Origin of the sequence: Saccharibacillus kuerlensis DSM 22868 (genome assembly GCF_000378145.1) — a bacterium.
GTDB classification, from domain to species: domain Bacteria; phylum Bacillota; class Bacilli; order Paenibacillales; family Paenibacillaceae; genus Saccharibacillus; species Saccharibacillus kuerlensis.
The window spans coordinates 1-57671 of the sequence record NZ_KB899282.1 but is presented as its reverse complement, the minus strand read 5'-3'; the positions used below and the strand labels follow the sequence as shown (position 1 = coordinate 57671).

Sequence of the window (57671 nt, the reverse complement as noted above, 5' to 3'; positions counted from 1 at the left end):
GTTCTACGAATATCCGAAAGTGGACAAGCACAAGATCAAGCAGGTTAAGAAATGGATGAGCGAAGCCGGGCTGGAATTCTCTTCGCTGCTGCCGCTGTACAACTGGGCAGGGCCGGACGAGGACCGCCGCCAAGCAGCCGTTCGTAACTGGAAACGGGCGATCGAGATTGCCGTTGAGCTGGATGTGGACCTGATGAACAGCGAATTCAGCGGATCCAAGTATGAGCCGCTCATTTGCGAAGAGAAGTTTGTCAAATCGATGGACGAGCTGATCCCGGTGTTCGAGCGCGAAGGCATCCGTCTGAATTTGCAGGCGCATCCGTACGACTTTATCGAGACGAATACGGGAGCGATCAATATGATCCGGGCACTGGACCGAGACTGGATCAAGCTGGTCTACTCTGTGGCGCATACATTTTTCTACGACGATGGAGTCGGCGATATTGCCAAGATGCTGGACGAAGCCGGCGACCTGCTTGATCATGTACTGTTTGCCGATACGTTCAATCACAAAGCCGCCTACGGACTTCGTTACATTGTGAATCCGCCTGATGCCCAGGTTACGGTGCACCAGCATTTGAACATCGGCGAGGGTGATGTCGATTTCGATACGCTGTTCCGCAAACTGCGCGAAATGAAGTTCGACGGCATTGCCACTAACGCGGTATTCGCTTACGGCGACAAGGTGGATTGGTCCAACGAGATTACGCTGAGAAAAATGAAGGAAGGCCTCGGGCTGGCGTAGAACAGGCCTGCCTGACGAGCGGAGGTGTAGAGCATGACTCTGGTATCCATGAAAGAGATGCTGCAGCGGGCCAAGCGGGAGCAGTATGCCGTCGGTCAGTTTAACGTAAACGGGTTGTCCTGGGTGCATGCGATTCTGGACGGGGCGCAGCAAGAGAACGCTCCGGTTATCGTCGCGGCATCGGATCGCCTGATCGACTTCCTCGGCGGTTATCGCCTTACGGCCAATATGGTTCGAACACTGGTGGAGGAAAAAGGGATTACCGTACCTGTAGCGCTTCATCTGGATCACGGCAAGACTGTGGAGAGCTGCTTCAAAGCGATCGATGCCGGCTTCACATCCGTCATGTATGACGGCTCGCACGACCCTATCGAGATCAACATCCGCGATACGAAACGGGTCGTCGAATATGCCGCCGCCCATGGCGTTTCGGTTGAAGCGGAAGTCGGTACTGTCGGCGGGATGGAAGACGGGCTGATCGGCGGCATCTCGTATGCGGATCTCGGCGAGTGTGTACGAATCGTCGAAGAGACCGGCATCGATGCGCTGGCCGCCGCGCTTGGCTCTGTGCACGGCAAGTACGTCGGTGAACCGAAGCTTGGCTTTGTAGAAATGGAAGCCATCTCGCGGGCGATCGGAGTGCCGCTGGTGCTGCATGGAGCATCGGGTATTCCGACCCATCAGCTGCACCGGGCAATCGATCTTGGTCATGCGAAGGTCAACATCAATACGGAATGCGTAACCGTCTGGTCCGAGCAGCTGCGCCGCACGCTTGCTGAAGATGCGGAAACGACAGAACCGCGCAAGATTCTGACACCGGCCAGAGAAGCGATCCGTCAGGCTGTACGGGAGAAGATTCAGGAATTTCGTTCGAGCGGACGTGCCGGGCAGGCGGTGGAGCAGTTAGAAGGATATGGTGTGCAGTCGTAGTAGATGAGCAGTTGAAAGGGGCAAGTGTGCAGCCATAGTAGATGAACGGTTAGTGGACATTTATCCTTATGGCGGGTCTTCCAACACACAGCCAGGTTCAATTGGCTGTGCCGCTTTAGCCGGGCTGCTGCAGAAGAGAGACCTCTATACGAAGGGAACTGCCCTTCATATAGAGGTCTCTTTTTTGTTCTCTGTATTTGTCTTTCTATTAATGTATAGGTTTATTCTAAATTTCTATCCTAGAGTTCTTATGTTAGATCCTCCCGTGTACTTCTTGTGCTCAAGGCGTGACGATCTTCACATTATTTTCCTGGGCATACTGCATGTACGAATCGTTCGGTACACTATTAGTAATGAGATAATCGATGTCGCTCAGCGAGCAGTAAGTGGTCAGAGCATATTTGTCGAATTTGCTGTCGTCGATCATAAGGAAGACATTCAAGCTTTTTTGTACCACGGTGCTTTTGAGATCCGTCTCCAATGGGGAAGAGTTGGTTACACCGTTGGTCAGCGAGATGCCGGTTGAAGCGACAAACGCTTTGTTAATGTTATATTTTTTCAACAATTCGATGCTCTGGAAGCCGACGAAAGAATCTGTTTTGCGTTCGAACATGCCGCCTGTCGAGAAGATGGTTAGACCGGGATATGATTTGGCTTGGTGAATAAAATCAAAGTTGTTGGTGACGACGGTCAGCTGCTTTTGATTGATATAAGGAAGGAGCTCGAGTGTTGTGGTACCGGAATCGACAAAGATTACATCTCCGTCTTCTACAAACTGTGCCGCCAGCCGGCCAATCTCCTGTTTCTTGGTCAAGTTGCGGTCTTTGCGTTCATCGAACACGACCAGTGTGGAATGATTGACTGAGACGCCTCCGTACACCTTGCGCAGAACGCCGGAGTCGACCAGATCCTTGACGTCGCGCCGGATCGTATTCATTGATACATCGAAATGTTCAACCAATTCCTCCAACGAGACGGATTCATGCTCGAAAACGTATTCCTTTATTTGGTTGATGCGCTGTGATTTGATCATTTATGTGTCTCCTACGAAGGGATTTTGTGAAATGTTGATAAAGTTCGTTTCCTCCTATTCTATACGGAAAACCGGAAAATCAAAAGAGAATTGTGCAAATTCATTACTAATTCAGCTGAAAAAGCGGCAAACTAAAGATAAATAGTTAGACAAGTGTTGGGTAACTATGCGTGAACCCGTTGAAGGAATAAAGCGTTATTTTGGAAGTTTGATGAAAAGGAAGGTAGAGTAACCAGAATGAAGTGGATTTTGCTTGTCTGCTTTCGACAGGAGGAGAAAATATGTTTATGCTGATTTATAACGATCCGTCCGGCGAAGCTTACCGTAAACTGATCGATTAAGAGATAAAGCCAAGAGCTTATCGGAATTTGCGGAAAAGGCGGCATATGAAAATGAAGAAGAAAGAATGGTTGGAGCGGCACCAGATTGCCGTATACGCTGTGGCACTGGCAATTGGGATAGCGGCGGGGCTGGTCAGTGAGCCGTTTGGCCGCAGTATGGAATGGTTAATTTCGCCGCTGCTGGCCGTGCTGCTGTATGGGATGTTCACGATGATCCCGTTTCTGCAGCTGCGTGAAGCGCTGGCGAACAGACGGTTTGTCGCGGCCCTACTGCTGACGAACTTTGTTTGTGTGCCGCTTGTCGTATGGGGGCTGCTTGTGCTGCTGCCGCAATCGGGAGCGGCTCTGATCGGCGTCTGTCTCGTGCTGCTGACACCGTGTATCGACTACGTCATCGTCTTTACTGCCCTCGGTAGAGGCGATGAGAAGGCGATCACCGCAGCGACACCGCTGCTGTTTGTGCTGCAGATGCTGCTTCTGCCGCTGTATCTGCGTCTGTTCGCCGGAGAAGAAGCTGCAGAACTTGTAAAAGTTGAACCGTTCGTGGAAGCGTTCCTGATGCTGATTGCGCTGCCGCTGGCTGCAGCGGTGCTGACACAGCTGTGGGCAAAGTGGGAGAGGTCGATGCGTAGATCAGCAGACAGTGTGTCGAAGACACGGAAAAACGGCACCGGAACCCGCCTGCTGGCTGCGGCGGCCTGGCTTCCTGTGCCATTCATGGCGCTGGTACTGATTGCCGTTACGGCCTCGCAAATCAGCCGGATTGCAGCCGATCCCGGTCCAGTGCTGCGCGTTCTGCCGCTGTACGCGCTGTTTCTGCTGATTATGCCGCTCCTCTCGCGGCTGATTGGCAGGCTGCTGCGGCTGGATGCCGGCAGCGGCCGCGCGCTGATCTTCAGCGCGTTTACCCGGAACTCGCTGGTCGTGCTGCCGCTGGCACTGGCGCTGCCAAGGGAAGCGGCGGCCGCTGCAGCAGCCGTAATTGTTGCTCAAACAATCATGGAATTGATCGGCGAGCTGATCTATGTCCGTGCCGTGCCGGGACTAATTTGGCGAGACACGGTACAGGCAGGCGGAACAAAAGGCAAAGAGAGGGCTGTAGAGGTATAGGCAGAAGTGAAAGTAAAAGCCAGGGTATAGGTATAGTACAAGTGCTAAGACTCGGCAGCTAACCTTTTCTATTCGCCTTCGCTTTCTCCACTCGCTTTGTATCGTCTGCCTTCCTGTCTTCGGCTTGCAATTCCCCGTCCGGTTGATACCGGTATCTTTTCAAATCGATCCGGCCGTCAAGACCAAATTCAACCCCTTCGGCTTCCAGCCGGGCCTGCTGTTCGCCGCCTTCGCCGTCCTCGTCCAGCGCAATCTCGCCGCGTATATTGACGACCCGATGCCAAGGCAGTCCATATTTACGGCTTAGGGAATGAAGAATACGGACGACCTGACGAGCACCGCGCGGACTTCCGGCCGCTGATGCCACTTGGCCGTAGCTCATGACCTTTCCTTCGGGAATGGATTGGATAGTCTGCACAACAGCCCGGGTAAAAGGTGCCAGATCCGCCATTGGGTCCTGCTCCTGCTGCGGCTCGGATTGCTTGACCCAGCGTTCCTTCGTTTTCGCTTCCGCTTCCTTCGCTTTTGCTTCCTTGGCTTCCGCTGCCGCCAGATCTTTTAAGAACTCCGCGTCGAATTCGGCGCGGAGCCGATCGGTATCGTTCATATTCGATGTTCCTTTCCTCGTGCGGCGGCTGAAATCAGCTGATTTTGAAGCCAATACAGCCGCCGCATTTGTGTAACGTTCACTGCCTGGTTTCCCTTGTCCTTTACCGCCATCGCTTACCCTTATCGTTTACCGCTATCGATTCTTACTAATATTTCTTTCTACTGCTTCCTTATGTTTTCGCTATTCGCTCGTTTACCTGTTGTTCGATCCGCTCATACGTGATGCCCCAATGCGAAGCATGCCACAGCACTTCTCCGTTTTGCACTAGTAGAGCCTGCGTGTGCGATTGCTCAAGCAGGAATTCCCATTCGTCGCTCGAATCGATCTTACGGTAATTCGGTTTCATTAGATGAGGCTCCTCTCACGTACGTATCTATTTTTCATTATAACGTTGTGCAAGCTGTGAGACGAATAAGAGCAGATCAAAACGCCATATTCGGTCATTTTTCGCCTTTTTGCTGAAAATAAGCCGATTTTCCGTTGGAGTAAGCGACGAAAATGGTATGATAACGGAAAACACTTCCGGAGGAGGGGTATCATCATGCGAAATCACACTCGAACCCGCATTCTGGCAGCGGTTGCCGCAGCCGGGGTGCTTCTGCACGCTGTGCCGGCATCCGCTTTTTCGGACATCACAAATGATAAGCAGGCGGCAATCGTACAGTCGCTGCAGGACAAAGGGCTGATCCAAGGCATAAGCGCCGACAAATTTGCCCCGAACGCCAAACTGACTAATGCGCAGGCGGTGCAGTTGATCGTCGATGCGATTGGGCTCGATTCGGCCAAGAAAAAAACAAACGCTCCGTCCTGGTTCCTCGCCGTTCCACAGGACGCCTGGTATACCGGTGCACTGAAGACGGCACTGGAGCGCGGGATTGTAATCGACGGCCAATGGAATGCGAATGGCAATCCGACACGCGAGCAGTTCGCCAAATTGCTGTATCTCGGGCTGCTGCAAAAAGGCAATTACGCTAAAGTAAGCAAATACAAGGCGATTGCCGATGCCAAGCAGATTGCGCCGAAAAATCGGGTCGCAATCGAATATCTGCTGCTGACGAAGATTGCTTCGCTCGACGGCAAAAAGAATTTCCGGCCGACAGACGCCATTACCCGGATGGAAGCGGCGGAGATGATCTATTACGCCGAGCGGATGGTCAACAAAAGTTATGCTTCTTCGGACAAAGCGACTGTGATCTACAAGGTCGAAAATGTTGATCCTTCCTTCAATAAGGTTACACTGACCCGCACTAATCTGCCGGGTACCGGATACGGACTGAAGATCCGCAAGATCGAATTTGTGTCGGATACGGAAGCGATCATTACGTATGCGCCGACCGATCCGCCGTCGGGCGGTTCCGGTACCGCTTATCCAGCCCATGCAGTCGCTTACGTGCCAATCGTATACGATATTACGGTCAAGGCGGAGTAGGCCTGGGAAGCAGCTTCCACGCTAGAGCGGATGCAGGTACGACCGGCAGGCGAAGGGACGGAAGAACAGAATTGTGATGAGATCCGTTTCTGGAGCCGAACGGAATAAATACCACCAAGCTGATAAGCATGAAAATGAAAGCAAATAATGCGTTAAGCCAATCGGAAAGCCCACGAATTGAAATTCGCGGGCTTTTTTTATGCAGAAAATGTAATGGAAATGTGATAATACTGCGGTTTGTAAGGAGAAAGTTAAAATTGAAAATAACTATTGACCCTTATCTTTATTTTCATATATAATCCGATAGCATAGTTTAAAACAGTTGTTTAAAACACTAGTTTAAACGGTATCCATTCATGGAACCGGGAAAAGGAGACTAAAATGGGTCAAGTATTTAAAGCTTTCCTGAAGCTGCTGACAACCAAGATCGGGATCATGACTGCTGTACTGTTCCAGTTGATTTTCACAGTTGTGTGGATGACGGGATATGCAGGAATGAATGATCGGATCGGCGAGTTGAATGTGGCAATCGTGAACGAGGACACAAGAATGGGCGATACGATTGTGCAGAATCTGCAGGAGACCCTGCCGGTCGGTGTGAAGACAGGCATGGATATGACAGAAGCGCGGAACATGCTGCAAAATCGTGAGGTGCAGATGATTATCGGGATTCCGGCGGACTTCTCTTCGGCTGCGCAATCCCAAGAACCTGCGGTTCTGAATTATGTGATTAATGAATCGAATCCGGTAATGATCAAGAACATGATGTCTTCGATCGCGGATAATGTGACGGCGAATGTTAATAAGCAGGCGGTGAGCAGCGGGCTGGCCGGTATCCTGTCAGCGCAGGCTAATCTGCCGGAAGCGGCTGCGCAGAACGCTGCGGGCGTTATGTCCGAACGCGTCGTGTCCAACCTCGAGTCGGTAAACGTCGTGCAGGATACGAACAATCAGATGGTACCGATGATGATGGTGCTGGCTTCTTACGTTGGCGCAATGATTATGGGACAAAACTTTGAAGTATCATCCAAAGCGCTGGGTGCCCGTTTTGGACGCTGGCAGCGGACGATCGTGCGTCTGATCGTAACTGCGGCATCGGCGGTCGTGGTATCACTGGTCGGCACATCGCTCGTAGCAGCATTCGGCGGACAAATGGAGCACGGCTTCTTGTCGCTGTGGGGTTTCCAGGCGCTCTTCCTGCTGACCTTCATGTTCGTAGCGCAGATGTTCCTGTTTGTATTCGGTATGGCGGGCATGCTGTTCAACATTCTGGCTCTGTCGCTGCAGCTGGTTTCGTCGGGAGCTATGATGCCGCGCGAACTGCTGCCGAATTTCTATCAGTCGCTCGGCAGCGTCTTCCCGGCAACCTATGCGGTTGAAGGGTTGATGAACACGCTGTTTGGCGGACCGGGACTCGGCGGCGACATTCTTGCGCTGCTGCTGATCTTCGCATTCGCATTGGCAGTTATTCTGATCTCAACGTCGCTGCGTCGTGACAAGGCTCCGGTGCCTCCGGTTGTAGCGGCTGCAGAAGCATAATGGTATGATAGACATATAAGCGTACGGAAAAGAAGGACGGAGAACATTGAACCGCCGCGGAAGCGGCGGTTTTTTGCATAGAAGGATAACGGGTTCGACAGATCGTTCGCATACCGTTACGCAAACGATTTCAGGCGGGAGAGGAAGCGGCTATGGGCAGGGAAGAGGAACATGTGAAGATCAGAATTCTGAAGGCAGCTAAAAAGCTGACCGCGGAGAAGGGCTTCGAAGCGACAACGGTTAGGGAAATCTGCGCAGAGGCAGGAGCGAATCTTTCACTGATTTCCTATTATTACGGCGGCAAGGAACATGTATTCGAAGCCGTGCTCGATACATTTATTCTGATCAGTGAAGCGAGTGGAATTCTGGCTGCCAAGAACCTTGATCCAGTAGAAGGCGTATGTGCGCTTGTTCGGGAGATTGTGCTGTTTCGCAGCTCTGATCCGGATATTTCACGCATTATTCATCAGGAAATCACTCGCCAGACCCCACGTACCGCATTGGTTCAGCAGCGCATTATGGCGGGCTGGAAGCTGATGCGGAGTTATCTTGAGGAAGGGCGTCGTCAAGAGTTATTCCATTTCCGGTCGCTGGATATGACATTGGTGCAGGTTATGGGCAGCATTTTGTTCGGGGATAACCGCAGCGGAATGGCGTCAGCGATCGAAGAACCGTTTCCGGATAGAGATACGCAGGTCATGGATGTGCTCACCTATATTTTGCGGGGAATCGGATATGCGGGCGAGGCGAAGTTTGTAGGAGAGCCGATCATTCCAGGACTGATTCCTGTCTGCAATGCGGCGGAGTCGGGAAAGGAGTGAACCCGATTTCATGACTTTTCTTGAAAATGTGAACGAATTTCTGCCAGGAGACCCGATAATCTGGATCATCTGCGCGGTTATCCTGCTGCTGATCCTGATCGGGCTTCGGCTGAATGTACTGCGCCGTCGGCGCATCCGACGCCAGCTGGATCCTCGCCGCATTACGATGCAGGATATTGACAGCATGCTGGACGGGGTGGATTTCGAACGGTATCTCTATCGGCTGTTCACGGAGCTTGATTATGAGAATGTTTATAAAACAAATACAAGCGGCGACTTCGGTGCGGATCTGGTCTTTGACGATCGTTATGGAGTACGGACGGTGCTGCAGGCCAAGCGCTATTCGCCAAGCAATCCTGTCGGTCTGTCGGCTGTACAGGAAGTGTATGCTTCCATGCGGGCATATGGTGCGGAACGTGCGATTGTGCTGACATCGGGCCGCTATACGGGAGCCTGCCGCAAGCTGGCTGCCTATAATGGCGTGGTGCTGCTTGATCGGGACGATCTGGAAGAGGTGATATCCGCCTTCAAGGCTCGTGACCTCGAGACAGCGATGGAAATTATCGAACGGGAACCGGAAACGGCACCGCCTTTGTTGGTGACTTGACTCGAAGTGCTGCTCGGAAGAAGTTACGAGTTTAATAGACGATAACTTCGATAACTTCAATATTTATAAGTATTACAACCAGCGAGCGATTGACTCTGCATTTCGACTCTGCAAGTGAGAGGAGACTGATGATGAGAGAACGGATGCTGCTGATCGGCGCCGCAGCTGCTGTGCTGATTTTGGCTGTGTTGATCGGGGTTCGGTTGTTTGAAGGATCTGAATTGAAGCGAGTGCCGGATAACGAGGTGAACATTACAGCCGAGAAGGCGCAGGCGGCAGAAGTGCTTACAATAGGAAGCGGCTTGGAAGCAGAGTCTGTGGTCGACTCTTTTGATGCCGACGTGTTGGTTGAGATTCTGGATCCGCAGCATTTTGTAGAATTTGTACCGGATGGAGCAAAGATTGGAGAAGTCACACGGACCAACTCAAGCGCGATCAGCATTGATTACAGGGAAGGCTCCCACAGAACGATCGTTTCTTATTACGGCGACGGCAAAGTCCGTAAAACAACTACTGTGGGAGATTACATTCAAGATAACCTCAATGATGAAAGCCGGGAAACGATCGATATTGGAGAATAATAAGGATAGAGAAGTCAAAAGGTAGGAAAATAAAAAGCGGAATTTGATCCGATAGTTTGATCCAATTAAGGAATAGAATCCGGAAATCCGCGTTTTTTGACAGCCTAACGAACCCTAGTATCGCTATTTGCCCCTTTTTGGCTTTTTTTGAAATGTAACGAATCCTTATCACTCTATTTGTCCCATTTCATCTATTTAACGCCGATTCGGCTCAATTAGCGTTACGACGATTCGTTAGAATTTGTATAGGCTGTCTAGAGAGGAAATAGCATGATGAGGATTCCTTAGAGTGTGTGCAATCTGGATTAGGATCAAATCATAAGGTTGAGATTCGGTAAAACGCCGGATCATGCACGTTTTCGCCTCTACCTTTAAAACTTCCAACCGGAACGAAGTGCTCTTGTCGCCGATCCACTTTTATAAATAAAACCTTCTTGCCAGCCCAAGTTTTTGATTGCAGCTTCTTATTCATCTGAATAGGAAGCTTTTTTTGTTTGCTTAAAGGCACTGACGCTACGTTCACAATTTAGACACATTTTTTTAAGGCTCTGCTAAACTTCGTTTAATCCTTTTTTATATTTTTCAGCCTATAGTTATAACCGCTTGGAAGTTTGCTTGCGGGCAATGTGTGAACCGATGAACGCGTGGCAGCCGAATTCACAACATGCACCAGTAAGAATTACATACGAACGAGAAGGGATGAGGCATTGTGCTCGAAGTAAAGCAGGTGAGCAAGAGGTATGACGGCGGACGCGGCGTGAAAAACATCGACTTTTCGATGCAGCGCGGCGAAATTGTCGGCTTTCTCGGACCGAATGGTGCGGGCAAGACGACGACGATGCGCATGATTACCGGTTATTTGTATCCGACGGAAGGAAGGATTACGGTCGACGGTCTGTCTGTGCACGACGAAGCGAAGAAAGCTAAATCAAAAATCGGCTATCTGCCGGAAACACCGCCACTCTACCCGGACTTGACTGTAGAGGCGTATTTGAAGTTTGTCGCCAAGCTGCGGGGTGTACCGGCAAGGGAGCAGAAGGTGCGCGTGGCGGAAATGGTATCAAGACTGGGGCTGAGCGGCCGGGAAAAACAGTCGGTTCGGCATTTATCCAAAGGATACAAGCAGCGGCTCGGATTGGCGCAGGCCATCATCCATAAGCCGGATCTGCTCGTACTCGACGAACCGACATCCGGTCTCGACCCGAGCCAGATTATCGAGATTCGCAGCCTGATCCGCGAGCTGGGCGAGAACCATACGGTGCTGCTCAGTACGCACATCCTTCAGGAAGTCGGAGCGCTCTGTGACCGCGTGCTGATTATCAATCGCGGAGAGCTGGTCATGGACGGAGCGCCTGATGAGATCGGGGCGCGAATGGAGAACCGTTTTGCGGTATCGCTTGAAGTGCAGGGCGAGCGCAATCGCGTCGAAAATGTTCTGGGCGAGTGGGCTGCATCCCGGGGCATCAGCGCGGAGATTCGTGGAGAGAGCAGCCCGCAGATCGCCGGTTTGCACGGTTCGCAAATGGACGTTTCGCATTTGCAGGCGGACACCGCGAAGCATCCAATCGACGCAGCATCTCATACGACTGAACGTGCACGAGTGGAAGAAGCCAGAGGGAATGAGAAAATAACAGCCGACACATCGGTCGAAGTGACAGGCGAAAGAACAGCCGAAATGCCGGTCGAAAAGATAGCCGAAATGCCGGATTCCGATCGCAGCGCTTCCTCGTTGGCTGCGCCGGCAGAAGCTGCAGATCAGCGGAATTCCGCATCCGAGGAGGCTGCTTCCTTATCGTCTGCCGCCGTATCATCCAAGGTCGTATCATCCAATGCTGTATCATCCGAGGTCGCATCATCCACCGCATTGTCTGACGTCAAATCAACTGACGGCAAATCTTCTGCCGCAGCGTCTAACGTCGCATCAACTGACGTCGCATCATCCGAGGTCACAGCGCCTACTGCCGCATCGTCGGCTGTTTCCATACATTCGGTCACTGTCCCAATTGGGAGCGTACGTGCCCGGCTGACCGCCGAAGGTCAAGAAGACTTCCGGGCAGAACTCTTCCGGCTGCTTGCTGGTGCCGATCTGCCGATTCTGGAGCTGCATAAGGAAAATCTGACGCTGGAAGACGTGTTCCTGAAGCTGACAGAAGGCGATGAAGCGCCGCTGCCGGACAGCTCCTCTACCGGAGGTGAGCACGTATGAATCGTATGATGGCTATTTGCGGCAAGGAGCTTCGCCTGTATTTTTTGACGCCGACTTCATATTTTGCCTTTGCTATTTATATCCTGATGTCCAGCTTCATGTTCTACGTCGACTTCGTCACTTATCAGCCGAGCATTATCGATTACCGGCTGATCCTGAGCGATATGCTGTTCATGCTGCTGATCGTGATTCCTATTCTGACAATGCGCCTCATTTCCGAAGAGTTTCGTCAGGGAACGGACGAGCTGCTGCTCACTTCCCCGGCAAGCGTAACGGAAGTTGTACTGGGCAAATATCTGGCTTCACTGGGCGTGCTGGGTATGCTGTTGATCTGTAATCTGGTATATCCGGCCGTTATGTCGCTGTTCGGTGATCTGAATTTGACGACGCTCTGGCTGTCCATGCTGGGAGTTTTCCTGATGGGCGCGGCCATGATGGCGATCGGACTGTTTGCGTCGGCACTGTCCCAGCATCAGATGGTGTCCGCTGTCGCGGGCTTCGTGCTGCTGCTGATGTTCTGGCTGGCGGGATCAATGACGTCGCAGAACGAAAAGCTGGCGTCCTGGATCGAACCGTTCTCGCTGCCGGACCGAATCATGAACTTGACCAAAGGTGTCGTAAATGGACCCGATGTCATTTTCTACGTGTCGCTTGCGGCGCTGTTCGTTGTGCTCAGTATTCAAGTGATCGAACGGAAACGGTGGAGGTAGAACGATGAACAAAAAATCAGAAGCAACTCAAAACCGCTCGCGGCGTGTACTGCATCATACGAATACGCTCGTCGTTGCGCTCGCATCGATCGGCATTTTCGTACTGCTGACCCTTTTTCTGACCCGGGTATCCGAATTTCAGCTCGATTTGACCGCAAACAAGCAGTACACGCTGTCGGATCAGACTCATTCGGTTCTCGGCAGGCTGCCGGACACGATTAAGGTGGAAGTGTTCACGAACCAAGATGCGGACGGAGAACTGGTCACCCGCGAGGTAACGGATCTTGTCCAAGAATATGCGAAAAAAAGCAAAAAGCTGGACGTGCATACGTACAGTCTCGTTCAGCAGCCAGAGCTGGCTCGTCAATATGGGCTTACCTCAAGTTCTGTTGTACTGACGCACGGAGAAAAGTCACAGACGCTCACATTTTATGAGATGTTCGGCTCGGCCGACAGCAGCTCCTACACGTTCCTTGGCGAATCGAAGCTGACCGGGGCGCTTAACTCGCTGATCTCGACGGAAACGCACAAAGCTTACGTGCTGACCGGCCACGGCGAGTTTGATTTAACGCGGCTTACGCAGCTGACCGACAGTCTGAAAGCCGACAATACTGAGGTAGAAGAACTTCAGCTGTATCAGGCAGGCAAGATTCCGGACGATGCCGACCTGCTGATGATCCTCGCGCCGCAGAACGACCTGAGCGATGAGGAGTTGAAGCTGATTCAGACCTATCTGGAAGGTGACGGCAAGCTGTTCCTGTCGTTGGGATTCAATCCTGATATGAAGACGGCGTGGAAAAATATCGATGCCCTAATGGCCGAATACGGAGTCACCGACGAACATGCCATCGCGGTCGATCGTACGAATACACAGCTGTACGATCCGCTGACGGTAGTACCGAGCTATGAACAGCATGCCATTACGGAGAAGCTGCACGAGAGCAAAATTTATCCGATGACTTATCTGTCTGTAGCACTGAGCGAGGCTGAGAAGACACCGGAAGGCTTCACGCTGTCGCCGCTGCTGAGCACGTCGTCGGACAGTTACGGCGAGACCGATCTGGCTGGACTGCTGCAGTCCCAAAGTGAGTACGAAGAAGGCACTGATTTGAGCGGTCCGCTGTATCTCGGCTACGCAGCAGACGACGCCGATGGCAAGCCCAAGGCAGTGCTGCTGGGGACATCGTATTTCTTGAGCGACGATCAGATCGGCGAGCAGGGCAACAAGGATCTGGCGCTGAACAGCATCAATTACTTGAGCGGCAGCCAGAGCGATCTGACGATTCGTGCCCGCGAGCAGCAGCAGTATGAGACGGCTTACCTGACGGCACCGCAGGCACGCTATATTCTGATCGGCACGATGATCGTTTTCCCGCTGGTCTTCGTATTGGCCGGCGTACTGCTCTGGTGGAGGAGAAGACGCGTATGAAAAAATACATTCCGACTCTTGTGCTGGTCCTGGTCTTCGTTGTCGGATTGGGTTATGCGTATTCGCAAAACTTGTTCGGCGAGGAGGAAGAACCGGCTGCGGCCCAATTGACCGACATTGATACGTCAAAGATCGCCGGTATTCGGGTTGCGAATGGCGATCTGACCTATCAGCTGGTTAAAGCAGGCGAAGACTGGACATTTACCGAGCCGCAGAACTATCCGGTCAACCCTTACTCCGTCGAGTCCTGGCTGGATACACTGACTTCGGCTCAGCAGGGAGACGTGGTGGAAGAATCGCCGGAAGACGTTTCCCGCTATGGGATCGATGCTGCGAAAAAAGGCATTACGCTGACCAAGGAGAACGGCGAGGTCGTCACGATCGGTATTGGCGATGCGCTGCCGACAGGCAGTGCTCAATATGCAAGGATAGACGGAGGGGCAGTCATCGGGGTCGATTCGAATACGGTGTCGTCACTGCTGCCGAGCATTACGACGCTTGTCAATACGACACCGTTCAACTGGGACGATGCCGATCTTAAGGAGCTGACCTACGAGCGTGGATCTTCTAATTGGACGCTGAAAAATTCGTCTTCAGACGCTTCTTCGTCAGGATGGACATTAGATGGCAAAGCGATCGAAGATGCCGAAGCGACTACTGTTTCCGGTTCGTTGAAATACATCGCCAGCGACCGACTGCCGGTGAAGGCCGATACGCTTGACAGTGCGGATAAAGATTTTACGCTGAAGCTTGTTAGAACAGAGAACGGGGCAGAGAAGACGCAGATCTATACTGGCAAGAAAGACCCCGATGTCGATACGCTGGTCTGGGTAATTCCGCCGGATAGTCAATGGGCCTATGCGGTCAAGCCGGATGAATTGAAAGCAGCGGAGACTCCTTTAAAACAATAAAATTTTAACTTAGATACTTAAAAATCCTTATCCTTTTAACACAAGGGGATAGGGACTTTTTAATTGAATTTTCTCTAAAAAAACCAGAGGTGTGAAATATAAATTTATGATACAATCACTTTTGGTTCTATAGACATATAACATAGGGGGAAGAAAAGTGGTAAAAAAGTTTTATTTAGTAAGTTTGGCTTCTTTTTTATTAGCATTGTTTTTTGTAATGCCAGCAAGGGCTCAAGGAGAAATTAGGTTAACGAAAGATTTGCTAACTGACTCTTATAGTAAAAGAGATGTTTCTTTCGATAAGTGGAGTAATGGTGCTTTCGAAGATACAGATGGGAATATTATAGATAAGGGGATTGGTTTTTTTCCATACTATAGTGATACTCACAGAATGTTTGCAGTGTTTAATGTATCAGATTATCAATTTACCACTTTTGAAACTACGGTTTCTTTAGAAAATGCTTGGCGAACAGGAGAACTAGGTTCTACTGGAATGATAGTATATGCAGATAATAAAGAAATTTTTAATAAAACATTCAATAATGGGACACCCTCTGAAAAACTTAAGCTCTCTGTTCCAACAGGAACAACGTTTATTACTTTAGCTGTGACTCAGCAAAAAGGTGCACAAGGTCGTCATGGGGCCATTTTTGGAAATCCAGTATTGACTAATAACTTACCTTCCTCACCTTCGTTCAGCTCTGTCTCACTCGCAGGCATTGGCACGGCTTCTTATAGTAACAGGGATACGAAATATGGCAGTTGGAATGATAATCCGTTCAAACTGCCTGGAGAAGAGTTTGTTGGACATGGTTATGGTTTTAGTCGATATTATTCAGATACATATGAAATGTACGCAGAATTCAATATAGCTGATTATAACTATACAACTCTCGAAACTAAGGTTTCTATAGATGATAATTATCGGGTTGGTGATCGAGGAAAGACACAATTTTTAATTTACGCCGATGGAAAAAAGATATACAGCAAATGGTTCACTAACTTAACGCCAGCAGAGAATGTTCAAGTAGCCATTCCTAAAGGAACGACTTATCTGAAACTTCAAGTTGTTCAAGACCCAGGGTTACAAGGATCACACCGTGCCATATTTGTCAATCCAATTATGACCAATAAGCTGCCATCTAAGGAATCAGAAGACTTTATCAGATTGCGTAGCATTGGGATGGCAGAATATAGTGGGAGTAGGGATATATATTATAGAAATTGGAGCAATAGCAGCTTCCAAATGACAGATGGAAGTTTGATTTCTGAAGCATACGGATTCTATCCTTATTATTCCAGTACTACAAACATGTTCGCCAAGTTTTATACAGGCGATTATAATTTTAATACTTTACAGACTAAGATTTCTTTGGATAACAAATGGCGTACAGGAGATCGAGGCAAAACTGTGGTTAAAATTTATGCGGATGACAAACCTATATACAGTTATACCTTTACGAATAAAACTCTAGCTCAAAATGTATTGGCAAAAGTTCCAAAAGGAACGCAATACGTCACATTGAAAGTTGTTGAAACTCAAGGTAGTGCTGGTGGGCATGGTGTCATTTTTGAAAATCCTATGTTGATCGATAAGAAAGTATCAACCAGCCTTAAAGCTTCTCAAATCAAAGTAATGAATAATAAAGGCGCCTCGGATAAAGTCGTTGTATCAGGACTTAATAAAAATGAGATAATTAAGGTTTATGCTGCTAATGGTAACCTTCTTGCTTCCGCTAAAGGCAGTCAAAATGTTATTTTAACGATCAAGCAGCTTGGTAAAAATAAAGGTGTGGTCTATGTTACTCGTACCTCAGCAGATATGCTGGAAAGCAGTAAAGTCAGTGTGAATTTTAGCGCTGAAAAGTAAGACATATACTGTATGACGGATTATGAAATCAAGAGAAGCACTTGTTGAAGACGAAAGGCTGCATGTGAATCGTTCCAGAACGAGCTGCTGCGCTTGGATTGACGATCCGTCATTAAATGAGATTGGGAGAATTTAAGTTGAAATTAAAAAAACAATTAAACAAATCAGGTGCTTTGTTTTTGGTACTGTCGCTAATGTTCATGTTATTTTCTTCTTCGACGCTCAATGCTAAAACAATGAATGCTGAAAGCATTTTTGCGAAAAAGTTTCCAAAGGAAACCATATTGATCATGAAATCCGCTGATCTCAATAATGATAAGAAAAAGGAAACTTTTATCATTACTCAATCTGGAAAATTTTACTTGGTCAATTCAAAAGGATACGTTATTTATATACGGGGTGATATCGAGGCAGATAGCGACTTTGGTCCGCCCGAAATTCAATTTGTAAAAGCAAGTGGGTCAGAGAAGTTTGTAGCCGTCTCCTATCTTTATCCACCCTCAAGCACTTATATGCATGTTTACAGACTTGTAAACGGAACTCTTGTAAATAAGTTATCTATCAGAGGCGACCTATACATTGAACTTCGACCTAACGGCGAAATTTTAAACCATTGGAAAAAATATAATTGGGATAGCGGGTGGACCGAAAAGGTCGCTATTTATAAGTGGAGTAGTTCTAAGCAAAAGTATGTGGCTTCCGGACAACTTGCTTCTTCTAGTGCAGCTAAGTAGATCAATTACCACCGTGATTTTCAGTTCTTAAATCTTCAAGTTTTATATGTTTAATTCTGTTTTTGCTAAATAACTTGTTTGTGTTTAGAATACAAAAGCTTACACATAGAAATGAGAGAAAATAAAATGAAAAAATGGTTAGGGAAAAAGCCGTTCATCCTGCTGCTTGCATTAATCGTATTCACAAGTATGACAATGCCGGTAAATGCAGAACCAAAGTCCAAGAGCGGTAAAGCTGTAATTCAAGTAGGGAAAAAGAAAACATATGTTAATATTAAAGTTGCACACGGTATTACTTATGTGCCGATCAAGTCTCTGGCAGCAGCGGTAGGAAGCAATGTCGTTTATTATCAAGACTATGGTATGGATGTGTACGACGTTTATGAAGTCCGCAGCTCGAAGGCAATCGCGACCTACCTTGGAAATGATTATTTAGGGTATGATATCTTCACACGTAAAAAGGGTTATGAGAGAAACCCGGAGCTGGATAAGAGCTTATATCACGCATCATGGAACTGCGAACCAGAATCAGATAATTGTTGGCTGGATGAAGCCAAAGACACAGGACCTTTTCTTTCGGGAAAAACATTATATGTTCCTCTTCGACTTAGTGCCAAGGCACTTGAGATGAAGTTAACCGTTGGACGAGATTCATCAGGAAAGCCGTTGTACACACTGAAATAGAAATATAAAAAAGGCATCCGGAGAGAAACAATAACCGGATGCCTTTTTTATATTCAGTATTCCTATTTGCTCTCCACCGCGCCCTTAGGCTGCGGCTTCTTAACCAGACCTAATTTGATCAAGAACGTCTCGATCGACAGTCCCTGCACCAGCAGCGAGAACAGCACGACGCTGAAGGCGAGCGCCAGAATATCTTCGCGGCCCGCGAATTCGATCGGCAGACTGAGTGCTAGCGCAATCGACAGGCTGCCTTTCAGGCCGCCCCAGTTCAAAATATGCTTATACTTGGTTTCGAAACCTTTGATCGGCGCCAGCGAGAGATAGACGGCGACCGTGCGCGCAATAAGCACGATCACGATGGCCAGCAGCAGCAGCGGCCAGCGTCCGCTGAAATCAATATTGCGAATCTCCAAGCCGACCATCAAGAAGATGAGAGAGTTGGCGATCAGCGCGATTGTATCCCAGAATGTGTCGATATTCATGTGTGTTGTCTCCGACATGCCGACCCGGCGTCCATAGTTGCCGAACATCAGGCCGCCGGCTACGACAGCGATAACGCCGGATACGTGCAGCGCCTCGGCAATGAAGAAGCAGCCGAAGAACAGCAGCGCCGAGAGCGCCGTCTCGAACGGATAATCGTCGAAGCGGATGATGATGCGCGAGAAGATGAAGCCAAGCAGGAGACCGAGAACCGTTCCGCCCAGTGCGAACTGCATGAACAGCAGCAGGCCGCTGCCGACGCCTGTCCAGCCCATCTCCATATAGGTGAGCAGATAGATCGAGGAGATCTGGAACAGAACGACAGCGATTCCGTCATTGAGCAGCGATTCGCCTTCAATAATCGTTGTGAGCTTTTTCGGGACTCCAAGCGATTTGAAGATCGAAATAACACTGATCGGATCGGTGGCGCTCATTAGCGCGGCGAAGGTACAGGCCACGATGAGCGGCAGTCCGAGCAGGTAATACGAGCCTAGCGCGATCAGTGTAAAAGACAGCAGCGTTCCCGCTAATGCCAGCGCTAATACAGGCTTCGCCTGCTCCCGTAGATGCGAAAAAGGCGTTTTGAGCGTAGCATCGCCCAACAGGATCGGTAGGAACAGCGAGATGACTACCGCCTGGAACACATTGCTCTGCGTGATGTAATTCTCGGCTTCTTCCAACACCGGAATGTTGACAAGCCCCAGCACCAGACCGATCACAACCAGTGCAATCGAATACGGCCGATTCAGCTTGTTGGCGACGCCAACTACGGCCATTGCGATTGCCAGCAGAATCAGGATTTGAATAAAGACTTCATTAAAGTGATGAACCATGACTTTCCTCCTGTACGAATAGGCTTTGTCGAATCGATATCGAATCGTCTTCAGACTATTACCCATTACGTATAATATGTTCGTCCGGATTCAGAATCCCTTTCCGTCATTTTCCATTATCATTATACCCGACGTACCGGATTTCCGGTCAGATGAGTGTGATATCCAGGAGGCATGGGGTCGGTAGGCACAAACGCCGAACTGAATAAATGGCAGAAAAATAATCGGATACGAGAAGGTGCTTGCGCCGTCGACGGAGTTTGCGGAGAGACCGGCAGCAGCTGCGATCCGCGTCAGTGTGTTCCCACTACTTCCAGTTGGATCCCGGCCAAAAGCCTAAAATAGATAATAAAAAGTCAGAAGCACACAATATAATCTCCAAAACATAATGGCCGAAACGCACGACCAGACACGCATTTTCGAAAAAGTACATAGGTTTTAGCATATGGAAAGAATTTGTAGTAGAATAAAGATAATTTTTTAAAATACATAATTTAAGAAAGAAAGGATTATTTATGAAAGAAGATTTGCCTACATTCGCTTACATTTTGATTGTTGCACCTATCATTTGCGTTTTGTTTTTGGTTTTTAAAAGTGAACTTTTGATTCCACCGGGATACGACTTGGCAATAAACGGATATGTGATTTCCCGAACGCTGATCATTATTTTCGGTCTTTACCTGCTGACGAAGCTGGGATATTTTATCTTGAGAAATACAAAAAAGGATTAGTCTGTGACTGATCCTTTTTTGTTTCGATGCGAACTTTGGACTACTTTGGAGCATTCATTATAAAAAAGAGACTTGGCAGAGAGAACAAGAGGAGGTTAAAGACATGGAGCAAAACAAGAAAAAAACGGTAGGGATTCTGCTGATCGTAATATCCGCCGTTGTCGTTATAGCCGTAACTGCAGTCATCGCACTTGTCATACTTGGGGTTATGCAATTTCAAGCAAATGATGCTACTGGTACCTATCAAAGAACAGACGGGCAGACCGGAGAAGTAGAGACGATCACTCCACCTGTGAAACAGCCTTAACATGAACAGCTGCTGGTTCGTATCCAGCTTTGATCGGCGGTGTTCGCGAAGTGTGAGATTGGCGGAGAGTGAGACGAACCGGCCATGTCGGCTATGAAAAACGGATTGAAAAGTGGATCGAAAAGTGGATCGAAAAGTGGATCGAAAATGAGAAAACGGCTCCGATTCGTTCGGAGCCGTTTTCTCTTGTTCCAGCGCAGCCTGCAGCGGACAAGATGTTCGATCATAGATTTACCTGGACGATGCTCGGAATATTGTCATACATCCACCTTCAGTGCGCTCACATATACAGTTCGCTTGCATATGGATTGGATATCATACGTCCTGCTGCAAAATTCGCATAAGAACGTTTTGTGTCGGGTGTTGACGTTACTTCACACCGAGCCGCATTCGGTAGCTGAATAATACTTCCTGCTCTCTTCCCGCGAAAAAGTGTTCAACCTTACGGCCGAACGCCTCGGCCGTTGCCCGCACGTCTTCCGCACCGCGCTTGATCGCACTCTGCATGCCGCCTTGGCTCAGCGCAATATTCGCATACCGCTCCGCACTGCAAACTTCTCGATTGTGGAATACGACTTCCCGCGTGTAGCGGAACAGTCCAGACTTCCGGATCTGCATCAGATGTTCTTCTTTGGGCCATTTGTGGGCGTGTTCTTCTTCGGGAGCCAGTTCGACCGAGCGGCGGTCCGCGAGATTCGAAAGCTCCGCATATGCGGCTTCGATGTCCGCATTCAATACCGGCGGCCAATCGCAGTCATAGACCGCAGCGACGCCGCCGGGGCGCAGAACGCGGGCGAATTCGGCCAGCGACGGCTGCGGGTTCATCCAATGAAACGACTGCGAGCAGGTGATCAGATCGGCAGAACCGTCTTCAAGCTCCAGATGATCGGAATAGCCTTCACGGAACTCCAGATTGGAAGGGCTTCCTGCGGCGCGCCATTTCTCTTCGGCGATCTTACGCATGTCTCCACTCGGTTCGATTCCAATGATTCGTTCGGCAAGGTCCAGCCAGAGAAAAGTCGACAGTCCTGTTCCGCAGCCTACGTCGACAACCGTACGAGGAGTTCCTTCCAGATACGTTTTCAAAATGCGGACGACTTCCTTCGGCGCAGAAGGACGGTTGCGGTCGTACAGCTCGCCGAATCCGGTAAAGCGCTCTACATTGTTTTTGCGAACATGTTCCAGCATTGGCGTTTCACTCCCTCTGGGATATGTTGAACTTCCAAATTCTTCTTCTCACTATATCAGAATCGTACGCACAGCTAAAATGATAGGTCCGTCAACACTGTGTAACTGTACTCGCAGAAGCAAGGTTGCAGGCAACGATTCTCTGCAATCTGACGTCTATTCGTTTAGAGGGAGAGCGAAAGGATTTTGAGGCGTTATTTCGATAGCCAAGAAAGAATACGGGAAAGATGGAATCCGGAGCGGGCAGGGAATTGGCGAATAAACGGGGAATTTACAAAGCAGTCGAAACACATCGCAGTCGAAACACATCGCAGTCGAAATTATCGTAATCGAAGCACATCGGTAAGCTGCCGGAAATATTCGCTTTCACACACGTATCGCAAAGGAGGGATTCCGTACTGATCGTCATTTTGATGACCGTAGTCGTTCTGTTCGTCGTTGGCGTAATCTCGGCTGTGCTGGGCAGTCGGCTGAAGCATCCTGTCGCACTGATCGTCAATTTGCTGCTGATCGGAACGGTATTCCTTCTTGGGTATGGAATGAGCATCGATCCGGGCTCTCCTTCGGGTAACGGCAATCCCGCGCTGCTGCTGGCCATTCCTCTGTCTGTTCTAGGCTTGCTGCTGATCTACCAGCTGTATGCGAACCGCTTGCTTCGGCTGCTGCATCCCGCCGTGTTGGTCGCCGTCTTCATGGGATTGTTGGCGCATCAAGCGGCGGGCTTCGAACTCCAGCATATCCGCTACCACGATCTTCGGGAAGAAATCGTATCCGCTTATATCATGGCAGAACAGCCTGTAGATTGGCATCGTATCGAGAACGTAACTTCCGGAATGGATTCCATGCAGATGAACAGTCACTTTTTCCATCTCAATACGTACTTTCTATTCATTGCCTAGCCGGCACTGATTGCCATTATTCTGCTGCTTGCAAGAAAAGCGTCTTTCGGTCATAAGCGGCCTCATAAGATGTGGGGAAGGGAGAAGAGAAAATGAATTATTTTTGGAAAATGAACCTGTTTAGCCTGATGGCTGCGATACCTTTGGCCCTGTTTGCCCTGCTTGAGCTGAATATATACCGACTGGAAAGAGTTACGGGATGGGGATGGGAGATGCCGATCTGGATTGTAGGACTCCTTGTCCTTGCTGCGGGTCTTGTGCTGCTGCCGATGTATGTCCGCAAGCATCTGCACCGAACCGATCGGCACGGCTGGCTGCTTATACTCTGGCTTCCTTATTTTTTTGCTGAAGTCATTGGTTTCGGACAGTTGCTGCCAATAGATCATCCGGGGGATACGCCGGGAGGAGGCGCAGGATTCATGCTCATGTTCATGATGCTGCTGTATCCGGTGTATGTGCTGATGGTGTTGATGTTCAGTCAATTCAAGTGGGATTTTGGAGGCGGAGAGCGCAGAACAGCCGAGTTTGACCTTCAGCGTAAAGCCGAACAGGAAGAGCAGTGAGCATTAGCTGGATCGGGCGCGATAACGCTCGGCTGCGAGTTGGGAGTAGAGCATGCTTGCACAAATACAGGAAGAGGAGTCCGAGAAATTGATGGGAACGCATCCTGACGAAAAATACTGGAATGCCGCCTACGCTGATTCTTCGTTTCGCCCCGATCATGACGGCTGGCTGGAACGCTACATCCCGCTGTTGGAACCGAACCAGGGGAAGATTGTCGATCTCGGATGCGGCTTGGGACATAATGCGAGAGTTCTGCATACAAAAGGATTTGACGTATTAGCCTGCGATCTGTCGGAAAAAGCGCTGGAGCGGCTGCGGCGTGAGGAACCGAACCTCAATACGTTTCGTATGGATATGACGGAAGGCCTGCCGTTCGCAGACGGAACGCTGCAGGCGGTTGTTGCGGACCTCAGTCTGCATTATTTTTCGGAAGAGGCGACGCATGGCATCATTCGGGACATTCGCCGGACTCTGCAGCCGCACGGACTGCTGCTGTGCCGGGTGAATGCCGTCGGCGAAGTGGATGACAAGCGGGATTGTGCGCTGATGGACGAAGACGATCCTTATCTGTACAAGAGCGAAGACATCTTGCGTCGCTTTTTCAATGAAGAAGAGATCGAGAAGTATTTTCCGGAAAATCAATGGGAGACACTGGAACGACGGGAATACGACTCGGGAAGATATGGCAGGATCAAAAGGCTTTGGGAAGTCGGTTTGAGGAGGAAGTAAAAATGAAAAAAATCGGGCGCTGGAAAAATCCGTGGCTCATTGTGATTGCTTGTCTGTTAATAGCGAGTGCAGCGTTTAATTTTACATTGTTCACCGCTGCGCGGGAAAACAGCTTAGCCGCAAATGGGTCGATTAGAGAAGTGATGAGGCTGATCAAAAGTGCAGATTCACAGCTTAACGGTGCCATTCAAAGTATAGAAGGAGGAGCCGGAGCGGCGGAAAGCCTGTCCAAGGTTGCCCAAGTACGAGTAAGGCTGACGGAGGCCGCCGGGCTGCTGGGTGGAGTCAGACAGGAAGCTTCCCGTTACATAGACGAGATGCGTTTTTATAACCTAACCGATACGCTAAGATTATTTGATCGACATCTGGAGAGCGAAGTTACAGCGGGCTGGCAGGAAGGCGACGCGGCACTGGACGCTTCGCGGGAGCAGGCACTGATCGAACTGCGCAGCATGAAACTGGACCTGGCACAGCTGGCAGATCTATCACGGGACCCCAATCATGATTTTTATGACGTGAAGGATCTTGTTCAACGCTGGGAATCGGCAATAAGGCAGCGGGTTCAAGAAGATCCGAATACGAAGCTGCATCAGGAATTGTCCTGGCGGTACGGGCTGTAATAACAGCTTCTCCAACAGAAGGGAAGAAGAAAATAAATGATCGAATGACGTACGGGCATGATGAAGGGATAGACAGAACAGGCTATAGAAAAATGCCAAGCTACTGTAGCGGGCTCGTCAGTCGAGTTTTGTCCGTGAGTTTGTTCTTTTTACCGTTAAAATCCGAAATTGCTGAACAGCAGGCCGCTCAACGGGAAATGCAATCCCGGCAGGCGGTCTGCTGTTTGTTTATAGAGAAAAAACGAAAATATGTGATACGATGTTGTAAACGTTATCAAGCAGACATGCAAGCAGACATAGAAGGGGGTTCGTGGATGGAACAGATGTGCAGGGTTCTGATCGTAGACGACGAGGTGCTGGTGCGGCAGGGCATCAGGCATTATCTGGATTGGGAAAAGCACGGTTTCCGGATCGTAGGGGAAGCTTCTAACGGCAGAGAAGGACTGGAGGCGATCGAGCGGCTGCGTCCTCATATTGTGCTGACGGATATTGTCATGCCTATTATGGAAGGCGAAGAGTTCACTCGCCTGATCAAGAAACATCATCCCGAAATCGAGGTGATCGTACTCAGCAGTTACGGAGAATTCGATTATGTTCGCTCGACGTTTCAGAATGGCGTTGCCGATTATATTTTGAAGCCTAAGCTTGAGACGCAGGAACTGCTGCGCGTGCTCCAGAATACGGCCAAGCGGATTCCTTCGATCCGCTATACGGGCGAAGGCAGCGGAGCCGGCCCGGACGCCGAATCGCTGCTGGAGAAGCTGGCGTCTGGATATGACGCCGATGAAGCCGCTCCGCCCGCCGTGCTGGCGGAGCTGTTCCCGCACGCCGAATTCGTGCTGGTCGGCCGTCTGAATCCGGCCGGCCGGCGTGCCGGCGGCGCGCAGCACGCCGGCGAATCCGGGCCGCTGCTCGCGGAGCGGCTGCGCCAGGCGCTCGCAACGGCCGAGCCTCTCGCGGCCGCCCTAGGCCCGGCGCGCGTGTACGGGCTGCCGGCTGCGGCCTTCGGAGCCGCCGCCGGCAGCGAAGCCGCGCTCGTCGGCCTAGAGGCCGGTCGGCGCACGGCGCTTGCAGCCGCGCTGCGGCAGTGCGCCGCGGCCGAGGCCGACCCGGCCGATCGGTCGGCCTCGGCGTTCGCGTCGTCGGCTGACACTCCGCCGTCAGGAACGGCTGAGCGTCAGGAACGGCCATCCGCCGCATCGGATGCGTCTGCACCTTCGGAGCGCCCGCCCGCTTCGTCGACTGCCCGTACGGATTCCTCCGCTTCCGGCGAAGCACGGACTCCCGGCGGAACCGGTCCCAGAGATTCCCAGTCTTTCGGTTCAGATTTGAACGAGTCCCATTCGGCTGCCCCGGGTTCGGCCGGCTCTGCCTCGAACCGTTCCGTTTACTGGGCTGCTGGAGAGTCCTTCAGTTCGCTTAGAGATTTCGGTTCGTCTTATCGGAGGCTTCGGGAACTGCTGGAGACCCGCTTTTATTTCCCCGACCGCAGTCTTATCCTGCCGGAAGAGCTGCCGAGACCGGGCGAACCGCTGCCGTCTTTCGATTTGCATCGCTTTACGGAAGAGATCAAGCGTCAGCATTTTGATAAGGCATTCTGTGAGCTGCGCGAATATGCGGCCAAGATGGCGGGAGACTACCGTTCGACGCCGATGGGATTAAGATCTTTTCTTGGCAATATCGTATTCAATCTGATTACCCTGCTTGGCAATATGGATTATGACGCTTCCGATCTGGAAGAAGCGAAATACGGTTTTTTCCGGGAGATCGAAGAGGCTCCGAACGCTCCGGCCGCCGTATCGCTGCTGGAAAATGTGCTGTGCCGAATAGAGTCCAAAGTCGCGAAGCATACCGATCAGCCCGGCGATGCCAACATGAAGAGACTGCTGGCATATATCGACGAACATTATGCGCAGCCGTTGAGCCTGACAGGGCTTGGCCGACATTTTCATTTTAACCCGTCGTATTTGTCCAGCTACTTTGCGGCCCATAACAAGGAAGGGTTCAGCGAATACTTGAACAAGATCCGAGTGACCAAGGCTGAGGAACTGCTGCGAGGGGGCGAGCTGAGCATTTCGGAAATCAGCGGCCGCGTAGGCTATTCGGACCCCGGCTACTTTACCAAAGTGTTCAAGAAACATACCGGCTTTTCACCAAGCCAATACCGCAGACAGCATCCGTCGGGAAGATAAGGAGGAACGGTCATGAAAGCATACTGGCGCCGGTTCCATGCACAGCGGCTGTTCGTCAAGCTGTTCCTGGTCATGGTCGTCAGCACGGTAACCGTCTGTGTCGTCACGTCGCTCGTGACGGTCCGCATGTCGGAACGGCTGTTCACCGAGACATTCGGCATTACCAATTCCAAAGTGCTGTATCAGATCCGTACCGGCATGGAATCGTTCAATGACTCTGTCGTCAATGCCGCTTCGCACGCTGCACAGAACGGAACAATCAAGACGTTTCTCAGCGGAGGAGAGAGCGATTCGGTTCGAATGGCGGGCACGTATTTCGGCATGCACCAGCAGATGAGACAGACCAAATCGAATGTCGATGCCTATAACGTCGGAGTAACCGCAGTAGGCGTCAATGGCCGCACCTACTCGACGGATCGCAACTATTGGCCGGTACCCGAGGACCGTTTGATCGACCATTCGCTGGCGCAGCGGACGGAGGCCGAGCCCAAGCGTCTGCTGTACCAGTACGACGAGGAACGAGGAGAGAACGGAGAGAATATCTCTTATATTGTCGCCTCCAAAGCCCTGATGGAACGTACGACAGGCTTTGTGTACGGCAAACTGTATATTTCAATCCGCGAAGACGAATTTCGCCGTTTCTACGGCAACTTTACGAGTGCCGGCAACGATGTGCTGATTTTGGACGGCTCTGGCCGGATCGTATCAAGCAACCGTGAAGAGCTGATTGGTACGGTGTCGAAGCAACTGCTGGACTATGCGGTACCTTCAGAGGGAAACGAAGAGATTGTCCGCCGCAGCGCAGATGTGTTCGGCCGGAATTCCATTTTGCTGTCCAGCTACATTCCCGAATACGACTTCTATCTCGTCAATCTGATCGACCGCAATTATGCCGCCGGCAAAGTGGTCAATCTGCGCGATCTGATCCTTGTAGGCGGGCTGATCGTGGGCGCGGCGCTGCTTCTCGTGTTCCTGATCACCCACAGACAGACCCGCTCGCTGACCGTGCTCGTTCGGCAGATGTCGACCGTTACGGCCAAAAATTTCGATAACTATGTTCGAGTGACCGAATCGTCCGGTTACGAAGTGCAGGAGCTGAGCCGTGCTTACAACTATATGCTGGATCAGCTGAACGATTATATCGCCCGTCTGCTGGAGACGCAGAAAGAACAGCGAAACGCGGAACTTGCAGCGCTGCAGCGGCAGATCAATCCTCATTTTCTGTACAATACGCTCGCTTCGATTAAGATATTGGTGCAAAAAGGCGATAAGGAAGCGGCGGCGGAGACGATCAATGCACTCATTTCCCTGCTGCAGAATACGATCAGCAATGTCAGCGAGACGGTTACGATCGAGCAGGAGCTGGAAAATATGCGCAATTACGTCTTTATCAATCATGCCCGCTACGGCGATCGCATCCGGGTAAACGTATTTGCTGCACCGGACTGTATGCACTATAGAGTACCGAAGCTCATTATCCAACCTTTTATTGAAAATGCCTTTTTCCATGCGTTCAACGAAAAACCGGAAGGTATGATTTATGTGCTGGTCTCACAGTCGGAAGGGAAATTGATCTGCGAAGTTAGCGATAATGGCGACGGAATGGACGATGCGCAGGAGTGGACCGGGACGGAAAATGGCGCTGCTCTGCCGAATTCAAAAAGCAAACGGCAGCTGTTTACCGGCATCGGTGTACGCAACGTCCATAACCGAATTACGCTGTTGTACGGCGAAGACTATGGAATTACGATTGACAGCCGAAAAGGCGAAGGTACGAAAGTGCGCATCATCCTGCCGTTGATTACCGAAGAAATCTAATGGATGGATTACCAAAGAAACCTGATTACTTGAGCTTGCCCGCTCTGTTTGATGCAGAGTTAGCGGGCAAGCTCATCTTTAAAATGTGCACATTTCTAAAAAAATTACCATTGGTAACGCTATCATATTCGCAATACATAACAAATTCCCCATTCCGTACAAAGATATTCCTAACTCCTGCTGCAGAGCGGATGCTAAGATAAAACTCGTAAAGCAACCGCTTACATCACTAATTATTAGAGATTTAAACAGGGAGTCAGACCTAAATTACGGACAGGAGATGAGTGAATATGAAAGGATTTAAGAAATTATGGCTGCCGCTGTTGGCATCCGCAATGATGCTGTCGGCCTGCTCGGGCGGCGGAGGCGGAAACGCAGCAAGCTCCGACCCGGAAAAGAAAGAAATTACAATCTGGGCTTGGGACCCGAACTTCAACATCGCCGCACTTAATCTGGCCAAAGAAAAATATACTGCCGATCATCCGGATGTGACAATCAACATCGTGGAAAATGCGCAGGCTGATATCGTACAGAAGATGAATACAGGCCTGAACTCGGGTACGACTAAAGGACTTCCAAACGTTGTTCTGATCGAAGACTATCGGGCTCAGAACTTCCTGCAGGCTTATCCGGACGCATTCCGCGATATGTCGGATAAGATCAAAGGGGAAGATTTCGCAGACTACAAAGCGGGACCGACAAGCCTGGACGGCAAGCAGTACGGCATTCCATTCGACTCCGGCGTAACGGGGCTGTATATCCGCACGGATTACCTTGAAGAAGCCGGATATACGGTAGACGATCTGATGAACACCGACTGGGACACATTCATTGAAGTCGGCAAAAAGATCAAAGAAGTTACCGGCAAAGATATGCTTACCCAAGATCCGAACGACCTTGGTATTCTGCGCCTCATGCTGCAGTCGGCTGGTTCGTGGTATCTGAAGGAAGACGGCACGACTCCTAACATCGCCGGCAACCCGGCATTCAAAGGAGCGCTTGAAACATACAAAGCGTTGTTCGATGCCAACATCGTTAAGATGAATTCCGACTGGAGCCAATTTGTTGCAGCCTTCAACAATGGCGATGTCGCTTCGATTCCGGTCGGCAACTGGATCACGCCTTCCGTTAAAGCGGAAGCTTCGCAATCCGGCAAGTGGGCAGTCGTACCGACTCCGAAAATGAAGGGCGTTCCAGAATCCGTCAACGCTTCCAACTCCGGCGGCAGCTCGTGGTATGTCATGAATGTGGACGGTCAGGAAACAGCAGCAGACTTCATGGCTTCGACATTCGGTTCGGACAAAGAACTGTATCAGCAGATGCTGGACGAGATTGGCATCATCGGTACGCTCAAAGCGGCATCCGAAGGTGATGCGTATGACAAAGCGGACGAATTCTTCGGAGGTCAAAAAGTCTATGCGGACTTCGCAAAGTGGACAACTGAAGTACCAAATGTTAACTACGGCCTGCACACTTACGCAATTGAGGACATTCTGTCCGCCGAACTTCAAAACTACTTGAAGGGCAGCAAAGATGTCGATGCCGTGATGAATGACGCACAGGCTCAAGCGGAAGCGCAGCTGAAATAAAGCTAAACTAATTTCTGGAATCAGGCTGTGAAACCGAGCTTTGAAATCAGACTGTGAAACCAATCTTTGAACTCAAGTCGAAGTAAAACGACACCTCGTTCATTAAACACCCGGCGGATTTTCGGTATCCCGTACCCACCCATGACGGATACGGAATCCGCCGGCTTTTGTATCATCTAATCCAAGCGGCGAACTTCCGCTCGCGCGTTGTGTTTTCAAACGGCAATCCAAGTTTGAAAGCACACCGTGAGCGCGGGGGTTGTTCCGCCATGCCAATTCAAGGAGGAATGCCGGATGAAGACCGCAGATTCCGCAGCCGGTTCAGGCTCCAATACGTTCCGGCCAAGCCGGAGCCGCCGCTTCAAATCGGGACTGGTCGGCTGGTTGTTTATCGCCGCCGCGGTACTGATGATCGCCGCTTTTTATTTCTATCCGATGATCCAAGCCCTGATCCTGTCGTTCAAGACCGGGACGGGCATGAACCTGAAATTCAACGGACTCGCCAACTATGAGCGGTTATTCACGGACACCATGTTCCTGAGCGCTGTCAGCAATACATTTATCTATCTGCTGTTCCAGGTTCCGATCATGATCATTTTCGCACTCTTTATTTCGGTGCTGCTAAACGATCGTAAGCTAAAGTTCAAAGGATTTTTCCGCACCGCGATTTTCCTGCCCTGCATCACATCGCTGGTCGCATATTCGATCGTCTTCAAGTACTTGTTTGCACCGGATGGACTGGTCAATGCCTTCCTGCTGAACATCCACTTGATCGGCGAACCGATTCAGTGGCTCACGCATCCGTTCTGGGCGAAAGTTACGATTATTATCGCAATTACATGGCGCTGGACCGGTTACAACATGATCTTCTATCTGTCGGGTCTGCAAAATATCGATCAATCGATCTATGAGGCGGCACGGATAGACGGAGCATCGGCAGTACGTCAATTCTTCAGCATCACTGTACCTCTGCTCAAGCCGATCATTCTGTTCACGTCGATTACTTCGACAATCGGTACGCTGCAGCTGTTCGATGAGGTCATGAACATTACAAGAGGCGGTCCGGGCAACGCGACGACCACCATTTCGCAGTACATTTACAATCTGTCGTTCGAATATTCGTCGGACTTCGGTTACGCGGCAACCGTATCGTATTCGATCGTAATCATGATCGTGGTACTGTCCTTTATCCAATTCAAAGTGGCGGGTGATCGAAATGCATAAAGCGAAAAGAGTATCCATGTATGCTTTCCTCTGTCTCGCGGCGTTTGTCTCGATCTTCCCGTTCTTCTGGATGATCGTCAGCGCGACCAACCTGTCGGTTGACGTCACACGCGGACGACTGCTGCCAGGTGCGCATCTGATGGACAATTTGCGCAATCTTACGAACAGCGTCGATATCTGGAATGCGCTCGGCAACTCGGCCAAAATCTCGATTTCGACGACGATTCTCGCTATGCTGATCGCATCGCTTGCAGGTTACGGATTCGAAGTTTATCGCAGCAAAGCGAAAGATATCGTCTTCTCCATTCTGCTGCTGTCGATGATGATTCCGTTTGCTGCACTGATGGTGCCTCTGTATCGCATGTTCGGGCAGATTACGAACTTCTTCCCGACATTTGGTATCGATACGCCGGCGGCGGTCGTGATCCCAACGTTTACAACGGCGTTCCTGATCTTCTTTTTCCGTCAGAGCACCAAGATGTTCCCGCGTGAACTGCTGGAAGCCGGCCGGATGGACGGATTGTCCGAGCTGGGATTGTTCTTCCGCATTTATCTGCCGACGATGAAAACGACTTATGCCGCAGCGGCGATCATCACGTTCATGGCGAGCTGGAACAACTACATGTGGCCGCTCGTTATCCTTCAGTCGCCGGAGAACCAGACCATTCCGCTGCTGATCTCGAACCTCGGTTCGGGCTACGCGCCGGATTACGGCCTGATCATGATGGCGATCGTACTGTCGACAATTCCGACAGCGCTGGTGTTCTTCCTGATGCAGAAGCACTTTGTAGCGGGAATGGTGGGGTCGGTGAAATAACCCTGCTCTCGCTGCAGCTTGTATTTTTGGGGAAACATGGGCGGGCGTGCGGGATGGTGTCGTTACGGTCGCGTGTTGAAAACGGGAAACTTCGATTGGACTCTAATAGTGAGTTTTCCCATTTTCAAAGGCGAACACTATAGCCTATGCTTCCGATGTGACTTTCTCTGAAAGTCTGCAGTTCCTTCACTGACCCCATCCCTTCCGACCTATCGTTTCCAGTAGGGAAAAAGCACAAGAACACAAAAGCATAAGAGCGCAAGAGTAGGGTCCTTTCACCGTTTGAAGGTGAAGGGGTGGGAAGGATTTAAGCTGTCGAGAAATCTCGACAGCTTTTTTGTTTTTTAGAGCAAGGGAAGCGGGAAGAGAGATGAAGGAGCAAAAGTAAGAGTAAGAGTAAGAGTAAGAGTAAGAGTAAAGGCAAAAGCAGGGATAAGAAACAAAGCAAGAATGAGAGCAAGAGCAAGAGCAAGAGCAAGAGCAAGAGCAAGAATAAGAGTAAGAGCAAGAGCAAGCGAGAAGAGGTGGCGAAAAGGGGCAAATCGGTTTTGAGCCTGCTTTTTCAAGGACATATCAAGCTGCGGTGTGAAATAAGTGCGCTCATGCAATTATTTTTCGATATTTTACGGTTATAAGAGGAATAAGTGCATCAGTACAACTATTTGGGTGAAAAGCAGAAAAAGAGAGGGGAAGCGGGCAATTAAGTGTACTCCAGCACTTATTTCGCTTAAAACAGGCAAATTGAATAAATTAGTTGCACGACTGCACTTATTTTGCCAAGTCATTCCGTGAAGGGTCTGGATGCGGCAATAGCTCGAAGTTGGCACTTAAGCTTTTTAACTCGAAGTTGACACTTAAGCCTTTTAACTCGAAGCTAGCACTTAAGTCTTTTAATCGGGAGAAAAAAAGAGCGGGCAAACTGTGTACTTATCCAAATTGGCAGGTTTTAAAACGTAAAATCAAAAGGATTAAACATAAATTTCAAATTCGTTTAGCCTTCGCCTGACGGGGTACAAAATCAATAGAACAATAACAACTGGAGGTGCTTCAAGATGGCGACGAAGGAACTGGCTCTGCACGAGAAACTCGAAGTACATGAACTTGTAATTCTTAAGACATCCTGTGTCACCAAAGCGGTAGCAATGTCGGGATTGGTTCAAGACGACAACCTGAAGGCATTGATTGAAGAAGACATCGAAAATTCCACACAAGCAATCGACGAACTGAAAACACTTTTGATGAGCTGAGGAGGTAATAGAGATGACGACACCTAAATCGATGACAAAAGAAACGTTGGTTAAAGCGGTAACTCCAATGGACGATATGGCAATCGCTACAGATATGCTGCTGTCTGCCAAAACGGCGGTACGTACTTATGCGGTGGCTCTGACAGAAGCGGCTTCGCCGAGAGTTCGTAAAGTGCTGAAATCGCAGCTGGATATGGCGATCAAAACGCATCAGAAAATCGCCGATTACATGATTGAGAATGAGATGTATCATCCTTACGATCTCGAAGAGCAGATTGAGCATGATGTGAAAAAGTCGGAGATCGCGCGCAATCTGGTTGAAACAAAGTAAGAATCGAGTTGTCCGAGAGACCCGCTTCTCCGTGAGGAGTAGCGAGTCTCTTTTTGTTTCAAAGTGAACGGTAAACCATAAAGCGAACGGTAAACCATTCAGAATATACGGAAACGATAAGTCCGAATTGTATACACGTTTGACAATTGATTCGTCAGAGGCCGACCTTCTTTTAATAGAAGATCGGCCTTTTTGCCATTTACAGAAGATTAACATGATACTGATACGGCTCTGATTGTTTCTCGTTAACATGGGTGGTGTGATGTGGGAACGGTCCCACACAGTGAGAAACGGAAGGCGGGAAGACGCAATGAAGCTTCTGGACACCGAAGGATGCGTAACGCCGGAAGAATCCCGGACGCATATCCGCATTCCTTTTGAATTGGGCGAGAACTGTGAACGGTTGAACCTGCGGTTTCAATATGCACCGAAAAAATTGGAGAACCGCGAGCGTGCGATTGCACTGCTTAAGGAGAGTTATGACTTATACATACTGCCGGAACATCGGGAATACGCAGCTGAACATACCGATCGGCATTTGCCTTTGAATAACCTGATTACTGTGTCTTTAGACGATGCCCGGGGATACCGCGGCGCATGTCATCGTCACGATCCGCTTCAGGAATTGTTCCTCTCGCGGCAAGAAGCGTCTCCCGGACTGATGGCCGGCGAGCTGACTGCGGGATCGTGGAGCGTGACGCTCAGTCTGCACTGCATCGTTACAGAAATCTGCGATTACCGACTGCAGATCTGGGCATCGGAAAAGGAGGAATCGGCATGACCTGGTTCGCCTGCGAACTGCATACGCATACGCTGCACAGCGACGGCAGACAGACATTAGGGGAATTGGCCGCAGGAGCAGCCGGACTCGGATTCGATGTCATTGCGCTGACCGATCACAATACAATGTCTGGTCTGGTTGGCAAAGAAGAGATTGAACAAGAACACGGGCTGACCATTATTCCGGGTATGGAATGGACGACTTTCTACGGTCACATGGTGACGATCGGGCTGAGCGAGTTTGCCGATTGGCGGCAGGCAGGTTTGGACGATATCGATCAGGGGATCGCAGAGGTGCACCGGCTCGGCGGCATCGCGGGTCTGGCCCATCCGTTTCGTATCGGCAGCCCCGCCTGCACCGGATGCTTCTGGGAATACAAGATCGATGACTGGAACGCGGTCGATTATATCGAAGTCTGGTCCGGCACGTTCCCATCGATTCAGACGAACAACCGGCGGGCTTTCGATCTGTGGACGGACAAGCTGAACGAAGGTTATCGGATCGCAGCCACTTCGGGACGCGATTGGCATGAACAGAAGGAGACGGACGAGCCAATATCCGTGACTTATCTGGAGATTGACGAGGAAACGGCAGACGGCAAAAAGGCAGGCGGTAGCAGGACAGATAGTGGAAGCAAAGAGACGCCTGCCGGAAACGGAAGCTGCGCTGCAGAAAAGGCGCGGGACACGGAATCGGAAAAGAATGCAGCAGACGGCTTCGCTGCATCTGTCTCTCTGGAAGACCGCTTGATCCAAGCGCTGCGCGAAGGTCGTGCATCTGTAACGATCGGGCCACTGCTGACTATGAAGCTTAATGCCGGCGGCGAAAGCTATCGAATCGGATCTGTCGTTCCGGCAGCGGGTCAGGCAGAGGAACACAGCGGGACGACCGCGGCAGCGAACGAACTGATCTCGGTCGACCTGCTGCTGGACTTCTCGGTACGTGCCGGATTATGGTCGCTGCCCGAGCAGACGTTCAAGCTGAAGCTGCAATCCAATCTGGGCGAAGAGCTGAGTCTGGATGTGCCTGTACCTGTCTCGGCGGAAGCGGAGGAGTCGGCTTCAGATCATGGCGGTCATATCAAGACCGAAACTCAGAATCAGGCACAGCAAATGAGGCTTGAAGCCAAACTGCCACATCCCACCGACAAGCTTTCCCGCAAGTGGCTGCGCGCCGAACTATGGGGTCATATGCGCGGCGTTTATGTGAGAATTGCTTTTACCAACGCGATCTATTTCGAATATGAGGAAGGAGCAACAAGCCGATGAGATCATTCCCGCTGATTACCGCACATACCGGCTGTATGGGTCATTCCGCACATTCGCTTGAATCGCTGTGCGCCGCACTGAAGCTCGGTGCGGACGTGTACGAGGACGACATTCGACTTACCCGGGACGGGGTACCTGTGCTGGCTCATGACGACGAAGTGCTGTTGAGCAGCGGACGCCATGGCAGCCTGGCAGAGATGACATTGGAAGAGTTGAAGCACGCTTCCGTTTCTCCGATTCTGGAGCTTGCCTACGTGCTGACTTGGATTCGCACAACGGGGAAGACCATGAACCTCGATATGAAAACGGACGATGCGCTTGAACCGACATACGATTTGGTCCGCCGCATGGAGATGGAAGATAGAGTCTTCCTCAGCGGCTGCGGATACGAGCGTGCGGCATTGGCGCAGCGGATGGGGAGCGATATTCGAAAGCTGCTTAATGTGGATATCGAAAGTTTCAGAACGTTGAGCTACGAGGAAGCCGTTCAGCACGCATGTGTAGAGGCGAAAGTGGCCGGGTGTTTTGGCATTAACGTGCCTTATCAGGCTGTTCAGCCCAAGATGTTTAAGAACGCAAAGCGATATAATCTGGACGTTTACGTCTGGACGGTTGCGGAATCGGAAGACATGAAGCGTCTGGCACAATGGGGAGTCAATTCGATCACCACGCGGGACCCGGCGGCTCTGATAGCCGTCCGGGAAGAAATGAACCAGGCAGAGGAGATTATGGAGTGGAGACCAAGCTGAATTACAGTTTGCGGGAGCTGGCACAGCTGGCCGGCGTATCGAAATCAACGGCTTCGCGGGTCATCTCCGGCAACGGTTACGCAAGTCCTGACGTCCGGGAACGTGTGCTCAAAGCAGCAGAGAAGCTTCATTACAGACCCAGTGCTGTCGCCCGTGCGATGGTGGCCAAGCGGACCCACAACATCGGAGTGATTGTGTTCCGTGACAAACTGCCAATCGTTTCGCATACTTTGTACGGGAAAATTATCGACGAAATTCTGATGGCCGCAGAAGGATTAGGCTACTCTATTTTTCTGAAAACCGACCGTGAGATGTCATTTCGCTCTATGGATTACATGCTGGAACAGCGGGTAGACGGATTGATTCTGGTCAGCCGACTGCGCAAGAACGTGATTGATTACGTCAAAAAATTCAATATTCCTTACGTGATGGTCAACGGTTCGACAGAAGATCCCGATGTGGTGCATCTCGTGAGCAACGATGAAGTCGGCGGGGAACGGGCGGCAGAGCATCTGTACGCATGCGGACACCGACGGTTCTGGATTAACGCCGGACCAGGTGAACATCGAAGCCATTCGCTGCGGCTGAGCGGATTTTGCAGACGGTTGGAGCAGTTGGGCATTCCCTGCGGCGCGGAGCCTGATCAAGAACCAGATGACAGCATTCGAAATGGCAAAGACAGTGTCCGAAATGACGAAGGCTATGTCCGGATCGCAAAGTCGCCGGAATCAAGCTTCGACTTCGGCAGAAAGCTGATGGAGAAACATTACGAGGAATTCCGCAGAGGCGGTTACAGCGCTTTGTTCAGCACCAACGATATGCTCGCGCTCGGTGCGATGAAAGTACTGCTGGAGCACGGCGTATCCGTACCGGAGGAAGTCGCGGTCATGGGGTATGACAATACGGACCCGGCGAGGATGTATCATCCGTCGCTGACGACCGTAAGTGTAGACGCAGCCGGCATCGGCCGTGACGCGGTGGCGATTCTGGACAAGCTGATCGGCGGCGAAGAAGGTGTACCGAGGCTAATCGAATACGAGAGTGAAGTGATCGTTCGTCAATCGACGAAATGCAAGGAAGACATGCAGGAGTGAACTTAGGAGTGAAGCGTAAGGAAGAAGCTCAAGTATAAAGCTCAAGTATGAAGCTCAAGGATTAAACGTAGGAATGAAGCTCAAGGATTAGGCTTAGGAATGAAACGCAAGGAGGAAGAATCATGCTCTGGTACTGGAAACATGTAGGCTCCCGACGGATTATCGAATTTGTCCTGCTGACTGTGTTTGCCGTTTTTTTCGCAGGTCCGCTGCTCAATCTGCTGGTGTTGGCTTTCAGTGAAAGGTGGAATTACCCGAATGCGCTGCCTCAGCAGTGGGGGATGAAATGGTGGGACTTTGTATTGGCAAAAGACGATATCGTCTCATCAATTTCCTTGTCATTCTTGATTGCGACCCTGGTCACCCTGCTGTCTATCGTAATCTGCATTCCTGCAGCTTACGCGTTTGCAAGACTCCAGTTTCCATTGAAGCGGATGTTCTTGTTCTCGTTTCTGCTGACGCATGCTTTTCCGAAAATGGGTCTCTATGTCTCGATCGCCGTGCTGTTCTATCAGATCGGACTGATGAATACGCTGCTCGGCGTTGTGCTGATCCATATGATCAACGTGCTGATGTTCATGACGTGGATTCCGACTTCCGCTTTCCGCAGCATTCACCGGGCTCAGGAAGAGTCGGCGCGGGATGTCGGTGCCAGTCCGTTCAAAGTGTTCCGCAGCATTACGCTGCCGATGGCGATGCCGGGCATCACGGTCGCTTCGATCTTCACGTTCCTGAATTCGCTCGATGAAGCACAGGGAACGTTCCTGGTGGGCATTCCCGATTTCAAAACGATGCCGATCGTCATGTACTCCATCATTTCCGATTTCCCAAGCAGCGCGGGCGCGGTGTTCTCCATTATTCTGACGCTGCCGACCATCATTCTGCTGGTTGCCGCGCAGCGGCTGGTCAGTGCGGATGTGCTGGCAAGCGGCTTCCAAGTGAAATAAGTGAGCAGATTACGCAATAGGAGGCAGAACCATGCAATTGTCCGTACGCAAATTAAGCAAGCGCTACAAGACCGGTGACGGAGTCAGCGGCATCAATATCGATATCGAAAAAGGCGAACTGGTCACCCTTCTCGGTCCTTCGGGCTGCGGAAAAACGACCGTACTGCGCAGCATCGGGGGATTTCTGGAACCTGATTCTGGCGATATCCTGATCGAAGGCAAAAGCGTCATTCAGCTGCCTCCGGAAAAGCGGCCAACTTCGATGGTGTTCCAGAGTTATAATCTGTGGTCGCATATGTCTGTCTACGACAATCTGGCGTTCGGTCTGAAAATTCGCAAAAAGCCGAAAGCGGAAATTCGCGCGGCGGTAGACGATGTGCTTAAGCTGGTCCGCCTTTCAGGTTTTGAGAAAAAGTACCCGGCTGAATTGTCTGGCGGTCAGCAGCAGCGTGTCGCACTGGCCCGGTCGCTGCTGCTCAATCCGGCGGTGCTGCTGCTGGACGAGCCGTTCTCCGCACTCGATGCCAAGCTGCGGCACGAGATGCGCGAAGAGCTGAGGGAGATCCAGATGAAGACAGGACTGACTATGGTTTTCGTCACGCATGATCAGGAAGAAGCGCTGTCGCTCTCCGACCGGATCATCGTCATGAACCACGGTCATATCGAACAAATCGCGGAGCCGCACAAGATCTACGATGAGCCCGCTTCATTATATGTCGCCAGCTTTATCGGTAAGATGAATTTCTTGGAGGGGGTGGCGGAAGAAGAAGGCATCCGGATCGGAGGTCTTCGGCTGCCGAATGAACGGAAAGAGAGAGGCCCGGTAACGGCGGCCGTTCGGCCGGAAGACGTACAGATCGACAGTATGGCGGCAGGCGAGGACAGAAAGGACAAAGAGGACAGACTGACAGGCCGGATCAAACAGGTGATGATTTTGGGGCATTACGCCGAAGTGACCGTAGAGCTGAACGGATTCGGCATCATTCGAGCTTTTCAGAGCAAGGAAGCTGTACAGCAGCTGCATGCAGGCCAAGAAGTCGGCGTCTCGATGACCAAATGGACCGTATTCCCGAACAACCAAACGAACTGAGGAGATGATCATGATGTCTTTTAAGAAGCCTATGCTCAAGAAACCTATGTTCAAAATGCCGGTATTCAAAAAACCATTGTTTACCCTATTAGGTGTGGCCGGATTGTCGATGTCCCTGCTCGCCGGATGCGGCAGCGGCGGTGACACCAGCGCTTCCGCTCAAAGCGGATCGGGGCAAGGAAAAGCCGCAGCAGTGGGCGAGACCACGTCGTTTAACTTCTACTTTACAGGCTCGCAGAATGTTAAGGATCTGTGGGATACGCTGAAGCCGATGTTCGAAGAAGAGCATCCGGAGATCGACGTAAACATGGTTTACATTCCGTCGGGTACCGGCGCTGAGCCAACCTATGACCGGATCAAAGCCGCTAAGCAGGCCGGTAAAGGTTCAGGCGATATCGATCTGTACGAAGACAGCATTACATATGTCGCGCAGGGGACCAAAGACGGGATCTGGTCGCAGGTCAGCGAGAGCGATATTCCGAATCTAAGCAACGTCAGCGCCGATACGATGAAGGATGTGGACAACTATGCAATTCCGTACCGTTCATCGGCCGTTGTGCTTGCCTATGACAGCACCAAAGTAAGCAGTCCGCCGACTACGCTGGACGAGCTGCTGAGCTGGATCAAAGCCAATCCGGAGCAGTTTGCCTACAATGACCCTTCTACAGGCGGATCGGGCAGCTCGTTTGTCCAGACGATCGTCTACAAAGACCTTCCGGAAGAAGACATTCACAACTCCGATCCTTCCGTTATGGAGAAGTGGGAGTCCGGCTTCAACACGCTGAAGGAGATCGGGCCGTTCGTTTACGGACAAGGCATTTACCCGAAAAAGAACCAAGGTACGCTCGATCTGCTGATGAACGGCGAAGTATCCATCATTCCGGCTTGGTCGGACATGGTACTGCAGCAGCTGAACGAAGGACTGCTGCCGGACACGATCAAGATGCAGCAGATTACACCGGGCTTCAACGGCGGTCCGACTTACTTGATGGTTAACGGCGAATCGACGAAGAAAGAAGCGATCAACGAGTTCCTAAACTTCGTGCTGTCGCCGGAAGCACAGGCGGTAATCGTAGAGAAGATGAACGGCTTCCCGGGCATCGAGCTGTCCAACATGCCGCAGGAGATGCAGGACAAGTTCGACGGCGTAGCCGACGGCTTCCGTACGTTCAACATCGGGGATCTGGGCACCGAAATCAATAAACGCTGGCAGAGCGACGTCGCCGCGCAATGAGTTCCAAAAGCTTAATTGATGCGGGCAAAGTGTCCGGAAGAAAAACGATCAGCCCGGAAACGAAGCAGTCGCTTCTGGGCTTGGCGATGGTTCTCCCCTCCTTCGCCATTCTGCTGGTCGTCGTCATTATCCCGATCATTCAGTCCTTCTTCCTCAGCTTAAGCAACGGCGAGGGAGGATATGATCTCAGTCGTTACACGTATTTGTTCACCGACAAAGGCATGCGCAGCAATATTATCTTTACCCTTCGGGTGACGGTGATTACCTGCGTGCTGGTGATGCTGGTCAGCTATTCTCTGGCGATCTACATGCGTTTCAACCAGGGACCCATTGTCAATCTGATTCGCAAAACGTACATGATCCCGTTGTTCATTCCCGGCGTTATTGCAACGTACGGGCTGATCAATCTGCTCGGGAACCACGGTTGGCTGGCCCGGCTGATCGGTCTCGTCGGACTTGAACTGCCGCGCATTATTTTCGATCAAAAAGGGATCATTATCGCGAACCTATGGTTCAATATCCCGTTCACGACGATGCTGCTCAGCTCCGCGCTGGCCGGTATCCCGTCTTCCGTGATCGAAAGCGCAAAAGACGTCGGTGTCGGACGGCTGACGCTGTTCACAAAATTCATTTTCCCGCTGTCGTACAAGACTTTCCTGGTCGCGATCACCTTCGTCTTCATGGGCGTTATCGGTTCGTTCACCGCTCCATACCTGATCGGCCCGAATTCCCCGCAGATGCTGGGCGTATCGATGCAGCAGGTATTCAGCGTATTCCAGGAAAGAGAACAAGCTGCGGCAATTGCGTTCTTCTCGTTCTTGCTCTGCTCCGTATTGGGTGCGTTCTATATTCGCTCGATGGCGGAGGAAGAGAAAGCGAAGATGTGAGTGGTGGTTGAGGGTTTTTCTAAAACGCAAGGTGTGTAATGAGGTTTTTTTGAAAACATGAGTTTTGAGTTAAGACGTGTTCTGAAGGTATGAGGTATGAGATAAGGCGTGCTCTTATGTGGAGCACGCTTTTTTGTTTTGGGTGGGGAAGGGGAGTTCTCTACGGCAGGCGGCCTTTTTGGTGAGGTATGGGTTGGTTTTGTGGTGAGGTATGGGTTGGGTTTGTGGTGAGGTATGGGTTGGGTTTGTGGTGAGGTATGGGCTGGGTTTGTGGTGGGGTATGGGTCGGGTTTGTGGTGGGGTATGGGTCGGGTTTACGGTGGGGTATGGGTCGGGTTTGTGGTGAGGTATGGGCTGGGTTTATGTGGGGTATGGGCTGGGTTTGTGGTGGGGTATGGGTCGGGTTGGTAGTGAGGTATAGGCTGGTCTCGAGTCGACTGGTTGGCTTATGTTGTCGGAAAGGCAGTATAAGGGCTTTAATTTGCTGATTTTTAGTTTGATTTGGGGTTTACGCTACCGAAGCGTCAACGTAACGTTGCGAGCCGAAGTTGCATAAAGTGCAGTATTCTTGTGCTCGGAGTGTCACTTTGCAGCTCGAAGTTGTGCAAATGCGGTATTCTTGTGCTCGGAGTATCGCTTTGCAGCTCGAAGTTGCATAAAGTGCAGTATTCTTGTGCTCGGAGTGTCACTTTGCAGCTCGAAGTTGCACAAAATGCAGCATTCTTGTGCTTCGAGTGTCACTTTGCAGCTCAAAGTTGTACAAAATGCAGCATTTTATGTACTGGAATAACGAAAATAAGGATAATCAGCTCATAATGTTGTATAAAATGCAGCTTGAGGCCTCTAATCGACTCTTTTTTGAGCAAAATATTGTATGAAGTACAACTTGTATCCTCGCAGCTTGCAGCTTGTATCATTGAAGTTTATACTGTCCCAGCTGATAACGTCGAAGTATGCATTATAAAGGCTTAAACCATCTTAGTTTGTAGTTTGCATCATCAAATTCGTACTATCGCAGTTTGTACTATCGCAGTTTGTACTATCGTAGTTTGCACCATCGCAGTCTGAGTCTACACTATCGCAGTTTGTATCACTGGAGCTTACACTTTCTAGACTTTTTGAATAGCTTAACAGGCTCTTTATTAACAGAGGTTGAGTTCTTGCTGCAAAAGAATAAGAGCCTGTGCGACTGATGCCAAGTAGCGTTTATAGTGCCCAAACTCCGCTTACAGAGCTTCGATTAATTTCAAATAATGCGCTCGGAGCTCCTCCCGGAGGTGCTCCGGCTCCAGAATCTTGATCGCGCTCCCGAAGGAAGCGAGATAAGAGACGATAAAGTCTGTCTCCCGCGGCTCGTAGCAGCCGGAAAAGAGCAGCCGGTCGTCTCGTTCCGCCGCTTCGCTTAGCGCCATAGACGGATAGAGTCTGCGCCGCAGCCTCGCCGCGGCTTCGGGCGCGACCAAGCAGCGGAAGGGAATCGCTTCCGCCGAAGGCTTGCGAAGCGTATGCGCGCTGCGCAGGTCGAAAGCGCTCAGCTCTTCAATGGGTTCGTCGGCGGCAACCTCCGCCGACAGCACACGATCGCAGCGGAATACGCGATAATCCTGCTTGTCCAGATCGTACGCGCGGCAGTACCAGAAGCCGCGCGCCGCATAAACGGCAAAAGGCTGGATGCGGCGGACGGAGGGGGGGAACGCCCTGCTTTTTGGCAGATGATCGCCTGGTTCCCCGCTCAGCTCCCTACTCAGCTCTCCGATTGCTTCCCCGCTCGGTTCCCTGCCCGGCTCTCCGATCGCTTCCCCAATCATCCCCACGCCGGACCCTCCGATCGGCCCCCCGATCATTTCCCCGCCCGGCTCCCAGGTCTGTCTGCGCGCCGCATACGTAATTTTCAGTACTTTTCCTTGCACGGCGGCTTGCAGCAGATCCTCCAAATGTTCGCCTGCCTCGACGGATTCGTCGGAATAGAAAGCGATCCGATGCCGAAACCGCTCAATCTGTTCGCGCTGCTGCTCCGACACCACATCGAGGAACTTGGCATGGATTGAATCAAACGACACACGGAAAGCATCACCTGATACCCCGCGCAGACTCTGCATGGCAAAATACATCGCCAGCACTTCTCCGGTCGTGAACGACACGGGCGGCAGCGAAGCCGTTTCCAGCACGCGATAGCCTCCGTTTCTTCCGCGGTCCGCGTACAGCGGTATCCCGATCTCTTCCAGCGAGACGATATCCCGCAGCGCGGTGCTGCGCGAGATGCCGAATTCGTCCATCAACTCTCCCAGTGTGAAGCGTCGTTTCCGATAGGCGTATCGCTGGAGCCGGTTCAGCCGTTCGGCTTTATTCATAGGTATCTCCTCCGTCGCAAAGTTTAGGCATAAAAGGGTTCATAAACTGGCACCTTATCGGCTTATGCTGCAAGTGTAACTCACATTTGAAGGAGGACCAACTATGAAAATAAACGAAAGCGGAAACGATGCCGTGCAGACGGAAGTTATCCCATTCCTCTCGCTGAACGGCCGGGCGGCGGAAGCGATCGATTTTTACGAACAGGTAATGAACGCCGAAGTCCTGCTAAAAGTCAGCTACGAAGAGATGGCGAAGATGGACGATACGTTCCGGTTCGAGGAGGGGCAGGCCCGTTACATCACCCATTCCGTGTTGAGAATCGGCGCAAGCAAACTGATGATCGCGGAGGAGGAGGCGGACAGTACCCGGTCGTGGAGCGCAGGTAACCATTTTTCGCTGTGCATCCAATCACGCGACTATGAAGCAATCGCCAGTCTGTACGAAAGGCTGGCCGGCGACGAACGGACGACGGTTCTAGTGCCGCTGGCGGCCAACTCGTTCAGCAGCGGCTACGGTGCAGTGCGGGACCCGTTCGGCGTTGTGTTCCAATTTACGGCGACTTGGCACGAATTTTGATCATTTGTATCGACATGCAACCAAACGATCGCTAAGCAGGCTGCCGGGAAATCGGCAGCCTTTTTGCGTAGTACAACAAATTTCGACATTTTTCTACTTTATCTCTCATTTTGCCGAGAAGAACTGCCGATAGAGAGAGTAACTTTCAAAGCCAAGCATTTTGCATGCGTTCGCTTCCTTCGCGGCCCCATAGAATGAATTTTCAGATAAAGGAGTTGTACGCATGGAGATCAGATCTTTTCTTACGACAAACCAAGACACGAATAAAGCTTTTCAAGAAATCAAATCCAAGCTTTCCCCGCAGGCGAAAGCCGTAATTTTCTTTGCGAGCACCGTGTATGACTTCCAAGGGTTAAGTACGCTGTTTCGGGAGGCTTTCCCGAACGCCGAAGTGCTCGGACTGACGACAGTCGGCGAGATCGGCCCTCTGGGCTTTTCCGAAAACGGCTTGTCTGCCATGAGCTTTTCCGGTTCGCTCCAAGCTAAAGGCGTCCTGATCGAAGATATCGTCAAATATCCGATTTTTTACCGGGACAACCTGGTAGATGCGGCCCGACAGATTGGAATCGATGCCGGCAGCGCTTTTCCCGAACGGGAAGGCCTCGGACTTGTTTTTCCGAACGGCCTGATTGGAGCGGAAGAAAAAATGCTGTCTGTTGTCAATTCCGTCTTCGCGCGCGAAGGATTTTCTCTGTTCGGAGGAACGGCGGGCGACGACGCCAAGTTTGAGAAAACCCAAGTTTCTTATCAGGGCAGCGTGTCCCATACCGGCGGTCTCGTGCTTTTTATTAAGCCGGATACGGCATTCCATATTGCTAAAGAAAATATTTTTTCCACGACGGGCCAAAAAATGAAAATTACGAAAGCCGATGCAGGCGCCCGTATTGTCTATGAGTTCAACGGACGTTCGGCGGCGTCGGAATATGCCCGTCTGCTCGGGGTGTCGGCAGGGGAACTGAGCCGCTTCTTCATGACAAATCCGCTCGGGAGGGTCGTGAATGAAGAAGTCTTTATCGCTTCCCCGTTCGAAGTGCTGCCCGGTGGAGGGGTTAAATTCTACTGCCAGCTGTTCGAAGGCATGACCGTCGACGTCCTGGCCCCCAAAGATCCCGTCGCGACGATGCGGCAAACGGTAGAGGCATTCCAGGGCCGCTTTTCCCGTCTGGACGGGGTGCTGGCTGTCAACTGCATCCTGCGCAAGTTTCAGTTCCATAACGATAGGTTGTTTCCTGCGCTTAACAGTCATTTGGAGAAGCTTCCCAATCTGGGCGGGTTTTGCAGCTACGGCGAACAATTAAACCGAACGCAGTTGAATCAGACGCTTGTCCTGCTCGGATTCGGCACGCTCAGACAGGGGGAATCGGCATGAATCCATTAAGCATTCTGTTATCCATGAAGGAGAAGCGGGGACTTTCGGGACGGCAAAAAGAAGAGTTTTTGGAGACTTTGCACGGTTTGTCGGAAGCCGAGTATGCCAACGTCGTCAAATCGCTTGCCGACCTGATCGGACTGTTGGATCAAGCGACTTCTAAAAATTCGGCCAAAGACAGCGAGCTTATGGATCAGGTGGGGCTGCTCAAAGCCGATATGGCGGAACAAAACGGCCGTCTTAACCGCTCCGTCGAAAGTATTCGTCAAATCGTGGACCGGACCGAGGACGTCACGTTCATTACGCACGAAGTCGAGCAGCAGAGCGGGCAAAATTATAACGTCATTGTCGAAGGCGGAGAAAGCGTGGACGCGCTGAGCGGCGAGATTGACTCGCTGAAAGCGATTTTCGCCCAGTTTCGCGCGTCTATCCGGATGCTCAAAAGCGAAGTGTCTTCCATTTCGAATTTTGCGTCCACGATTCAAGAGATCGCGAACCAAACGAATCTGCTGGCTTTGAACGCCAGCATCGAAGCGGCCCGGGCCGGGGAGCAGGGCAGAGGCTTCGCGGTGGTCGCCCAGGAAGTGCGCAAGCTGGCCGACCAAAGCAAAACGGCCCTGCTCGAGATCGACGGAAAAGTCAAAGAAGTCACGATGAACGTCGACGATCTGGATCGGGAATTCGAGCGCAAGACTTCGGCTATCGACGAAGTCATCGATACGTCGAACCGGACCCGGGACGTTTTCGTGCGAATTTTGAGGACCGAAGAAGAGTTAAGGGGCAGCATGTCCCGAATCAAGGTAGCCAACGACCACATCGTATCCGATTTGTCGGAGTTTTCCGCTTCTTTGGAACAAGTGCTTCAGGGATTTCTTCAGAGCGATCGGCGCATCGGGCATCTGTATCAGCTGTCGCAGGACAAGTTCACGTTTTCGACGGAAACGTTTGCTTATACGTCGCAGCTTCGCGACTTGGCGAACGCGCTGCGTGATCGCCGGCTGTAGAGCTTAAGGCAATTCTCATGCCGATGGAAAATACGAAGTCCGGATAGGCTGCCTGCTTATCCGTAATGCGCGAAAAGGCCTGTTCCTATAGGAACAGGCCTTTTCTTTATGCAGGAAAGACAGAGGAAACGAAGCTTGGGTCTAAAGTGTGGGAGTATGGTCGGATTGCCGCAGCTGGTGGATCGGCTGGAGAAAATCCGTTTGATTACCTGATTACCTGATTACCTGATTACCTGATTACCTGATTACCTGATTACCTGATTACTCGATTATCCGATTTTCTGTCCCGCAGCCCAGACGCCGCGCAGATCGAGCTCCTCGTCCAGCAGCACGAGATCGGCGCGCTTGCCCTGCTCGATCGAACCCGTCTTCTCATAGATGCCGGCCTGCCGGGCCGGGGCGGCGCTGGCCGCATGGGATGCGCGTTCTACGCTGAGATCCGCCTGACGGACGAGGAAGCGGAAGCCCTCGATCATCGTCAAGCGGCTTCCGGCAAGTGCGCCGCCCTGCGTCAGAGCGACGCCGCCTTCGACCTTCACAGGCAGGTCGCCGAGGAAATAATCGCCGTCGCCAAGGCCGGCGGCGGACATGGCGTCGGTGACGAGGACGAGATTACCGTCCGTCTTCACCTTCGCCAGCAGCTTCACCGCGCCGGGATGGACGTGAATCCCGTCCGCAATAATCTCGGCCGTGATCTCATCACTGCCGAGCACGGCTCCAGCCGCGCCGGGCCCGCGATGATGCAGCGGCGTCATCGCGTTAAACGTATGCACGGCATGGTTCAGGCCGGCACCTACGGCCGCCTGCACCTCCTCATAGCTCGCGTCGGTATGCCCGAGCGCCGCCGTTCTGCCGTTCGCTCTCAGCCATGCGATCGTCTCCAGCGCGCCTTCGCGCTCCGGCGCCAGCGTCAGCTGGCGGATCAGTCCCGGGAAGCGGGCTTCCCAGTCCTCCAGCCAGTCTGTTCGCGGCTGCGAGATGTGATCCGGGTTCTGCGCCCCCGGCCACTTCGGGCTGATAAACGGCCCTTCCAAATGCACACCCTCGATGCTCGCGCCAGGCGATGTCCCACTGTGCATACGGTCGTCCACCCCACTTCCGCTGTCCGTCCCGCGCCCGCCGTTCGCGCCGATGTCCCTGCCCGGCATTCCGCTCTGCTGTCTATGACGATAAGCCCAGACAGCTTCCAATACGCCGTCGATCATGTCGTGCGTCGCCGTCATGGTCGTCGCCAGCATCGACGTCGAACCGTGCGAGCCGTGGAACTTGGCGATCGTCTCCAGCACGCCGGGTTTCCCGGCGTCCATGAAGTCTTCGCCCATACCGCCGTGGACATGAATGTCCACGAACCCCGGCAGCAGCCAGCCTCCGGCGGCGTCAACGATCTGTTCGCAGCTATCCGTCCTGCTGCCTTGCGTCCGGTGCGGATCGCTCTTGGCTGCTCTGTGTCCGGCGGCGTCAACGATCTGTTCGCTGCCATCCGTCTTGCTGCCTTGCGTCCGGTGCAGATCGCTCTCGGCTGCTCTGTGTCCGGCTGCTTCAACAACCTGTTCGTCTTTGCCTTTTGCCGCCGAACCGCCTTGCCCGTTTCCTACAACCGAAACGGCCTGCCCCTCAGCGTCTTCCACCGACACAATCCGTCCGTCCGCCACCACGCACGTCCCGCCGTCAATCACGCCATCCGGCGTCACAATCTTCGCGTTGATGAAGCGCAGGTTCCTGCTGCCGCCTTCAGCCCCGGCCGGTCGTTCCGCAGCGGCCGCAAGTTCTTCCGCCTTTGTTGCCGAGTGGCTCTCCTCTGGCACTTCGATATTCAACTCCAACTGCTGCACTTGTTCGCCGTCTTCTGGCACAGGGTCGTTCCCATCCAGTGCGGCATTGTCTTTCCAGTCCGCACTCAAACTTTCATTTGCTTCTGCATTCAAGTCGCCTTTCCAGTCCGCACTCAAACTTTCATTTGCTCCCGTATTCAAGTCGTCTTTCCAACCTTCACTCAGACTTTCATTCGTATCCGTATTCAGGTTTTCACTTAACCTTTTACTCAAGCCTTTATCCAACCTTCTATCCAACCCTTCATTCAAGTTCTTGTCCGCACCGCTCTTTTTTTCCTCCTGCCCGCCGCTCATTTCGCCCACGCTCCGGCTGCCTCATCCATCAGCACGACCAGATTCGGATGCAGCTGCAGCAGCGAAGCCGGGCACTGCGTCGTGATCGGACCGGTCAGTGCCTGCCGCGCAATATCCGCTTTGGCTGCGCCGCGAACGACAAGCATGATCTGAGCCGCCTTCATAATACCCGCTACGCCCATCGTGATCGCTTGCTTCGGCACATCATCCTGCGAATTGAAAAAGCGCGCATTTGCCTCACGAGTCTGCTGCTGCAAAGTCGCCGCATGCGTACCGGGAATCAGTTCGTCATCCGGTTCGTTGAATCCGATATGACCGTTGTGCCCCAGTCCCAGCAGCTGCAGATCAATCCGGTCGTCTTCGATCATGGCGTCGTAGTAGGCACATTCCTGCTCCAAATCTTTGGCCAGCCCGTTCGGAACATGCGTATTCGCGGGATCGATATCCACCCGATCAAACAGATGCGTATTCATAAAGCAGCGGTAGCTGGCCGGATGACTGCCCGACAATCCGACGTACTCGTCAAGATTGTAAGAGCGGGCTTTGGCAAAACTCACGCTTCCGCTTTCATACAGCTTGACCAGTTCCGCGTAAATGCCGATCGGCGTGCTGCCCGTCGCAAGACCCAGTACAGATCTCGGGTTAGACTGCAGCAGGCTGGCGATCAGGCCGGCACCGGCCCGGTTCAAGTCTTCCTCACTTCGAAACGTCAACAGATTCATGATTTGGCACCTCCGGATGAATTGAGATACTGACGAACGTTATGATAGGATTGCTCCAGCATAGGGACATATTGTTCAAAACCTTCGCTCACGATTCCTGTAAACAAAATATCGATCACATGAAGCTGTGCAATTCGGGATGTCATCGCCCCGCGCCGCACCCCTTCCTCCAGCGACGAGGTAAACAGACGAATATCTGCAACGTCCGGAAGAGGGCTTGTACCGTAGCGGGTCAGCGACAGCGTCAGCGCTCCGGCGTCTTTGGCACATTGAAGGGCGGCGATGGTCTCCGGCGTTTCCCCGGAGTATGAGATCGCCAGCGCCACATCACCTTCGTTCAGCGTTGAAGCGGACGTGATCTGCATATGCGAGTCGGCGAACGCCGTACAGCTTTTGCCGATACGGATCAGCTTCTGATACAGATCCTGCGCCACGATCGACGATGTGCCCATGCCATACAGATCGATGCGCTGCGCACTGCCAAGTGCCGCAACAGCTTGCTCCAGCGCTTCGGGATCGAGCAGCCGGGTCGTATCGGTGATGGAGGCCAGATGGTTCGCTTCGATCGCACGCACAATTTCCTTCAGCGGCCGTCCGGCGACGATATCCTGATACGTGCCCGCTTCGGACGGACGCGACAGCTCGCCGATCAGGCGCATTTTAAAATCGGGAAAGCCTTTAAAACGCAGCGACTTGCAAAAACGGGTCACCGTAGCCGGACTGGTTCCGCAGGCGGACGCCAATTCCGTAATCCCCAGGCGCTGGACGTGCTCGGGTGCTTCCAAAATGTACTGTCCCAGCCGTTTTTCCTGAGGGGAGAAGCGGTCCAGACTTTCTTTGATCAGCAGCAGCGTAGCGGACATGATTCGACTCCTTTGTAAGCATTGGGATTAGAAAACTAAAAAACTGATCTAAAATGGAAGAAATCAAAATGGAAGAAATAAAGTAAAGAAGGTATGAAAAATATTTTTAATGATTAAACATATAAAAGGAAAAATATTTTCTTTTATTCATCATAAACGAAGAGCCGGCGGGAGACAAGTTAATCGAAAAATAGGAGTCTAAGCGGTACGTCTTCCGTTATAATGAGGCTAAATGCAGTATATACATAAACTTCAAATTGCTTCATTTTTAACATTCTCGACGTTCGACCGCTTCATTATAAAGCCGAAACATAAAGCCGAAACATAGAGCCAAAACGAGGCTTAAGCGTTGAAAAAGTTTCTACTCAAAAAGCCGGTGAGTTTGCATGCCCGCTCTAAAGCGCCGCCTAGTTCATGGGAACGACGAAAAAGTTTTTGCGCTGCCCTTAATCCACAGTAAACGGAGGGAACGATAATGACACAGCCGCGTAATCCCAAAGTCGATGCTTTTCTGGAACGCGAAGAGAGATGGAGAGAAGAGTTCGTGAAGCTCAGAAGCCTGGCGTTGAACACCGAAATGACGGAAGAACTGAAATGGGGTCAGCCCTGCTACACGATTAACGGCGGCAACGTGCTGCTGATTCACGGATTTAAAGAGTACTGCGCCATTCTGTTCATCAAAGGAGCGCTGCTGCAGGACAACGAACGCATGCTGATCCAGCAGACGCAGAAAGTCCAGGCGGGCCGGCAGCTTCGGTTTGAAAATGTGCGGGAGATTGAGGACAGGCAGGGGGAGATCGAAGCGTATATGCGCGAAGCGATTGAGATCGAAAAAGCGGGACTCAAAGTCGAACTCAAATCGAGCGAAGAATTTGCCGTGCCGGAAGAACTTGAGACAAGATTCGCCAGCGACGCTGCGTTAAAAGAAGCTTTCGAAGGTCTGACCCCCGGACGGCAGCGAGCCTATCTTCTGCATTTTCTCGAGCCCAAGCAGTCCAAGACCCGGGTAGCAAGAATCGACAAGCACGCGCCGCGTATAATGGAAGGGAAAGGGTTGAACGATCGATAACTATGGAAGGAAAAGGGTTAAACGATCGATAACTGTTGACGGTTAAACGGTAACCGCTGATTGTTGACCGCTAACTGTTGATTACTGACTGTTAGTGAAGAGTTTTTTAAAAGGGAGGATACATTATGGTACAATCGCTTATTTTTGATATGGACGGAACGCTTTTTCAGACGGACAAAATCTTGGAGATTTCGCTGGAAGAAGCGTTTGATCATCTAAGGTCGCTGGGGGAATGGGAAGGAGAGACGCCGATCGGCAGGTATCGCGAGATTATGGGGGTGCCGCTGCCGCAGGTCTGGGCGACGCTGCTGCCGGATCATTCTCTTGCGCTGCGGAAGGAGGTCGACGCTTATTTTTTGGACAGACTGATAGGGAACATTAATGAAGGGGAAGGCGCCTTGTATCCCGGTGTGGAGGAAGTTTTGGAGAGTTTAAAAGAAAACGGCCGCTCTATCTACATCGCAAGCAACGGCCTAGTTCACTACCTGCGCGCTATCGTAGATCATTATGGTCTGGATCGCTGGGTCACGGAAGTGTTCAGCATCCAGCAGATCGAATCGTTGAACAAATCGGATCTCGTCCGAACAATCGTCAACAAATACGGAATTACGGATGGAGCGGTCGTGGGAGATCGTTTGTCGGATATTCGTGCGGCCAAAGACAACGGTCTGCTGGCGATCGGATGCCGATTCGACTTCGCACAGGAAGCGGAATTGGCGCAGGCGGATCTGGTGATCGACGATCTGCATGCATTGAAAACGATCGTGCTTCAGACAAACGTTAACGTTTAAAAGGATCGCTGAGCGGTCACGAGCGGCTCTTGATGAATAGCTTTGAATGGCTGCGGGAGAAATTCGTTAGCTGATGCTCACGATGTGCCTCTCTTCACTGAGAATTGTACTTTCTCGACATGTTGAGCTTTCTATAGGAACCTCCCTAAGAACAGCATTCTGCGATCCGTTCGATAAATTCGCTATATGGTCCGCCAATTCAACTGTTCTAAAAAAGCATAAACGTCCGCAAACACTTCTGCCTGCTCCGGTCCCAATGTCAGAATATGTCCGGACTGTGGGTATACTTTGTATGTGCTGCGCGGATTCCTCACCGTGTCGTATATAGCGCTCGCGCTGTCCAAATACAGCGGACTGTCCAGCCCACCCTGCATAACGGCAACCGGCGCGTCGATCTCCTTCAGCCGTTCCCCGGTTTCCGAAATCAGGTCCTGCAGCAGGTTTAGCCGGTCGCGGGGAAGACTCGGCAGCTGTTCAAGTTCGGTCTGCACGGATTCCGAGCTTTTGCCTTCGAAGGTCTTGTACTGCCGGGCATAGCTGAGCACACGCTGGAACAGATCATCGGCGCTCTTGCCGCGGATCGGGGCGCACATGGACACGACACCGGCGACGGGGTAGTCCATGCCGAGCCGCAGCGCGAACACGGCTCCCTGCGACACGCCTGCCACCGCGATTTCGGTATAGCCTTCCGCGACCAGCAGACGGTACCCATCCTCGGCGTCCCGCCACCAGTTTTCCGGCGAAAGGTCCAGCAGGTCTTCGGCCGTGCCTCCGTGTCCGGTATAGAGCGGGGCGTGGCAGGTATATCCTCGTTCGTTCAGGTAACGGCCCAGTTTGCGCACGTCCGCGGGATTACCGGTAAACCCGTGCAGCAGCAGAACGGCTCGTTTTCCGGCTGGGTATAGAAAAGGCTGCGGCAGAACCATTTTCATGAATTTCACTCCGATTCGATAAAAGTTGGGTGAGTTTGAAGAGACGTGAGTTTGAATGAGATTGGACCAGTTGAATGGGCTTGAACGAGTTTGAATCAAGTACAGTTTCTCTCTATATCTAACCATACATATGCGCTGCTTTAAAGTTGAGAAGTGTTCGGAACATCCGTTAGAATAAGAGAGATACATACGTTCAGGACGTTTGCGCAAGCGTATCGGTGACCGTTACCGCCGTTTACGCAAACGCCTTCAAACTCAAGGGGGCTGCTATGTTTAAGACCGTGCTCGGAAGATTCAAAGTGATCGGATATCTCGAAGGGTTGTCGTTCCTGCTGCTGCTTCTGGTGGCGATGCCGCTCAAATACGCTGCAGGCATGGATATGGCGGTGACGATCGTGGGCGGGGCGCATGGTGCGCTGTTTGTCCTGTATATTTTGGCGGCCTGGCATGCGTTTATCGCGCTGAAATGGAACTTGAAAAAGCTGCTCTGGGCGCTAGTCGCTTCCGTACTTCCGGCAGGAACATTCGTGTTCGAATCGTATCTGAAAAAGGAAATCCAAGCCGGACGAGCCTACGCGACACCGGAAGAAGCGGATCGGGGATAATTGGATAAGAGATGAGCGCCGAAAGACTCGGGGCCTTGAGATGGACTTCCATCTGAAGGCCCTTTTTTCATTTAAAAAACCAGATTTCCAATAATTCCAAAGGATGATAAACTGAGGAGGCAAGCAGGATGAGGATTGAGTTGATGTACCGGGATGACAGGAATATTGGAGTGAAATTGGAGCGTTACGGCTCTGAACAATTAGTGGGGATTCGCTCCGTAACGGGACGCAAATGGGTACAGGAAGAAAAAGTGTGGACAATTCCGTACAGCATTTCGGCTCTGGAGCTGCTGCTTGAAGCGTATCCGCTTGACTGCTTTGAGTGCGACGAACGTTTGAGTCAGCAGGACCCTTATCTCTCGGATCGGCTGAAGCGGCATAGGGAAAAGCAGCTTGAGCGAGAAGGTTCTACAGCAGACGAATTATGGGACTCCAATCGCAGGCAGGAATTGCAGGATGCGTTAAAGGCAAGAGGGTACAGCAGTAAGACGATAAAAGCTTATACGTCGCAGATTAGGCGTTTTTTTGAAAAGAGTCCCGAAACGGAAACGGAAATTAATGATGTCACTGTGCAAAAATATGCGCTATCGCTGTTAGAAAAGGGTCGATCGCATGCTTATGTCAATCAGGCGATTAGCGCGTTGAAATTTTATTTTCGTTATGTACGGAAGCAGCCCAAGTCGAGCGGATATATCCGACCGAAAAAAGAAAGCAAGCTGCCGGATGTGCTTTCTCTCGGAGAAGTGGTTAGGCTGCTGAAAAGCGTGGACAACCTAAAGCACAAAGCGATTCTGTATTTGACTTACACGTCGGGATTGCGGGTAAGCGAGGTGGTACGTCTTCGTCCGGAAGATTGCGATCGGGAACGGAATACAGTCAAAGTCCGTCAGGGAAAAGGCCGGAAAGATCGCCAAACCCTGCTCTCCGAGATGGCCGTTAGCGTGCTGGAGCGATACATAAAGTTGGAAAAACCGACGACATGGCTGTTTCCAGGACAACGGGAAGGCCGTCATCTGACAGAACGCTCGGCCCAGAAGGTTTTTGCAAAGGCACTGCTGCAGGCAGGGATTCGCAAAGAGGTAAGCATTCACTCGTTAAGACATTCCTTTGCCACTCATCTGCTGGAGAATGGAATTGATCTTCGTTACATTCAAGAGCTGCTTGGACATCAAAGCGTGCGGACAACAGAGCGGTATACACATGTGAGTAGGAGAGATATTGGGAAGATACAGAGTCCACTGGATCGGATTGGAGGACTTGAGGATTCGGAGTAAGCGGGGGAGTTCGGGAATACCACACAAGAAGTGAATTACATGAAGTTCGGGAATATCGCATAGTGAGGGGATTTACGAAGTTCGTAAATAAGACGTTATAAGAAACCACCTAATTTAATAACAATAAATATCTAATTCATTATATAAGGAGTTAGTAAATGAAAAAAACAATGAAAATATTAATTACATTAAGTGTTATTGTATTTCTCTGGATTTCTCTGACAGCAAGTACAAGTGAAGTAGTTGCAATAAAAGAAGTAAGTTCAAATGAAATGGTTATAGAGACAATGACCAAGGAAATTAAAACAATAAAAGTACGTAGTAATTTAGCTAATATAATAGATGAAAATAGAAAGTATCATGATAGCTACCATATAAAATACAGAAAAAACATATGGGGAAAACCAAAATTATTAGAGATAGAACCAATGAAAGATAACAATAGATAATTTGTTAGAAACTCTATGAAGTCGGTGGCATCTTATAACATAATATTCACGCTACGGACATACGTCCTTGGTCCGGCATTCGCCGGACACTCGACATACGTCGAGTCGTGAATACAGGAACGTTATCTGAAATTCAATAAAAACGGAGGAACAAGCAAATGAAACGTTTTAATTTCAGCATGCTTTTAAGTTCAATCATACTAGGGGCGTCACTTATTATAGGGTGTGTATTGATTCAAAAAGAATTAAATGTTCAAGAAACAGAAGTTCCAAAAGAAACAAAAAATGAACCTAAGGTATTGATGAATATGGAAGAAACGGCAGAATATCTGGGTTTGACTGAACAACAGGTAAAAGAAATTATAAAAACTGAGAATCGTGAACTTAGTGAAACAGGCAGCTTTATTGGAGTGATGTTTCCTTATATAAAAATTGATGATGAGATTTTGATAAGTAGAGATCGTCTTAAAGAATGGGTAAAAGAATCAACTACACAAAGGAATGAATATGAAAGTGGATCTTAAAAGCATTGAACTTCAGATAACATAATATTCACGCTGCGGACATCCGTCCTTGGCCCGGCATTCGCCGGGCACTCGACATGCGTCGAGTCGTGAATACAGGAACGTTAGGTGAAATTGCTGAAGAGCTAAGTATGGAGGTTATTCATGAAGCTTACATCAATACATAAAAGAACTAGAGGAATGAGAAAGAAAGCAAGAAATTTGACTTCATGGGCAGACCATCATAAGAAACTTAATATCGATTCTTTGATTAACCACCATAAAGAACACGTGAAAATTTGGATCTATCCATTTTATCATTTGTATCGCATCACCTCTAACAAGGTTGGAAAGAAAAACCCAAAGTATCGATTCAGAAAACAAGTCTTTTATCAATTAATTGAAATCTATCTAGCTTGGCAAGAAGAGGTTGATCAATTAGATCAACCTTACTATTTAAAAATTTGGTTAGGTGATCCGGAATTCATGGATTCTCAAGTCGTGGCTGCGATTGACTCGGAAATTGAATATTATAATGGGCTTTTTAAAGTCAATGAAACTGACAAAGATTTTCCATTTAGAATCCAGCATCCACTTATCGGTCAGTTCAAGTGGGAGAGATGTTGGAATGGTTATTATGTGTGGGAAAGCGACTTAAGTACAACAGAAGAAATTAATAAGGTACGACATCAAGCACTTGAAATAAATGAGTACATCATAGATGGAAAAACAGAGAAATCATATTTTATTCCTACAGGAGACATGTGGATTGGGAGTATTCAAAGAAGCAGCAACATCACCTAACATAATATTCACGCTGCGGGCATACGCCCTTGGCCCGGCATTCGCCGGCGACCCAGCATACGCTGGGTCGTGAATACAGGAACGTTATCGGAAATCAGACAAAGAGACTATGAAAAATGAAAAGAGTGAAGTTTACTTTATGGGTTTAGCTATAAGTTTCAAATTACAAAAAATTATAGATGGCAAAGCGATTTATAACTATGGTTTGAACTTCAATAATTTCGAAGGGGAAATAGAAATAGATTTAAGTGAAACAAGTAACTCTTTAACAGAAGATGAGAATCGAGCAAAAATCAAAGCAATCTTAATTACTCCTTGTAATG

Annotated in this window: 55 protein-coding genes and 1 pseudogene (1 of these 56 running past the window's edge); 46 read left to right on the top strand and 10 right to left on the bottom strand. The window is 50.7% G+C overall.

Annotation, left to right across the window (positions count from 1 at the left end; genetic code table 11):
* Together F456_RS0108690 and fba are read left to right on the top strand one after the other, a co-directional pair.
* Positions 1-745 carry the 3' portion of a sugar phosphate isomerase/epimerase family protein gene (locus F456_RS0108690; RefSeq protein ID WP_018976627.1) on the top strand. Its footprint begins 122 nt before the window's first position, so the window shows 745 of its 867 coding nt (coding positions 123-867); its start codon lies off the left edge, out of view; the stop codon is at positions 743-745.
* Positions 746-778: 33 nt separating this feature from the next.
* On the top strand, positions 779-1675 hold the full coding sequence (gene fba / locus F456_RS0108685; protein WP_018976626.1) for a class II fructose-1,6-bisphosphate aldolase: 897 nt from the start codon (positions 779-781) through the stop codon (positions 1673-1675).
* Positions 1676-1955: 280 nt separating this feature from the next.
* Here the strand turns inward: fba and F456_RS0108680 are convergent, their stop codons facing one another.
* Positions 1956-2708, bottom strand: coding sequence for a DeoR/GlpR family DNA-binding transcription regulator (locus F456_RS0108680; RefSeq protein ID WP_018976625.1), 753 nt, complete (start codon positions 2706-2708; stop codon positions 1956-1958).
* 392 nt (positions 2709-3100) lie between these two features.
* Here F456_RS0108680 and F456_RS0108670 point away from each other — a divergent pair, with 392 nt between their 5' ends.
* Positions 3101-4159: an arsenic resistance protein gene (locus tag F456_RS0108670; RefSeq protein ID WP_018976623.1), complete on the top strand. Its 1059-nt coding sequence runs from the start codon at positions 3101-3103 to the stop codon at positions 4157-4159.
* Positions 4160-4217: 58 nt separating this feature from the next.
* Here the strand turns inward: F456_RS0108670 and F456_RS22165 are convergent, their stop codons facing one another.
* Positions 4218-4601: an MGMT family protein gene (locus tag F456_RS22165; RefSeq protein ID WP_051086723.1), complete on the bottom strand. Its 384-nt coding sequence runs from the start codon at positions 4599-4601 to the stop codon at positions 4218-4220.
* 337 nt (positions 4602-4938) lie between these two features.
* Positions 4939-5115 carry a monothiol bacilliredoxin BrxC family protein gene (locus F456_RS24280; protein WP_018976621.1) on the bottom strand — a complete coding sequence of 59 codons (177 nt, stop codon included), beginning with the start codon at positions 5113-5115 and terminating at the stop codon, positions 4939-4941.
* A 195-nt stretch (positions 5116-5310) separates the two neighbouring features.
* Here F456_RS24280 and F456_RS22160 point away from each other — a divergent pair, with 195 nt between their 5' ends.
* The 12 genes and pseudogenes from F456_RS22160 to F456_RS0108600 all read left to right on the top strand — a co-directional run bounded on the left by F456_RS22160 (position 5311) and on the right by F456_RS0108600 (position 18290).
* On the top strand, positions 5311-6198 hold the full coding sequence (locus F456_RS22160; RefSeq protein ID WP_018976620.1) for an S-layer homology domain-containing protein: 888 nt from the start codon (positions 5311-5313) through the stop codon (positions 6196-6198).
* 381 nt (positions 6199-6579) lie between these two features.
* Positions 6580-7737 carry a YhgE/Pip domain-containing protein gene (locus tag F456_RS0108650; RefSeq protein WP_018976619.1) on the top strand — a complete coding sequence of 386 codons (1158 nt, stop codon included), beginning with the start codon at positions 6580-6582 and terminating at the stop codon, positions 7735-7737.
* A 173-nt stretch (positions 7738-7910) separates the two neighbouring features.
* Entirely contained in the window at positions 7911-8558 is a 648-nt protein-coding gene (locus tag F456_RS22155) for a TetR family transcriptional regulator (protein ID WP_169577836.1), read from the top strand.
* 10 nt (positions 8559-8568) lie between these two features.
* On the top strand, positions 8569-9165 hold the full coding sequence (locus F456_RS0108640) for a restriction endonuclease (protein WP_018976617.1): 597 nt from the start codon (positions 8569-8571) through the stop codon (positions 9163-9165).
* A 128-nt stretch (positions 9166-9293) separates the two neighbouring features.
* Positions 9294-9746 (top strand): hypothetical protein, encoded by a 453-nt coding sequence (locus F456_RS0108635; RefSeq protein WP_157060042.1) that lies wholly within the window; start codon positions 9294-9296, stop codon positions 9744-9746.
* A 709-nt stretch (positions 9747-10455) separates the two neighbouring features.
* Positions 10456-11193: pseudogene (locus F456_RS24275) on the top strand (ABC transporter ATP-binding protein); the annotation flags it as partial.
* 755 nt (positions 11194-11948) lie between these two features.
* Positions 11949-12662: an ABC transporter permease subunit gene (locus F456_RS0108625; protein WP_018976614.1), complete on the top strand. Its 714-nt coding sequence runs from the start codon at positions 11949-11951 to the stop codon at positions 12660-12662.
* A 4-nt stretch (positions 12663-12666) separates the two neighbouring features.
* Complete coding sequence (locus F456_RS0108620) at positions 12667-14091, top strand: GldG family protein (RefSeq protein WP_018976613.1); 1425 nt, start codon at positions 12667-12669, stop codon at positions 14089-14091.
* Positions 14088-15002, top strand: a complete 915-nt coding sequence (locus F456_RS0108615) for a DUF4340 domain-containing protein (RefSeq protein WP_018976612.1) — start codon at positions 14088-14090, stop codon at positions 15000-15002. The genes F456_RS0108620 and F456_RS0108615 overlap by 4 nt, the downstream gene beginning before the upstream one ends.
* A 157-nt stretch (positions 15003-15159) precedes the next feature.
* Entirely contained in the window at positions 15160-16872 is a 1713-nt protein-coding gene (locus tag F456_RS23550; RefSeq protein WP_018976611.1) for an NPCBM/NEW2 domain-containing protein, read from the top strand.
* Positions 16873-17009: 137 nt separating this feature from the next.
* Positions 17010-17606 carry a hypothetical protein gene (locus F456_RS0108605; protein WP_018976610.1) on the top strand — a complete coding sequence of 199 codons (597 nt, stop codon included), beginning with the start codon at positions 17010-17012 and terminating at the stop codon, positions 17604-17606.
* A gap of 126 nt (positions 17607-17732) precedes the next feature.
* Positions 17733-18290, top strand: a complete 558-nt coding sequence (locus F456_RS0108600) for a hypothetical protein (RefSeq protein WP_018976609.1) — start codon at positions 17733-17735, stop codon at positions 18288-18290.
* Between the two features lie 62 nt (positions 18291-18352).
* Here the strand turns inward: F456_RS0108600 and F456_RS22145 are convergent, their stop codons facing one another.
* The gene (locus F456_RS22145; RefSeq protein WP_018976608.1) at positions 18353-19603 is read right to left on the bottom strand and encodes a cation:proton antiporter; all 1251 of its coding nucleotides are present in this window, start codon (positions 19601-19603) and stop codon (positions 18353-18355) included.
* 834 nt (positions 19604-20437) lie between these two features.
* On the opposite strand from F456_RS22145, the gene F456_RS0108585 reads away from it, so the two are divergent.
* A complete protein-coding gene (locus F456_RS0108585; protein ID WP_018976606.1) occupies positions 20438-20641 on the top strand; it encodes a hypothetical protein in 204 nt (67 codons plus the stop codon).
* Between the two features lie 369 nt (positions 20642-21010).
* On the opposite strand, the gene F456_RS0108575 is transcribed toward F456_RS0108585, so the two are convergent.
* Positions 21011-21829 (bottom strand): class I SAM-dependent methyltransferase, encoded by an 819-nt coding sequence (locus tag F456_RS0108575; RefSeq protein WP_018976604.1) that lies wholly within the window; start codon positions 21827-21829, stop codon positions 21011-21013.
* 413 nt (positions 21830-22242) lie between these two features.
* Between F456_RS0108575 and F456_RS0108570 the strand changes: the two genes are divergently transcribed.
* The 19 genes from F456_RS0108570 to F456_RS0108480 all read left to right on the top strand — a co-directional run bounded on the left by F456_RS0108570 (position 22243) and on the right by F456_RS0108480 (position 41909).
* A complete protein-coding gene (locus tag F456_RS0108570; RefSeq protein ID WP_018976603.1) occupies positions 22243-22728 on the top strand; it encodes a hypothetical protein in 486 nt (161 codons plus the stop codon).
* 92 nt (positions 22729-22820) lie between these two features.
* Positions 22821-23291: a hypothetical protein gene (locus F456_RS0108565; protein WP_018976602.1), complete on the top strand. Its 471-nt coding sequence runs from the start codon at positions 22821-22823 to the stop codon at positions 23289-23291.
* A 52-nt stretch (positions 23292-23343) separates the two neighbouring features.
* The gene (locus F456_RS0108560) at positions 23344-24021 is read left to right on the top strand and encodes a class I SAM-dependent methyltransferase (protein WP_018976601.1); all 678 of its coding nucleotides are present in this window, start codon (positions 23344-23346) and stop codon (positions 24019-24021) included.
* 2 nt (positions 24022-24023) lie between these two features.
* Positions 24024-24641, top strand: coding sequence for a hypothetical protein (locus F456_RS0108555; protein WP_018976600.1), 618 nt, complete (start codon positions 24024-24026; stop codon positions 24639-24641).
* A 314-nt stretch (positions 24642-24955) separates the two neighbouring features.
* Positions 24956-26833 (top strand): response regulator transcription factor, encoded by a 1878-nt coding sequence (locus F456_RS23545; RefSeq protein WP_018976599.1) that lies wholly within the window; start codon positions 24956-24958, stop codon positions 26831-26833.
* Positions 26834-26845: 12 nt separating this feature from the next.
* On the top strand, positions 26846-28651 hold the full coding sequence (locus F456_RS0108545; protein WP_018976598.1) for a cache domain-containing sensor histidine kinase: 1806 nt from the start codon (positions 26846-26848) through the stop codon (positions 28649-28651).
* A gap of 290 nt (positions 28652-28941) precedes the next feature.
* On the top strand, positions 28942-30240 hold the full coding sequence (locus F456_RS0108540) for an extracellular solute-binding protein (protein ID WP_018976597.1): 1299 nt from the start codon (positions 28942-28944) through the stop codon (positions 30238-30240).
* Between the two features lie 294 nt (positions 30241-30534).
* On the top strand, positions 30535-31464 hold the full coding sequence (locus tag F456_RS0108535) for a carbohydrate ABC transporter permease (protein ID WP_018976596.1): 930 nt from the start codon (positions 30535-30537) through the stop codon (positions 31462-31464).
* A complete protein-coding gene (locus F456_RS0108530; RefSeq protein ID WP_018976595.1) occupies positions 31457-32281 on the top strand; it encodes a carbohydrate ABC transporter permease in 825 nt (274 codons plus the stop codon). The genes F456_RS0108535 and F456_RS0108530 overlap by 8 nt, the downstream gene beginning before the upstream one ends.
* Before the next feature lie 1052 nt (positions 32282-33333).
* Complete coding sequence (locus F456_RS0108525; RefSeq protein WP_018976594.1) at positions 33334-33528, top strand: terminase large subunit; 195 nt, start codon at positions 33334-33336, stop codon at positions 33526-33528.
* Positions 33529-33541: 13 nt separating this feature from the next.
* Positions 33542-33859 carry a spore coat protein gene (locus F456_RS0108520; RefSeq protein ID WP_018976593.1) on the top strand — a complete coding sequence of 106 codons (318 nt, stop codon included), beginning with the start codon at positions 33542-33544 and terminating at the stop codon, positions 33857-33859.
* 310 nt (positions 33860-34169) lie between these two features.
* Complete coding sequence (locus F456_RS0108515; protein ID WP_018976592.1) at positions 34170-34640, top strand: hypothetical protein; 471 nt, start codon at positions 34170-34172, stop codon at positions 34638-34640.
* Positions 34637-35908 carry a CehA/McbA family metallohydrolase gene (locus F456_RS0108510; protein ID WP_018976591.1) on the top strand — a complete coding sequence of 424 codons (1272 nt, stop codon included), beginning with the start codon at positions 34637-34639 and terminating at the stop codon, positions 35906-35908. The genes F456_RS0108515 and F456_RS0108510 overlap by 4 nt, the downstream gene beginning before the upstream one ends.
* A complete protein-coding gene (locus F456_RS0108505) occupies positions 35905-36657 on the top strand; it encodes a glycerophosphodiester phosphodiesterase (RefSeq protein ID WP_018976590.1) in 753 nt (250 codons plus the stop codon). The genes F456_RS0108510 and F456_RS0108505 overlap by 4 nt, the downstream gene beginning before the upstream one ends.
* The gene (locus F456_RS0108500) at positions 36642-37751 is read left to right on the top strand and encodes a LacI family DNA-binding transcriptional regulator (RefSeq protein WP_018976589.1); all 1110 of its coding nucleotides are present in this window, start codon (positions 36642-36644) and stop codon (positions 37749-37751) included. Before F456_RS0108505 ends, F456_RS0108500 begins: the two co-directional genes overlap by 16 nt.
* A gap of 122 nt (positions 37752-37873) precedes the next feature.
* A complete protein-coding gene (locus F456_RS0108495; RefSeq protein WP_018976588.1) occupies positions 37874-38698 on the top strand; it encodes an ABC transporter permease in 825 nt (274 codons plus the stop codon).
* A gap of 31 nt (positions 38699-38729) precedes the next feature.
* Complete coding sequence (locus tag F456_RS0108490) at positions 38730-39788, top strand: ABC transporter ATP-binding protein (protein WP_018976587.1); 1059 nt, start codon at positions 38730-38732, stop codon at positions 39786-39788.
* Positions 39789-39801: 13 nt separating this feature from the next.
* Positions 39802-41022 carry an extracellular solute-binding protein gene (locus F456_RS0108485; protein WP_018976586.1) on the top strand — a complete coding sequence of 407 codons (1221 nt, stop codon included), beginning with the start codon at positions 39802-39804 and terminating at the stop codon, positions 41020-41022.
* Positions 41019-41909, top strand: coding sequence for an ABC transporter permease (locus tag F456_RS0108480; protein WP_018976585.1), 891 nt, complete (start codon positions 41019-41021; stop codon positions 41907-41909). Before F456_RS0108485 ends, F456_RS0108480 begins: the two co-directional genes overlap by 4 nt.
* A 1226-nt stretch (positions 41910-43135) precedes the next feature.
* Here F456_RS0108480 and F456_RS23960 read toward each other — a convergent pair.
* On the bottom strand, positions 43136-44260 hold the full coding sequence (locus F456_RS23960; RefSeq protein ID WP_018976584.1) for a helix-turn-helix transcriptional regulator: 1125 nt from the start codon (positions 44258-44260) through the stop codon (positions 43136-43138).
* Between the two features lie 103 nt (positions 44261-44363).
* Here F456_RS23960 and F456_RS0108470 point away from each other — a divergent pair, with 103 nt between their 5' ends.
* The 3 genes from F456_RS0108470 to F456_RS0108460 all read left to right on the top strand — a co-directional run bounded on the left by F456_RS0108470 (position 44364) and on the right by F456_RS0108460 (position 47210).
* The gene (locus F456_RS0108470; RefSeq protein ID WP_018976583.1) at positions 44364-44837 is read left to right on the top strand and encodes a VOC family protein; all 474 of its coding nucleotides are present in this window, start codon (positions 44364-44366) and stop codon (positions 44835-44837) included.
* 223 nt (positions 44838-45060) lie between these two features.
* Positions 45061-46206, top strand: coding sequence for an FIST signal transduction protein (locus F456_RS0108465; RefSeq protein WP_018976582.1), 1146 nt, complete (start codon positions 45061-45063; stop codon positions 46204-46206).
* Positions 46203-47210: a methyl-accepting chemotaxis protein gene (locus F456_RS0108460; protein ID WP_018976581.1), complete on the top strand. Its 1008-nt coding sequence runs from the start codon at positions 46203-46205 to the stop codon at positions 47208-47210. The genes F456_RS0108465 and F456_RS0108460 overlap by 4 nt, the downstream gene beginning before the upstream one ends.
* 269 nt (positions 47211-47479) lie before the next feature.
* Here the strand turns inward: F456_RS0108460 and nagA are convergent, their stop codons facing one another.
* The 3 genes from nagA to F456_RS0108445 form a co-directional block, all read right to left on the bottom strand.
* Positions 47480-48595, bottom strand: a complete 1116-nt coding sequence (gene nagA, locus F456_RS24765) for an N-acetylglucosamine-6-phosphate deacetylase (RefSeq protein WP_229675711.1) — start codon at positions 48593-48595, stop codon at positions 47480-47482.
* Positions 48596-49332: 737 nt separating this feature from the next.
* Positions 49333-50058, bottom strand: a complete 726-nt coding sequence (gene nagB, locus F456_RS0108450) for a glucosamine-6-phosphate deaminase (protein WP_018976579.1) — start codon at positions 50056-50058, stop codon at positions 49333-49335.
* A complete protein-coding gene (locus F456_RS0108445; RefSeq protein WP_018976578.1) occupies positions 50055-50921 on the bottom strand; it encodes a MurR/RpiR family transcriptional regulator in 867 nt (288 codons plus the stop codon). The genes nagB and F456_RS0108445 overlap by 4 nt, the downstream gene beginning before the upstream one ends.
* Before the next feature lie 475 nt (positions 50922-51396).
* Here F456_RS0108445 and F456_RS0108440 point away from each other — a divergent pair, with 475 nt between their 5' ends.
* Together F456_RS0108440 and F456_RS0108435 are read left to right on the top strand one after the other, a co-directional pair.
* Positions 51397-51990, top strand: coding sequence for a YdeI/OmpD-associated family protein (locus tag F456_RS0108440; RefSeq protein ID WP_018976577.1), 594 nt, complete (start codon positions 51397-51399; stop codon positions 51988-51990).
* A 125-nt stretch (positions 51991-52115) separates the two neighbouring features.
* Positions 52116-52781 carry an HAD family hydrolase gene (locus F456_RS0108435; RefSeq protein WP_018976576.1) on the top strand — a complete coding sequence of 222 codons (666 nt, stop codon included), beginning with the start codon at positions 52116-52118 and terminating at the stop codon, positions 52779-52781.
* 182 nt (positions 52782-52963) lie between these two features.
* Here F456_RS0108435 and F456_RS0108430 read toward each other — a convergent pair whose 3' ends face one another.
* Positions 52964-53713 carry an alpha/beta hydrolase gene (locus F456_RS0108430; protein WP_018976575.1) on the bottom strand — a complete coding sequence of 250 codons (750 nt, stop codon included), beginning with the start codon at positions 53711-53713 and terminating at the stop codon, positions 52964-52966.
* 269 nt (positions 53714-53982) lie between these two features.
* Here F456_RS0108430 and F456_RS0108425 point away from each other — a divergent pair, with 269 nt between their 5' ends.
* The 6 genes from F456_RS0108425 to F456_RS22120 form a co-directional block, all read left to right on the top strand.
* The gene (locus F456_RS0108425; protein WP_018976574.1) at positions 53983-54318 is read left to right on the top strand and encodes a DUF3817 domain-containing protein; all 336 of its coding nucleotides are present in this window, start codon (positions 53983-53985) and stop codon (positions 54316-54318) included.
* Between the two features lie 128 nt (positions 54319-54446).
* The gene (xerA, locus tag F456_RS0108420; protein ID WP_018976573.1) at positions 54447-55592 is read left to right on the top strand and encodes a site-specific tyrosine recombinase/integron integrase; all 1146 of its coding nucleotides are present in this window, start codon (positions 54447-54449) and stop codon (positions 55590-55592) included.
* 158 nt (positions 55593-55750) lie between these two features.
* The gene (locus F456_RS0108415) at positions 55751-56041 is read left to right on the top strand and encodes a hypothetical protein (RefSeq protein WP_018976572.1); all 291 of its coding nucleotides are present in this window, start codon (positions 55751-55753) and stop codon (positions 56039-56041) included.
* Between the two features lie 158 nt (positions 56042-56199).
* Complete coding sequence (locus tag F456_RS0108410) at positions 56200-56565, top strand: hypothetical protein (protein ID WP_018976571.1); 366 nt, start codon at positions 56200-56202, stop codon at positions 56563-56565.
* A gap of 144 nt (positions 56566-56709) precedes the next feature.
* Positions 56710-57348, top strand: coding sequence for a hypothetical protein (locus F456_RS23530; RefSeq protein WP_018976570.1), 639 nt, complete (start codon positions 56710-56712; stop codon positions 57346-57348).
* A 109-nt stretch (positions 57349-57457) separates the two neighbouring features.
* Positions 57458-57671: hypothetical protein (locus F456_RS22120; protein ID WP_040925084.1), on the top strand; the 214-nt coding region annotated here is incomplete at its 3' end.

Bases quoted from the DNA above. Each gene is read 5' to 3' on its own strand.
- fba (WP_018976626.1), top strand. From the start codon at position 779: ATGACTCTGGTATCCATGAAAGAGATGCTGCAGCGGGCCAAGCGGGAG.
- F456_RS0108680 (WP_018976625.1), bottom strand. From the start codon at position 2,708: ATGATCAAATCACAGCGCATCAACCAAATAAAGGAATACGTTTTCGAG.
- F456_RS0108670 (WP_018976623.1), top strand. From the start codon at position 3,101: ATGAAGAAGAAAGAATGGTTGGAGCGGCACCAGATTGCCGTATACGCT.
- F456_RS24280 (WP_018976621.1), bottom strand. From the start codon at position 5,115: ATGAAACCGAATTACCGTAAGATCGATTCGAGCGACGAATGGGAATTC.
- F456_RS22160 (WP_018976620.1), top strand. From the start codon at position 5,311: ATGCGAAATCACACTCGAACCCGCATTCTGGCAGCGGTTGCCGCAGCC.
- F456_RS0108650 (WP_018976619.1), top strand. From the start codon at position 6,580: ATGGGTCAAGTATTTAAAGCTTTCCTGAAGCTGCTGACAACCAAGATC.
- F456_RS0108640 (WP_018976617.1), top strand. From the start codon at position 8,569: ATGACTTTTCTTGAAAATGTGAACGAATTTCTGCCAGGAGACCCGATA.
- F456_RS0108635 (WP_157060042.1), top strand. From the start codon at position 9,294: ATGATGAGAGAACGGATGCTGCTGATCGGCGCCGCAGCTGCTGTGCTG.
- F456_RS0108625 (WP_018976614.1), top strand. From the start codon at position 11,949: ATGAATCGTATGATGGCTATTTGCGGCAAGGAGCTTCGCCTGTATTTT.
- F456_RS0108620 (WP_018976613.1), top strand. From the start codon at position 12,667: ATGAACAAAAAATCAGAAGCAACTCAAAACCGCTCGCGGCGTGTACTG.
- F456_RS0108615 (WP_018976612.1), top strand. From the start codon at position 14,088: ATGAAAAAATACATTCCGACTCTTGTGCTGGTCCTGGTCTTCGTTGTC.
- F456_RS0108600 (WP_018976609.1), top strand. From the start codon at position 17,733: ATGAAAAAATGGTTAGGGAAAAAGCCGTTCATCCTGCTGCTTGCATTA.
- F456_RS22145 (WP_018976608.1), bottom strand. From the start codon at position 19,603: ATGGTTCATCACTTTAATGAAGTCTTTATTCAAATCCTGATTCTGCTG.
- F456_RS0108585 (WP_018976606.1), top strand. From the start codon at position 20,438: ATGGAGCAAAACAAGAAAAAAACGGTAGGGATTCTGCTGATCGTAATA.
- F456_RS0108575 (WP_018976604.1), bottom strand. From the start codon at position 21,829: ATGCTGGAACATGTTCGCAAAAACAATGTAGAGCGCTTTACCGGATTC.
- F456_RS0108570 (WP_018976603.1), top strand. From the start codon at position 22,243: ATGACCGTAGTCGTTCTGTTCGTCGTTGGCGTAATCTCGGCTGTGCTG.
- F456_RS0108565 (WP_018976602.1), top strand. From the start codon at position 22,821: ATGAATTATTTTTGGAAAATGAACCTGTTTAGCCTGATGGCTGCGATA.
- F456_RS0108560 (WP_018976601.1), top strand. From the start codon at position 23,344: ATGCTTGCACAAATACAGGAAGAGGAGTCCGAGAAATTGATGGGAACG.
- F456_RS0108555 (WP_018976600.1), top strand. From the start codon at position 24,024: ATGAAAAAAATCGGGCGCTGGAAAAATCCGTGGCTCATTGTGATTGCT.
- F456_RS23545 (WP_018976599.1), top strand. From the start codon at position 24,956: ATGGAACAGATGTGCAGGGTTCTGATCGTAGACGACGAGGTGCTGGTG.
- F456_RS0108545 (WP_018976598.1), top strand. From the start codon at position 26,846: ATGAAAGCATACTGGCGCCGGTTCCATGCACAGCGGCTGTTCGTCAAG.
- F456_RS0108540 (WP_018976597.1), top strand. From the start codon at position 28,942: ATGAAAGGATTTAAGAAATTATGGCTGCCGCTGTTGGCATCCGCAATG.
- F456_RS0108535 (WP_018976596.1), top strand. From the start codon at position 30,535: ATGAAGACCGCAGATTCCGCAGCCGGTTCAGGCTCCAATACGTTCCGG.
- F456_RS0108530 (WP_018976595.1), top strand. From the start codon at position 31,457: ATGCATAAAGCGAAAAGAGTATCCATGTATGCTTTCCTCTGTCTCGCG.
- F456_RS0108525 (WP_018976594.1), top strand. From the start codon at position 33,334: ATGGCGACGAAGGAACTGGCTCTGCACGAGAAACTCGAAGTACATGAA.
- F456_RS0108520 (WP_018976593.1), top strand. From the start codon at position 33,542: ATGACGACACCTAAATCGATGACAAAAGAAACGTTGGTTAAAGCGGTA.
- F456_RS0108515 (WP_018976592.1), top strand. From the start codon at position 34,170: ATGAAGCTTCTGGACACCGAAGGATGCGTAACGCCGGAAGAATCCCGG.
- F456_RS0108510 (WP_018976591.1), top strand. From the start codon at position 34,637: ATGACCTGGTTCGCCTGCGAACTGCATACGCATACGCTGCACAGCGAC.
- F456_RS0108505 (WP_018976590.1), top strand. From the start codon at position 35,905: ATGAGATCATTCCCGCTGATTACCGCACATACCGGCTGTATGGGTCAT.
- F456_RS0108495 (WP_018976588.1), top strand. From the start codon at position 37,874: ATGCTCTGGTACTGGAAACATGTAGGCTCCCGACGGATTATCGAATTT.
- F456_RS0108490 (WP_018976587.1), top strand. From the start codon at position 38,730: ATGCAATTGTCCGTACGCAAATTAAGCAAGCGCTACAAGACCGGTGAC.
- F456_RS0108485 (WP_018976586.1), top strand. From the start codon at position 39,802: ATGTCTTTTAAGAAGCCTATGCTCAAGAAACCTATGTTCAAAATGCCG.
- F456_RS0108480 (WP_018976585.1), top strand. From the start codon at position 41,019: ATGAGTTCCAAAAGCTTAATTGATGCGGGCAAAGTGTCCGGAAGAAAA.
- F456_RS23960 (WP_018976584.1), bottom strand. From the start codon at position 44,260: ATGAATAAAGCCGAACGGCTGAACCGGCTCCAGCGATACGCCTATCGG.
- F456_RS0108470 (WP_018976583.1), top strand. From the start codon at position 44,364: ATGAAAATAAACGAAAGCGGAAACGATGCCGTGCAGACGGAAGTTATC.
- F456_RS0108465 (WP_018976582.1), top strand. From the start codon at position 45,061: ATGGAGATCAGATCTTTTCTTACGACAAACCAAGACACGAATAAAGCT.
- F456_RS0108460 (WP_018976581.1), top strand. From the start codon at position 46,203: ATGAATCCATTAAGCATTCTGTTATCCATGAAGGAGAAGCGGGGACTT.
- nagB (WP_018976579.1), bottom strand. From the start codon at position 50,058: ATGAATCTGTTGACGTTTCGAAGTGAGGAAGACTTGAACCGGGCCGGT.
- F456_RS0108445 (WP_018976578.1), bottom strand. From the start codon at position 50,921: ATGTCCGCTACGCTGCTGCTGATCAAAGAAAGTCTGGACCGCTTCTCC.
- F456_RS0108440 (WP_018976577.1), top strand. From the start codon at position 51,397: ATGACACAGCCGCGTAATCCCAAAGTCGATGCTTTTCTGGAACGCGAA.
- F456_RS0108435 (WP_018976576.1), top strand. From the start codon at position 52,116: ATGGTACAATCGCTTATTTTTGATATGGACGGAACGCTTTTTCAGACG.
- F456_RS0108430 (WP_018976575.1), bottom strand. From the start codon at position 53,713: ATGAAAATGGTTCTGCCGCAGCCTTTTCTATACCCAGCCGGAAAACGA.
- F456_RS0108425 (WP_018976574.1), top strand. From the start codon at position 53,983: ATGTTTAAGACCGTGCTCGGAAGATTCAAAGTGATCGGATATCTCGAA.
- xerA (WP_018976573.1), top strand. From the start codon at position 54,447: ATGAGGATTGAGTTGATGTACCGGGATGACAGGAATATTGGAGTGAAA.
- F456_RS0108415 (WP_018976572.1), top strand. From the start codon at position 55,751: ATGAAAAAAACAATGAAAATATTAATTACATTAAGTGTTATTGTATTT.
- F456_RS0108410 (WP_018976571.1), top strand. From the start codon at position 56,200: ATGAAACGTTTTAATTTCAGCATGCTTTTAAGTTCAATCATACTAGGG.
- F456_RS23530 (WP_018976570.1), top strand. From the start codon at position 56,710: ATGAAGCTTACATCAATACATAAAAGAACTAGAGGAATGAGAAAGAAA.